The organism is Bacillus sp. CIS52 (genome assembly GCF_053545315.1).
Map to the genome: position 1 here is coordinate 342316 of NZ_JBIUFR010000002.1, position 57367 is coordinate 399682.

Consider the following 57367-nt stretch of genomic DNA (forward strand, 5'->3'; position numbering starts at 1 on the left):
TATAGCCGGCGGCATCAAAAATGCCCAAGCCATTCAGCTCCGCCATAATAGACATCGTTTTTGCGACGGCTTCTTCATTTTCTGCGAGAAGCGTCTTCAGCTCTTCCAGCTTTTCTGCTTTCAGCTGTTCCTCCGTTTTCGTTTCTTTTTGAATTTCAGTAATTGGGCTTGCCATAATGCTTCCTCCTTTCCTTAATCAGTTAAGTGCACATAGCCCGGACGGTTCCATTTTCGCTGAGCTTCCACACCATTTTGCGGATGACGTTTTTTGTTCCGCGGATTCGTTTTCGGAAGCGGCGGAGTATCACAGGAACCGAGCACTTCCATGCGGACTTTTGTCTGCTTATAGGCAGGCGTATGTGTCCGTGAATCATACGCTGGTCCGGTCAGGAAATTAATCGCCGAATCTTTATCTGTAGAGTTCATCGGCAGATAAAGCTCATTTGCGCGGACGCGGTCTGTTACAAGCGCGTTCAATTTAACCGCTCCAAAAGGAGAGACGAGGCGGATCATTGTTCCGTCGCAAATTCCGCGTTCAGCCGCGAGCTCCGGCGATACTTCAACAAATACGCCCGGCACTTTAGACTGAATGCCTTTCGATTTGTTAGTCATATTTCCTTCGTGGAAATGTTCAAGCATCCGCCCGTTATTAATGTGCAAGTCATATTCTTCAGGGAATACGGCAGGCTCCACCCAATCGCTAAGGGCAAAACGGGCTTTTTTGTCAGGGAAGTTAAAGCCGTCTTCATATAGAAGCGGAGTGCTTTCTCCCGTAAAGCTTCCCCACAGGAAGCTGTTCCAGCCGGTAAGTACGTCATAGCTAGCTTTTCCGAACAGCGGAGAAAGGCTCGCCATTTCTGAGAAAATATCGCTTGGATGCGTGTAATTCCAATCAGCGCCTAAACGATTGGCGACTTGCTGAATAATCCACCAGTCCGGTTTTGCATCACCAAGCGTCGGAAGCGCCTGATACAATCTTTGCACACGCCGCTCTGTGTTTGTAAATGTTCCGTCTTTTTCAAGAGAAGGAACCGCAGGCAGGATGACATCCGCGTATTGCGCCGTTCTTGAAAGGAAAATATCCTGCACAACAAAGAAATCAAGGCTGGATAAAATGTCATGAACATGGTTGGCGTTTGAATCGACGAGCGCCATGTCTTCACCGACAAGATACATCGCCTTCATCTTTCCTTCTTCAATCGCATGGAGCATTTCAATATTATCAAGACCCGGCTTGCCGTCAATCTCGACACCGTAAGCTTTTTCGAATTTAGCGCGGGCTGCATCATCGGTAATATGCTGATATCCCGGAAGCCAGCCCGGGAGAGTTCCCATATCGCAAGCGCCTTGAACGTTGTTATGTCCCCGCAGCGGATAAGCTCCGGCACCCGGGCGGCGGTAGTTCCCTGTGGCTAGCAGCAGATTGGAAATCGCCGCTGAGGTATCAGAGCCGCCTGTATTTTGAGTAACGCCCATGCCCCAAAGAATACAAGTGCCATCTGCATCACGAATCATTTCGGCAATGCGGATGATCGTATCTTGAGAAAGTCCGGTGATGCGCTCCGCATATTCTAATGTATACTTTTTCAGCGTTTCTTTATAATCTTCAAAGTAGTTGACATTCTCATCAATAAACGCTTGATCGTGCCAGCCCTGGTCAATCATATATTTCGTCACTGCCATGAGCCATACTTGGTCAGTCCCTTGTTTCGGACTGATAAAGAGGTCGGACCGTTCAGCCATTTCATTTCTGCGCAGATCGGCAACAATTAATTTTTGTCCGTACAGCTTATGCGCGCGTTTCACGCGTGTGGCCAGAACGGGATGTCCTTCCGCCGGATTGGCGCCGACGATGAGCACGAGGCCCGCTTTTGCGATATCTTTAATTGTGCCGGCGTCTCCGCCCATACCGACGGTGCGGAATAAGCCGTCCGTTGCCGGTGACTGGCAGTAGCGTGAGCAGTTATCCACGTTGTTGGTTTCAAATACTTGGCGCGCTAATTTTTGGATGACGTAGTTGTCTTCATTTGTAATTTTAGAAGAAGAAATAAAACCGACAGAACCGCTGCCGTGCTCGGCCTTGATCGAACCGAGTCTTGAAGCGACAAGGTCAAGGGCTTCTTCCCATGACGATTCAACAAATGCGCCGTTTTTCCGGATGAGCGGTTTTGTAATCCGTTCTTCCGAATTCACGAAGTCCCAGCCGAATTTCCCTTTGACACAAGTGGAAATCGCATTAACCGGAGCATCGGAAACAGGCTGAATTTTCAGGATGTCACGTCCTTTTGTCCATACTTCAAAAGAGCAGCCGACACCGCAGAACGTGCAGACTGTTTTTGTTTTTTTCGTCCGTTTATCGCGCATAGCCGCTTCCACTTCTGACACGGCGAAGATGCTTGTATAGTCGGGTTCCACATTTTTGACTAAATCAATCATCGGCTCCATGACATCTTCTTTGATGCCGGTCATAAATCCGGCCTGGCCAAGCATTGATTTTTCCATCAGTGCGTTACAAGGGCAGACAGTGACACACTGGCCGCAGCTGACACAGGAAGATTCATTAATGGCGACGCCTTCGTCCCAAATGACCCGCGGGCGGTCGCGCTCCCAATCAATGGAAAGGGTCTCATTAACCTGAAGGTTTTGGCACACTTCCACACATTGGCCGCAGGCGATACATTGATTCGGATCATAGCGGTAAAACGGGTGAGACATATCCACCGCGCACTTTGAATCGTCTTTCGGTGTATACGGATATTTCTGGTGCTCAATTCCCATCATTTCCGCTGTATTATGCAGCGTGCAGTTTCCGTTGTTGTTATCGCATACTGTACAGTAAAGCAGATGATTTTCGAGCAGGCGGTCCATGGCCTCTGTCTGAGCTTCTTTTACCCTTCCCGACGTAAGCGAGATTGACATTCCGTTTTCTGCTGCAGTGGAACAAGAGCGCTGCAATTTTCCGTTTACTTCAACAATACAGGTGTCGCATGTTTGAATCGGATCCACTTCCGGTACATGGCATATTTGCGGAATCTCAATTCCGTTTTGATTTAAAATATCTAAAATTTTAGTCCCCTCTGGTGCTTCATACTCCGTGCCGTCGATTGTGACACGGATAGACTGAACGTCTGTCACTTCCAATTCCCCTCCATCTTTTAAAATCGAAAAAAGCCATGCACATAGATACCGGCCTCCTGTGCAGAGATCGGTATAAATACGCATGGCGGAATAGTTCACTAGCAAGTCTTACTAACAGACCAATCCTATCTGTATAAAACGATAGACTCATAACACGTTTCCTATTACGAATCCATCTTCACTGCTTTTATTATAAGGTGATATTTATTATAATACAATACGAAAGGAAAACTTTAACCAGGTGAAATGCTGCAAAGGGGAACCGGGAATGTCTTTCATCGGCTGAAATCGGAGGGGACAATATGTCTAAAAAAATTCATGAATTTAACGATATTATCCGGAAATTGCGCAAAGAATTATTTGGAAAAGGGCCGGAACGAATTCACACCGTTTTTGTGGATAACATGGCGGTATCTACGCTTTACGGCAATTTAAGCGCAAGTGAGCAGTTTATCGCACGCACCCCTGAAGGAAGGGAAATGGTTCACGCCGCGCGGACCAGCTTAATTCAGGAGCTGTATTCCAAACAAACGCCTGAAGGAATGGAAGAGCTTATCGGGGCAAAGCTCGTGCATCTGTTTTCAGACATCAAGATCGAAGAGAATATTGCGGTGTCTGTATTTGTATTTGACCGAACAATTGAAGAGCGCCGTGAAGAAATCAAAAGCTGAAAAAAATTCAATTGACACGAAATTGTCACATTTGATATGATATGAACTGCCAGCAGTGGCTTAAGGACGATTTTTTATGGAATGTGTGCATGAGCTGTACATGTTCTATAGCTAACATTTTCATTCTGCTTGATATTGTTGTATGGGTATGCATACAAGTTAGGCAGCATTCAAACCCGTTTCAGACGGGCTGTTTGAATGCTGCCTTTTTTATTAAGTTCCTTTTGAAAACTGCCGGATGAATTGATAATGGAGGGGTTTAATGATGGCTTTTCGTAAACCGGACGAAATAGCGGAGCTTGCGGTCGAATCAGGGGTAAAAAAGGTGCAATCACCGCTTTCAGCACTGATCGTATTAGGATTTTTAGGAGGAGCGTTTATCGCACTCGGTTATTTGCTTGATATCCGTGTCATCGGAGATCTTCCGAAAGAATGGGGCAGCCTGTCAAGTTTAATCGGCGCGGCCGTGTTTCCCGTCGGACTGGTGCTTGTCGTTCTTGCCGGCGCGGAGCTGATTACGGGAAATATGATGTCAGTATCCATGGCGCTGTTTTCCAGAAGAATATCCGCCGGTTCTTTAGTGAAAAATTGGATGATCGTGACGTTAATGAATCTTGTCGGCGCGCTGTTTGTCGCTTACTTTTTCGGACATGTTGTCGGATTAACTGAAACGGGGCCGTATTTGGAAAAAACGATTGCGGTCGCACAAGGCAAATTGGATATGCCGTTTGGAAAAGTCATTGTGTCGGCGATCGGCTGCAACTGGCTTGTCTGTTTAGCCGTCTGGCTTTCTTTCGGGGCAGAAGACGGAGCCGGTAAAATCGCGGGTATATGGTTTCCGATTATGGCGTTTGTCGCAATCGGTTTTCAGCACGTTGTCGCCAATATGTTTATCATCCCGGCTGCGATTTTTGCAGGCTCTTTTTCATGGGGGGATCTGATTCTTAATCTCATTCCGGCTTTTATCGGGAATGTGATCGGCGGCGCAGTGTTTGTCGGCCTTATTTATTTTATTGCATATTCAAAAAAGGAACAGAATAAACAAGGGATGAAAAGAGTTTCCTGAGGTAAGAAAGATGCCGGAAAACATGGACAATTGAAGCGGAATTCCAGCACAATTTCCGTCCAAATCTTGAAAATAATGTTTACAAATTGGAAGACGGTGGATATACTTACAAAGTAAGAAAAAAAGCAAAGGGAGGTTGAGTCAAATGACAACGTTAAACGGCAAGCCAAACCGAAAATTGAATCGATTCAGCCTGTGGAAGAGTTCGTGTCCTTCCTTAACCTCTGCCTGTTAAGCACGTTAATTTCGGAGTATTAGGACATTCGCAGCTCCCCGCAGGGAAAGAAGCACCGGCTTCTTTTGTCTGCGGATTTTGTCTGCCCGCAGCACATATGAAGTTGGCTGCGGGTTATTTTCGCTTGTGCGGATATTGAAAGGGGGTGAGCGATAATGACCATTAATCTCTTCTTTTTGACACTGACCATTTCAAAGCGTTTTAAAAGTGCTGAAGAATATGAACGAGAACAGCAGGTCGAAGAGTTTTACAATGAAGCGAAAGAACGCCAGATGAAACATTTTTATATGAACTGAGTGAACAAAAAGAGCCAAAATGGGGAAGAAGGAGGAGATCATCATGTTCAGAATTGAACTGCTGAATCATTACACAATGGAGAAGGACCAGGTTTAGCTGGAATTTTGCTGTCACCGCGCAGACGGCCTGCATACCATGGTAAAGAAAGATAAATCGGTAAGCGGGTGATAGCATGCAGAGCGGACAGAACAAAATTCCATCTATCGGACACGGGTATGCGTCAATGCCCCATTCATTTAAACACGGCTACGGCAACCCGTATCGCCGTCAGAGAATGGCGGCGCTTTCCCGGCAGACAAGATATATAACACCGTATTATTGGTATTAGAGCAGGCGGAAAACCTACGTTTTCCGTCTTTTTTTTTATGAAAACTGATATAAATTTCAATGAAATCGAAACATTTATGAAGAGAAGTGCGTCTAATTAGCACCTCGTACTAATAGGAGGTAATATTATTTCTGAATAATAAATCACAGAAATAGAAAAGCGGGTGTTATACAATGTTGCAACATACATCTTCAGCATTAAAACGAATGCGCGCGAAATACTTTGCTACATCAGAACCGGCACAACCAGTCATTCGGCAAATTATGATGGATATACAGGAATACGACCGCATTCTGGAAATCGGAACCGGAAACGGCTCAATGTTTAAACAAATCATCGGACAGCTTGAAAAGGGCAGTCTTAAAAGTATAGAAACATCAAAACGTAAAATACGGAAAACACAGCGCGCAAACCGTTCGGCCATAAAGGCCGGACTCGGAAACATTCAGCATGGGCGGCCTGAAAGCATTCCGTTCGACGACCGCAGCTTTCATAAAGTCTTCTCGTTACATACTGCTGAAACGGTCAGCGATTACCGGACAGCATGTAAAGAAGTGTACCGCGTGCTTCAAATTGACGGGTCTTTTTATATGATTTTGAAGCCTTCACGAATGAGCGAAAATGATGTAATTCAGGTGCTGCGTGATCAGCATTTCAGAGACATTTCAGTTGTCAGCAGAGATTCATTCCATTTTATTACTGCCATTAAATAGAATATTTCTTGGGAAATAAAAGAGCTGCTTAAGTCATGGCAGCTCTTTTTTATAATTTGGGCATATTTCCTTATTTTTGGCTATTTCACACATGTTTTATATTAAAAAAAGTTTTTTTCTTATACAATAATGATCAGTTGACCGTACATTAAAAATTTTGAACAAACGGAATGAATATTCATTCCGTATTTAAAAGGGGGATTAGATGACAGCTTCAAACAAAGTTGAACTCATTATGAAAGCGTCGCTTACTTTGTTTACAGAGAGAGGATTTGACGCAACGACGATCCCGATGATTGCCGCTCAGGCGGATGTCGGAACCGGAACAATTTACCGTTACTTTGACAGTAAAGAAACGCTTGTTAATGTGCTGTATCAGGAAAGTGCGCAGCGTTTTATGAAAAAAGTCAAAACTGATTTTTCGAAAATATCTGTAAGAGAAGGGTTCCATCACCTTTTTTATTGCCTGATTGATTTTACAAAGGAAAGCGAGTATGCATTGTTTTTTCTTGAAACGAATAAGGACGCCTACTTTCTGAATGAAACGAGCCGTAAGCTTCTTGATGAAATCACACAGATGCTTGACGTCTTTTTTCAGCGCGGCAAGTCTGAAGGCGTGCTCCGGAATCTGCCGTCCGATGTGCTGATGGCGATTTTGCTGGGGGCATATCTCAAACTCTATCAGCTTGTCCGGACGGGAAGCGTTGAAATCACAAAACCGTTTCTGAAAGAATTGGAGCAATGTTCTTGGGACGCCATCCGAACTCATTAATTATTCGCCGAAGGAAGGAAGATCGATATGAAACAGCTAAACGCTATACCGCAGCCGAAAACATACGGACCACTGAAAAACCTCCCTCACTTGGAAAAAGAAAAACTTTCACAATCGCTTTGGAAAATTGCCGAAGAATACGGCCCGATCTTTCGTTTTGAATTTCCGAGCTCTGTCGGGGTTTTTGTATCAGGCCGTGAACTTGCGGCAGAAGTCTGTGATGAAAAGCGATTTGACAAAAACCTCAGCAAAGCCTTGCTCAAAGTCCGTGAATTTGGCGGTGACGGATTATTTACGAGCTGGACAAACGAAAAGAATTGGCAGAAAGCGCATCGGATTTTACTGCCGAGTTTCAGCCAGAAAGCAATGAAAGGCTATCACTCAATGATGCTTGATATTGCCATGCAGCTCGTGCAGAAGTGGAGCAGATTAAATCCGAACGAAGAAATTGACGTCGCTGAAGATATGACGCGCCTGACGCTGGATACAATCGGTCTGTGCGGATTTCATTACCGCTTTAACAGCTTTTACCGCGATACACAGCACCCTTTTATCACGAGCATGCTTCGTGCGCTGCAGGAGGCAATGCGCCAATCACAAAGACACAGTCTGCAGGACAAGCTGATGATCAAAACGAGGCATCAGTTCCAGCAGGATATTGAAGTGATGAATGAACTCGTAGACCGGATTATTGCTGAGCGGAGGGAAAATCCGGATGAGAATCTGTCTGACCTTTTATCATTGATGCTTGAAGCGAAAGATCCTGTAACGGGTGAAAGGCTGGATGATGAAAATATCCGCTATCAAATCATTACTTTTTTGATCGCTGGGCATGAAACCACAAGCGGACTGCTTTCATTCGCGATTTACTGCCTGCTGAAAAATAAAGATAAATTGGAAAAAGCCGTTGAGGAAGCCGAACGGGTGCTGACGGGAGAGACACCTGAATATAAGCAGATTCAGCAGCTGACATATATCCGCATGGTGTTAAACGAAACATTGCGGCTTTATCCGACTGCCCCGGCATTTTCCCTGTACGCGAAGGAAGATACCGTTCTCGGCGGAAAATATCCGATTGAGAAAGGACAGCCGGTGACGATTCTGACTCCGCAGCTGCACCGGGATAAAAGCGCGTGGGGAGAAGATGCCGAGTTATTCCGCCCGGAAAGGTTCAGTGATCCCGCGGCAATTCCGGCCGATGCGTATAAGCCGTTCGGAAACGGACAGCGCGCATGCATCGGGATGCAGTTTGCTCTTCAGGAAGCGACAATGGTGCTCGGGCTTGTCCTTAAACACTTTGAACTGATTGATCACACGGATTATGAGCTTACGATTAAAGAAGCTTTAACCATTAAGCCCGGTGATTTTAAAATCCGTGTGAAAAACAAGGACGTGTCCAATCAGCAGCCCGCACAGAACCATAAAGCTGAAGACAGCGGTCACAAAGAAGAAACGGAAGAAATACCGTCACACGGAACTCCGCTTCTCATTCTTTACGGATCAAATTTAGGAACTGCGGAAGGAATCGCGGAAGAGCTGGCTGACATCGGCAGAAGCAAAGGTTTTTCAACTGAAACCGGCCCGCTCGATGATTATGCCGGGAAATTGCCTGTAAAAGGCGCTGTCGTTATTGTTACGGCTTCTTACAACGGAGCGCCGCCTGATAATGCGGCGGGTTTTGTGAAATGGATGGAAACCCTTGAAGACCAGGAATTAAAGGGTGTTTCTTACGCTGTCTTTGGCTGCGGAGACCGCAACTGGGCCGCCACTTACCAGAGGATCCCACGCCTTATAGACAAAGTCCTTGAAGAAAAAGGGGCAGCACGGCTGACCTCTCTCGGAGAGGGCGACAATGCCGATGATTTTGAATACAGTCAGGAAGCTTGGGAAGACTCATTCTGGCAGGACATCATCAAGGCTTTTCATATAGAAGCCGCTCCAAAACAGCAGAATAAATCACAGTTATCAATAGAATACGTAAGTGAAGCAGCTGAAACGCCGATTGCCAAAACGTATAAAGCATTTGAGGCGGAAGTGATTACAAACAAAGAGCTTCATACCGAAAGCAGCAAGCGCTCAGTCCGGCATATTGAGCTGCGTCTTCCGGAAACAGAAACTTATCAGGAAGGAGACCATCTTGGGGTGCTTCCGCAAAACAGCGGGAAACTGATCAGCCGTGTTATTCGCCGGTTCGGTCTTGATCCGAATCAGCCCTTTAAGATCAAGGGGCGGCAGTTGCCTCATCTCCCAATGGACCGGGCAGTTAATGCGCCGGAGATTTTGGCGTCATATGTAGAGCTGCAGGAACCGGCAACGAGAGCCCAGCTTCGCGAACTCGCGGCTCATACCGTATGCCCGCCGCACCAAAAAGAATTGGAGCATCTTTATTCTGATGACGCGGCATATAAAGAAAACGTGCTGAAAAAACGAATGACCATGCTGGATCTGCTGGAAGAATATCCGGCTTGTGAACTGCCGTTTGCACGCTTTTTAGAACTTCTGCCGTCATTGAAGGCGCGCTATTATTCAATCTCAAGCTCACCGAAGGCAAAAAGCGGAGAGCTCAGTATCACAGTCGGGGTTGTGACGGCTCCGGCGTGGAGCGGCCGTGGAGAATACCGGGGCGTGGCTTCGAACTATTTAGCCGGATTACAGAATGGCGATCATGCCGTATGTTTCATCCGCTCACCGCAGTCCGGTTTTTCACTGCCTGAAAATACGAAAACACCTCTCATTATGGTCGGGGCGGGCACCGGAATTGCGCCGTTCAGGGGCTTTATCCAGGCGCGGGCTGCCGAAAAAATGTCCGGTCACAGCCTGGGCGAAGCTCATTTATACTTCGGCTGCAGGCACCCTGAAGAAGACGATCTGTACAAAGATGAATTCGACCAGGCGGAGAAAAACGGTCTTGTGACCGTGCATCGGGCGTATTCCAGGTTAGATCAGGATTGTAAAGTATATGTACAGGATGTCCTGCTTCGCGAGGCTGCACAGATTATTGCGCTTCTTGACCAAGGCGGCCATCTCTATATATGTGGTGACGGAAGCAAAATGGCTCCGGCTGTGGAAAACGTACTGCTTCAGGCGTATGAAAATGTGCATAACACTGATTCAAAAGTTTCCTTGAATTGGCTTGAACAGCTGCAAGCGGAAGGAAGATATGCGAAAGATGTTTGGACAGGTGTGTAACAGAAGCGTGAGGCAAATGAAGAATGTTATTTAATTGAAGAAAGCCGGCACGATATTTGAAATCTACTGAATCAAAAGGAATAGTTATAGGGAGTATCGTGCCGGCCTTATTTTTATTATCGGACAAAAGACACAAACCTTTAATATTTTTATTGATTTATATGCAGGTGGCTATGTTTTCTTTTTTTGAATTCCGCCATAAATAAAATCGGATAAGACAATACCAGCAAAGCCGAAATAAAAGAAATGATGCCGATCCAATGAAAATGCGTCCAAAAGAAACCGCCGCAAGACCCAGCCGCACTTGAACCGATATAATATGCAAGCAGATATAATGAAGAAGCTTGCGCGCGATGATCACCGGCTGCCCGGCCGACCCAGGCGCTTGCGATTGAATGTGCGCCGAAGAAGCCGAAGGTAAACACGGCAATGCCTGCAATTTTAAGGGCAAGCTGAGGCAAAAGTGTCACCGCTGCACCGGTCAGCATAATCAAAATCGCAAGCTTAATCATTTTTGAGCTTCCGAAAAGGTCCGCTTTTTTCCCCATATAGACAGAGCTGAACGTTCCCGCGAGATAGACGATAAAAATAAAGCCGATCACAGTCTGCGACAAATGATAAGGAGCAGCCATTAGATGAAAACCGATATAGTTATATAAAGTGACAAAACTCCCCATTAATATAAACCCCAGAGAAATTAATAAAAGCAGCCGCTTGCGGTGTATGACCGCTCCATATTCTTTAAATGCCGCTTTTACGCCGGCATGCCGCTGAAATGAGTGGCGCGGAGCCGGAAGAAAACGCCAAAACAAATAGCTTAATATTATAGAAAGAATACCGATGATGGCAAGCGCCGGCCGCCAGCCGAATAAATCGGTCAGAAGCCCAGTTAACAGCCTCCCGCTCATTCCCCCGATGCTTGTGCCGCTGATATACAGGCCCATCATTTTCCCGAGGCCCTTCGGATCAAACTCCTCGCCTACATATGTCATAGCGACAGCCGGAACGCCTGCCAGAAAAATACCGAGCAGACCTCTCATCGCCAAAAGCGCCGGAAAAGCCGGACTGAACGCTGTTAATAGACCTAAAACAGAAGTGGCGGTTAACGACAGCACCATCAATTTTTTTCTCCCGATTCCGTCAGATAACGAAGCGGCTGCCAATAATGAAAATGCCAAAACGGCTGTTGAGATGGATAAAGTTAAGCTGGCGGCCGCAGCGGAAATATGAAACTCTTCCGAAAACAAAGGCAAAAGCGGCTGTGTTGTGTAAAGCGTGGCAAATGTCACAAATCCGCTGATAAACAGAGCCAAGCTGGCCTTTCTGTACGCCTTTGTATGAGGCTGAATAAACGTCATGAATGTCCCTCTTTTCTCACTGTTGCTTATATATGTATCGTACGCTTTTCATTTCAATGTGTCTAATTTATAATAACTATGGAATTAATGCGTATAGGTTATGAAGGAAGGAGAGAAGCCGAAAATGAACCTTCATCATCAAATTGACAGCTTCATTGCAGCGGCTAAAATAGATCATATAAAACAGAAAGAAATACAGGTAACGGAGGAGCGTCATGGCGAAAAAAACAGTTAAAACAAATGCCGTCCGTATCATTGAACAGCAAAACATTTCCTATGAGCTATTAAGTTACAAAACAGATGGGGGACAGCCTGCAGACGGCCTTTCCGTTTCGGAGAAAATCGGATATCCCGCCGAAAATGTCTATAAAACGCTAGTAACATCGGCAGGAACAGAGCGTTATTACGTTTTTGTTGTTCCCGTTGCAAAGGAACTGAATCTGAAAAAGGCTGCAAAGGCAGCAGGTGAGAAGAAAATAGAAATGATTGCCATGAAGGACCTTTTGAGAATCACCGGCTATATGCGCGGAGGCTGTTCTCCGATCGGCATGAAAAAATGGTTTCCGACTTTTATTGATAAATCCGCCGAAACACTGGAGTTTATGATTGTCAGTGCGGGGAAAATCGGATTGCAGGTGAAATTAGCGCCTCAAGATTTAGCCGCAGTAAGCCGGGCATCCTTTACAGACATTGTATAAATGTCCAATGAATCGAACGAAATACACGTTTCAAGGGAGAATGATATGAGAAAAAGATACGAAAACTTGAATGGCGTGAAGAATGAACATGGATTCAGGGACATGTGGAAATGGATGAAGGAACGAAGAGAGAAAAGTAAAGACTTAAGCGAGAACATTCCGAAAGCGGCCGGCAGGGATGTTCATGGTGTTGCCGTCAATCGGACAAAAACGGCCATTACATGGATCGGCCATTCTTCATTTCTGATCCAAATACAAGGGCTTAACATGATCACCGACCCTGTATGGGCGCGGCGGATGGGCTTTCAAAAAAGGCTGACAGATCCCGGATACGAATTGAGCGAACTGCCTGAGATTGATGCCGTGCTCATTTCACACGGGCATTATGACCATCTTGATTTTCCGAGTATAAAAAAACTGAGAGGAAATCCGGATTTTTACGTGCCTGCAGGACTGAAAAAGCTGTTCATCAAAAAAGGCTGCAAAAAGGTATTTGAAATGAATTGGTGGGATCGTTTTGAGATGCGGGGAGTGAACATATCATTTGTGCCTGCCCAGCACTGGACACGGAGAACGCTTTGGGATACCGATACCTCTCACTGGGGAGGCTGGGTCATAGAAAGCGAAAACGGTGAATCCATCTATTTTGCAGGAGATACAGGCTATTTTGAAGGCTTCAAAGAAATCGGAGAAAGGTTTCATATTAAGGCGGCTCTGATGCCGATAGGCGCGTACGAACCGGAATGGTTTATGAAAGTGTCACATATCAATCCGGAAGATGCCGTGAAAGCGTTTTTGGAGCTGAAGGCTGACAGCTTCATTCCCATGCATTACGGGGCATTCCGGCTTGCTGATGATACAGGCCCGGAAGCATTAAGCAGACTGCACAGCGAATGGGACCGACTTGCATTACCTCGGGAAAAACTGAAAGCATTAGCGCTCGGAGAAACATTTTGGCTGTAACGGCTGGCCTTTTCAGAATAGAAGAAGCCAATTCCGGGACGAAAAACCGCTGTTCGGCTGTTTAAAGTTTCTGGTTCAGCCTAAGCTGTTTAACATATCGATTTTCCTGCCCCCCAGTTCTCTTGCTGGGGGTATTTTGCATGAGTGTTTATTCTCTCAGCTTGTATACTTCCCGTGCCATGGATTCAAGTATGTACATGGCGGGGATTTGGGTGGTGATATTCGCATTTTCAACCCATTCTTCCGTCACGTAATATGAAAGGTTTACATCGGACATTTTGGCGATGGTCGAGTGTTTATGGTTTGTAATACTGATGACCCGGCTGCCTTCTTGTTTCAGCTGATTCAGATGAGTGACCGTAGAGTGGCCTTCACCTGAAACCGACAGAGCGATTGTTATGCTGTTTTGGCGGAAATGGGAATGGACCGGAAAGTAAGGATCTTTAATGTACATGGAGAGTTTCCCTAAGCATGAAAAATATCTGGCCCCGTATTCGGCAAGAATTCCCGAACTTCCCACTCCGATAAAAATGACGCTTTCTGCATCGGCCGCAAGGGCTGCGGCTTTCTTCAGCTTTTCTTCCATCCCCCTGCTCATTGTCCTCTCAAAAAATTCGGCAACGGAATGATGGGGACTTTTTACATTTGTTTTTTTATTTGCCTCCGCATGCATTTTCAGCTTGACCTTAAATTCCGAAAACCCTTCACAGTTTATTTTTTTGCAGAAACGTAAAATAGAAGCCGTAGATACATGGGTTTCATCTGCCAGCTCACGGATCCGCATATAGACGACTTTCTCGCTGTTTTGAGAGATGTAGTTGTATAAAGAAGTTTCAAGCTCGTTAAATGAAGCAATCATTTCGTGTGTGAACATGCAGGGGGATTCTCCTTTTCATGAGAATGGTGAATGTACATCTAATCGTAACATATCATTTTATAAGAAACATAGCGTTATATGTACGTGACAAATCACTTATTGTGTCATTCAGAACAAGACGTCACCCGATGATTTACGGGACGAATAAACTGCGGATATAATTCGTTCATACGCTATTCGAATCAATTCTTCAAGGGTCTGAAAAAAGGAGGACAATATGGGTGTTAAGCTGATAGCCGTTGATATGGACGGGACGTTTCTGAATGATGAAATGGCATATAACAAAGAGCGTTTTATGAATCAGTATCGTGAATTAAAAGCGCGGGGAATTAAATTTGCCGTAGCAAGCGGCAATCAATATGCCCAGCTGAAATCTTTCTTTCCGGAAATCGAAAGTGAAATCGCTTTCGTTGCTGAGAATGGCGCCTTCGTCGTGAATGCCGGAGAAGAATTATTCGCGGGTAAAATGTCTGAAGATACAATTCAAGCGGTATTCGATGCTTTAGAGCGGTATGATGTGAAAAACGTCATTGTCTGCGGAAAAAAAAGCGCGTATATTCATGAAAATGCCGGTGAAGATGAATATCTGCATGCCGGTAAGTATTATCATGTGTTAAAAAGGGTGCCGCATTTTGAAAACATTGATGATGACATTTTAAAATTTTCCATCAGTTTCCCCGCCGAACATTGTTCCGCACTTCTGAGCCATTTGAAAAACGACATCGGATCTTTCGTGACGCCTGTATCAAGCGGGCACGGTGACATAGATCTGATTATACCGGGGCTTCATAAAGCAAGCGGGATGAAGCTTCTCCAGAAACAATGGGGGATAAATGATGAAGAATGCGCGGCCTTCGGAGACAGCGGGAATGATTTGGAGATGGTGTCCGCCGTGAAATACGGAGTCGCCATGGACAATGCGCATGAAAGCATTAAACAGGCTGCCTCGCATATCACGCAATCCAACAATGAAGAAGGGGTCTTAAACGCGATTGATGCCATTCTCAAAGATGAAAAACCGTTTGTCTGAAAAAGACGTTTTAACTGCGGAGGTGCTGAACGATGATTAAATTAGTGATTACGGATTTAGACGGCACATTTTTAAATAATCAAGGCGATTTTGACCGAACATTATTTGAAGAGACTAAACGAGTAATGGCGGAACAGCATGTCGCTTTCGCCCTCTGTACCGGAAAGCAGTGTGAAAGGGTGGAGGCTTTATTCGGAGAAGATGCTAAGGATTTTTGGATTTTAGGAGACAGTGCCACACGTATGAAAAAAAACGGCAAATTCATATATGAATCTTTGATCAGCAATGAAGCGGGACTATCAATTATAAAGGTTTTGGAAAAAATCAGCTGCGGGCACAGCATTATTGCCTGCACAAAAAAAGGCGCGATGGTGAAAGAGAACCTGTCTGAAAGTGAAATGAAATTCGTGAATGCCTCTTATGCTCATGTAACGAAAATAGCTGATTTCACTGAGATAAAAGACGATTTTATCAAGATTACGGTTCATGCCCCCGACGCCAACTGCCAGGAAACGAGAGAAAAGCTGCATGAATTTTTTCATCAATTATATATCGTAGCATCAGAAGACACCTGGATGGACATATCAAATATCGGAATACACAAAGGAACAACCGTACAGGAACTGCAGCGATTGTTAGGGGTTTCGCCCGATGAAACAATGGCATTCGGAGACGGACGCAATGACAAAGAATTGATGGAAGCGGCATCCTACAGCTTTGCGGTCAAAAACGCCATTGACGAAATAAAAGATGCGGCGCATTTTGTCATTAAATCAAATGAGGAAAGCGGCGTCATGCATACGATTATGAGAATATTAGCGCTGCAGGAACAGAACATGAAGACATCACATGGGTAAATCGCGTGTGCTGAAGTCGGTGCGCAAGGACTTACTAGGGGACGAAAAAAAGCAGACTATCCGAAGGCTGCTTTTTTTCTGCAATTACTTCCTCTTTAATACACTCCCGATATTTTAAAAATAAATAAATATCTATATATGATTGAGTATATTGGTGTAATATGTAATAAATGGAATGGAACGTAATAATGAGGAGGTGTTTGTATGAGTCCGCTGTTGAGTCCTGCGTATATCATTCTCATCTTTCTTCCAGCGGCTTCTTTTCTGTTGGGGATTTTAGGATATTTCATCTTCAAAAAAGTATGGATGATGGTTGGTATTGTTTTTATTTTGTCCTTGATATTTATGTTTATTGTAATAGGTGCCGAGCCGACATTTTTCATTTGGGTGGCTATGATGACGGGGAGCTGTTTTATCTCCGGTTCAATCACTAAGACGATATGGACTTTTGTAACGCGAAACAATTAGATAGAAGAATCCTGTTTGAACAGCTATCCTTTTTGCCGATTGAAGAAAAGGAAGTATAGAGTGATCTGTTATGTTCTTATATTTTGTCTGTTATTGTATTGTCTGTCTATCGTTTTGTTCTTTTTTAACTAAACGGAGCACTATAATTGAACTGCAGATACATAGAAACACAAAAAAGGATAAGGAGGATTTTTATGTTTCAAACCTTAGACCATTTTTTGAAATCTTGGGAGTTCGAAGCCGATGCGACACAGAAACTATTAAATACTCTGACTGATAAATCACTAAAACAAGAAATCACTTCACAGAACTGGACTTTAGGCCGTATTGCTTGGCATACTGTTGCTGCTATTCGCATCATCATATTAAACACAGATTTAACGTTTCGCGCCCCAGCTGAAGATTATCCTGTTCCCTCTTCGGCCCAGTTGATAGCTGACGGCTATCATCAAGCAAGCAATGCGTTCGTGCAGGCGTTAAAAACGCAATGGACTGACGATACACTTGAAGAACGTATCAACTTTATGGGTCAGCAGCTGCCCAATGGTTCACTTTTACTGTTTTTAATTCAACATCAAAGTCATCACCGGGGACAAATGACCGTTCTTATGAGACAGGCGGGTTTACCTGTTCCGGGTATTTATGGCCCGGCAAAAGAGGAATGGACAAAGTTTGGGTTGGAAGCTCCGGAATAGGATGTTGTTGTAGGAGCTCGAATGAATAGATAATACCAATCAATGTTGGTATCTTTTTTGTTTTAGTCTTAGAGTTATTAAACCGGGACCATGAAATGCCACGAATCACAGTTAAAAAGACGTAAAGCAAGGTGAATAAATGCAGAAAGGTGATTATTATGATAACTAAAATAACTCGATTCAATATGAAAGACTTCAATAAACCAAACGAACCTTTCGTTGTTTCAGAGAGAATCCCTTCATTTGAAAAATGTGTGGACATATACAGAAGAGATATTTGCTGAACCTTATGTCAAAAAATATGACGATGAAGAAATTGATGTCAGTTATATTGAAGAAGAGAGTAAAGTTGTCTTCTTTTATTACGCAGAGAACCACTGTGTCAGCCGGAGTAAGCTTCGTTCTACTTGGAATGGATACGCCCTGATTGAAGACATTGACGTTGCAAATAGAAAAAATGGTGTCGGGACGGCTTTATTACATAAAGCGATTGAGTGGACAAAGGAGAATCATTTATGCGGTCTCATGCTTGAAACACAAGATATTAACGTTTCAGCTTGTCATTTTTATGCTAAAAATAACTTTGTCATAGGAGCGGCCGATACAATGCGTTATTGCAATTTTTCAACAGCAAATGAAATTGCGGTTTTTTGGTACTGTAAATTTTAAAACAGAAACCCAAAATGTGGGATCATACCTTTCAACTAGGAAAAAAAGCGATTGATTCCTTAGTTAAAGAGGGAATGCCTGTAACCCGGCAGAGTATAAGTAAACGAACAAAGGAACTTGATCCAACAAGTAAAGGAATTCATCCAAACTCTGTGAAAACAAATACTGACCTTTATTGTTACTATCAGGAATACAGTATATCGTATAGGAAAAAGAAACGGTTAAATGACCAAAAGAATCGAATACTTGAAGTTGATGATGCCTACTTCAGGAAGATTAAATCCAGCAGAGATAAAAAAATTGCTGAAAAAAAGTTTATGAAGATGACAAAGCAAGAGGTTGTTGGAGTCTTGTTGAAAGCGCTGGACTATATTGCAGATAATGAGGATAGGTGGCATGGAGAGCATTTTAAGAAGTCTAAAAAATTTTTTTAGATGTTTTTGTAACGAGAAAATGACAAAAAACCACAAAATTATTCGCCAAAATAATCTTGTGATATAACATTTAAGTATACGTAATTTTTTATTAAAGGGAGCTACAGTGGTGTGCACGCTCTCTTTTTCTTGTTGAAGACGCAGAAACCGTTATATAAACGGTTTACCTCTGTAGTAAGGTTATAGACGGACTTTTTGATTCATTTATAAGAATAACTGATGAAGAAGTGAAAGTCAATTGCTTTTTCAAATGAAGAAGCAAAAGATGGAAGTGAATATCTTTGAAATAATTTAATTGATAGTCCAATACCATACCTTATGTAATTAAGTGTCATACTTTTGCCATTTATATGTAAAGGAATGATATTATTATCCTGTTACCATACAGGAGTTTGCTTTTTTTACAGGGATTTCTGCATGATTCGCGAGATTTCGACAAAGTAAATGTGAGATGATGTGAAAAAAGTGGAGGTACTGAGGATTGGTTAATGACAAGTTAATAATATTTATTCCTGGAATTATGGGGAGTGAATTAAAAAAGGAAAGCTATAAAGTATGGCCAAGGTTTTTTAAATATAAAAAAGCATATGAAGAAAACTTACCTTTAGGGAAAAGTGATCTAGTTCCAGGTCAACCTATTAAGTTTGTTTATGGGAAAATTTTAAACTCTTTAGAAAGAGTTGAAGGATATGATTTTGTATCGTTTGCTTATGATTGGAGACAAGAAATTTCGGTAACAGCTCAATTGTTTGACCAATTTTTAATGAGTTACAGTAGTAAGAAAGAAATTATAATTGTAGCTCATAGTATGGGAGGTCTTCTTGCAAAACTAACTATTAATAAACACGAAAATGGGGTATATAAAAACAAAATAAAAAAGATAATCACTTTGGGAACTCCTTGGTACGGTTCGATGGATTCTTATAAAACTCTTAAATACGGGAACAGTATTGATTTTTTTAAATATCCTTTAGTTATTACAAAAGAACTTTCAAAGGATCTTTCCAAAGGCTTTCCCAGTACGTATCAATTGCTGCCACATTCCTTATACTTTTCAAGAGTTCAGGAATCATATAATGTAGAGGCTTATACCATACAAGGGGAACAACTCAATGATTTTGAGTCGCTTTACAAAAAACAATTAATGGTTGAATATGAAGGTATTGTCGAGGATTATCCTGTTACCTCTACTTTTTATGAATTTCATGATTATATTAATAGGGAAACACAAGTTGAACACCATGAAATTGTTGGAGTGGGACGGTTAAGCATAGTATCCATTAATGAAAATGCTTTTGATGAAGTAAATGCTACAAGGGATGATGGGGATGGAGTAGTCCCTAGATTTAGTGCAGTATCTGGAAGTGCAAATAAGAACTATTTTATTCTAAATGCTATGCATCAAAAACTTCCGAAATACCCCAATGTAATAGAGTTAATTAAAAGAATTATAAATAATGAAGTAATTAAAGAAACAGATAATGTTTTGTTAAAGGAAAGCTCTTTAAGTGATAAGGGCTTTAAGGGAAATGTGGTGAAAATTGCATGTCCTGTAGATGTATCCATTATGAAAAATGGAAAATCTATATATGGGGTATTGGATGAATTAGAAAGTGAAGAAGAATTAATTGAGGATTTAAAGGGTATTGAAGTGGAGGAAATGGGGAATACTGTATACTTGATTTTTGATGAATCAAATATAGTGAGTGAAGAATCTCACTCCATTTATATTGATGCTTATGATGAGGGGTTAACAAACGTATCTCTTGAACGGTATGATAAGGGGATTCTCCAAAAAAGTGTTGCTTTTGAGTCATTTAACATTAGTCCCAAATTCACTGCAAACTTAAATGTAGAAAGTAATATTAATGAAAGCGAACTAAAGGTATTTTCTCAACAAAATTCTGTGCAAAAAATTAAATCAATTGAAATTAAGGATGACGCCTTCATTTTTCCTGAAACTAGCTTCAGTATGAATGCTCAGAAAATTAAATCGCAAGATGTCTATGTAAGTAAGGGCAACATAGAATTGACGATTCAAATATTAAAGGGAACTTATGAGGTTAAAGACACTTACGTACGTTATGGTGGTAACGAGTATAGGATTGAAGGTAGTTCCATCGATCTTCATTTATCACCGGGTGTGAATCATATTGAGTTGTTTTCTGTGGATATTTTAGGAAATACTGAACCTGCTCAGAAATTCATAATCTATTCATTGGATTCAGTAAATCCGAAAATTGAATATGAATTTTTTCCAAATAGATATTACGTAAAAATAAAAGAAAATAGTCATTTTAAATTTCTAATTGATGAATATAATATTAACCCTTCAAGAGTGGAAATTAAAATTGAACCTGAAAATCAAAAGAATAACACAGTATTTATCAAAGAGAATGAAAATGAAGTTATTGTCTTGATGAATGATCTCGAACAAAGAAGCATAAAAATAATATATAAAACATTTTTGGGAGAAGAAGAAATAAACTTATGTATAGATGAATACTCTCTTGAAAATATTTTTAACGGTTTAGCTGGTGCACAGACTTTACAAGAGATCTTACAAAGTTTGCAATTCAAAGAACCTTTAAAAGTCACAATGCATAAGATAGAGGGATTTGGGAGACCTTACAGTGTAATAAATGATTCAAATTTGCTTAATGCTAAAAAAATTATTATAAGTGACTTAACAAACAGTCTTGAAATAACAAAGACCAGTGAGTATTTCCTTAGATTTTATAACTTGGATGAAACAATCAATGTTGCAAGTAAAGATGATTATGAATTTCATTTTAAAATCTTTGATAAGGAAGGTAACGAGGTAAAGGATTTAAATGTAGAAACATTCTTGAAAGTTCTTATAGTTGATTCCGATTTTATTGACGTAAATAATGATTACGATAAGGAAAAGGAAATGTTTAAAGGAATTGTAAAAATAGCTGATATTAAAAAGATATTAGATCAACACTGGAAAGAAACAAAAATCCATTCAATTGAATTAATTATTAGTAAAGAAGGCCAAGGTGGATACGGATTAATTAGAACTAAGGAGCTTTCTGTTATTAATAGATAAAATTAACCAGTAAAGGGGTGAAAATAAATGCTTATGCTAATCTTATCATTAAACTTACTATTGTTAATTGTTTGTTTTTGGTCATATTCCTCAATCGAGAATAAAATGAGTGAAAGTTTGTTTTTTGATCCAGGTTCAATTCAGCTATTAAGAGTTATTTTCATCCCTGTGGTTTTTTTTATATTTAACTTAATAATAACTTTAATTTTCCTTACTGATTATTGGTATGTCTCATTTGCTTTTCTTGTGATTCCCATCTTCTATGGGGGAAGAAGTTATATACACAAGAGAAGTTTGAATGCTCTCTATGCAGAATTAGAAGAAGTACTTCCTAAATTAATAATGAAAAAGCTAAAGGATAAAAACATTTTTGTAGAAAAAAAAGACGTGAGATTTACAGTTTACTCTCGAAGAAAAGTTAATTATGTCAACGTGATTGTGAAACTTAATAAAAGGCACGGACAAATTACACATGAAATGCTAAAAATAAAAGAAGATTTAAGTGAAAATAAACCTGAGTTTGAATTTAATTTATTATTTGAAAAAAAAAGTGATTTATCATTTTATCCTTTAACCTATTAAGGAATATTAAACGAAATTGGCTCTTTTTGTGATATTCTTAACCTAAAGAATATCTCATAAGGAGCCTTTTTTATGAAAATCCTTGATGCACAATCGCTTATTACATCCTCACAACAACGCTCCAAAGAATATCAACAACTTCGTGAAGAACTATCCGATTTAAAGAAATCATTAGAAGATGTGTCTAATCTGGGTGATGATTTCACTGGTCGGGGCGCAGATAACATTAAAGCTTTTTTTAACGATTTAGCATTGTACACCGAAACATATATGAACTTCACTGAGATGCAGATCGTCTTTTTCAATAGTATCGAAGGAAAGCTGGAAGATATGGGGCTTGCCGGTGGTACATTTGTTGATGAACATTTTGTCGAAAATCAATTAGAACAGGGAATCAAAAACAGTCGTAGTATTATTGACGAACAACAGCGGGAGCTTTCCGGAATATTTGCTGGTATTAGCGACATTATTCATTTAACACCGTTTTCAAGTGAGCCAGTTAATGATCAACTTAATGATGCTGACAAAGTCCGAAGAGAAACAATAGACGCTGTTTATAAATTGGATCATGAACTAGTGTCGGAATATGCCAGATCTGAACCTATTGAGCAACATATCAAATCTTTTTATTCTGCATTGATGGCTGGTACAGGTAAAGGAAAATCAGCATTGCCAATGTATTATGATGCGAATAAGTTTCATGAATCAGAAGTATATAAAGCACATAAACATATTGATGCAGAAGTGAAAACATATTTACGCATTAAAAAGGAAGAAGCAGAGAAACTTAGAATCACAGAGTTAAAGGCTAAATTGGACAAGCCAGGGGATTTATCAATGGATGATTATATCGACATTGCAACTGAAGTCGGTTATGAAAACCTGACGTCTGATCAAAAACTTTACTATGGACAACTACTTCAAGCAAAGTCACAACAGGAATTAGGAAATCAGGTCTGGAACGTTACAAAAGGAGTAGGGGGTGGGCTTTACGATGTAGGGAAGGATTTTGTTACTGGCATCTACGCTTTGGTGGTCAATCCAGCAGGTACGGTTGAAGCTGTTGTAACGGCCGTCATTCATCCTGTTGATACATACAATATGATTGCAAAATCCATATCCGACTCGTATGAGCGAGATATGGTAAACGGAGATTCATATTCTAGAGCACATTGGGTTTCTTATGCTGTAGGAACTGTTGTAACTTCAATATTTGGAACAAAAGGTGCTGGATCAATAACCAAAACAGGAGTAGCGACTACAAAGGTAGCAGTAAAAACTAGTGTGACCAAGACCGGACAAACTGTTAAAGGCATATCTTTAGCAGAGTGGCTTCCTTATGCCTCAAAACATCAGTTAGCAGGTGCAGGAATAGGAAAGGTCCCTTATAATGCGGTTGACGGCTTAGGTTTAAAAGACAAATTGATGATGATGGCTAAAAGTGCTAATACTGGTGTAAAAGTTACTAAAAAGCCCGCGCAAAGACTTAAAAAAGCTGACTTAGCTAAAAAAGCAGAAACAAAAAATATTGAAGAGTTTATTAGTGGAAATAAACATTTTGATGATGTAGTAGACGACTATGCACAATTATATAAAGAAACAGTAAACTCTAATAAACCATGGTCTTGGGATGATACAATCTTAGGTGGAGAAAATTTAACAGGAAAGCAGAGGAAATTGATAAAAGAAAAAGCACTTACAAATCAGTTAATCCCAAATATAAAAGTAACAAAAGTAGAGAGGATGCCATTTGGGTTTGCTGATTTCAAAGGTGCTGGAGTTGTAGAAAAGACAATTCCGTTGCCAAAAGAATTGTGGCATGCTTCTGATAAGGTGCAATTTGATTATTTAGATAAGGCAATTGGTGGTCACAGAGATGGCATGACTTGGCATCACACAGAATTCCCTGGGATAATGGAGTTAGTCCCGTTTGGCATTCATAATGTTACAATACATAATGGAGGCAGAACGAAAGGGATGTGGGCGGATGCACCACGATAAAAATTTTGGAGGTAACGACTTATGGATATGAAGGAAAATTCAATTATAAATCCACTTCCAACAGACGAGCTGCTGGATGAAAAAGAAAGAAAATGGAGAATAACCTTACCTCAAAGTTATAAAACCTTTATTAAACAAAATAGTGGAGGAATACCTTTAGAAAGCCAATTTTTATGTAATGGGCATAACTATGCTATTGATAGGTTTCTATGTATTTTAAAAGTCACTGGGGAAAATGAACTCGAGTGGTATGATATAGGGGCTACCATGTCACAGTTAGATGAGAGAATAATTGAAGATGAGGATTTAATTGGAGTTGAGATTTTGCCAATCGCCGTTCTCTTTGCAGGTGATTTTATTTGTTTGGATTATAGATCAAATAGGAACGAACCTGCAGTGTGTGTATGGAGTCATGAAGAATCAGGAGAGTTTGCTCCTGTAACTTATCCGGTGGCAAATAATTTTGCTGAATTTCTCGAAATGTTAGGCGAATAAAGATTGCAATTCAGGCGGGGAGAAATCCTCGTCTTTTTTAATTAAGGTGAAATCTTTATCTGGAAGAACTGCTTTTATAGTGCAGATCAAAAAAGGGGGAAACAGATAAAAATGCAGAATAATTCAAATGGTATATATTCTGAAAATTTGGTGATTAGAAATTGGAAATAATTTTTGAAAGGATTAATTGAAAGTTAACAGTGTAGGCTTTAATAGAGAGGAGACAATTATTTGGTTGTAATTAAATCCTATCCAATTGAAGGCGACTTTCCAGAGTTTGAGGGCTTAATTCAAATAGCAATTGAAGAAGGAAGTGGAGGTAGTAAAATTATCTCGTACAGCAAATTATAATGGAAGCTGCTGACGATATACTCAAGATTATTCATCAGATGTACAACGAACATGAGATATAAAACTTACCTCTTCACTGATTATAGGGGTTAGATGCCATAGTAAGATAGAGTTGAAACGATGTTTTTTGAACTTTTGAATTACTCGTTCGGAGTTCACTTGTATTGTTGAAGTAAATTTATTCAGTCAAGGAGGTTATATGCATATTATTAGACATTTGGAAGATCCAAAAGTTAAGTTGAAATTAGCAACGAATGTTTCCAACCTTAGAAAGGAAATTGAAAAATTAAATCTTAGTCAAGTTGCAGATCTTCGACTTTATGCCAAAGATAAATACGAAAGAGCTGCCAACTTTTCCACAAAAGCTTCAATTATTACAATAACGATTGTGCCAGTATTTTTATTTTTGAACTCTTATTTTAATTCATATTTTAACTATGGATTAGGTTCACTTTCCAAAAAATACAATATTAATGATTTTAAACCACTAGAGAATTCCAATGAGTTGCAAAAGGATTTCGATAATATTTCTGAACATATAATTGATACTTATGTTTATATTGCTTTAGGTATTTTGTTATGTGTTTTTATTGCTCTTTTCATAAGAAGAATTAATGTTTCCAACACAAATAAAAACTTTAATTTAATAGATGAAATATACGAAAAGAAATTAAAACGAGAGGAAAAATTTCAAGAGGATTATAAGCAATTGCGGAAGATGAGAGCTATGAATTGGAGAATAATCTCTTGTGTTCATTTTTCTGACCGTTTAGAGATTTTAATGAAATGTCCAAATCGAATAGAAGCTGAGTTTTTTATGTTCTATGAATTAGATCATATTAAAGAAGTTGAAGTGATTTTGGGAATTAGTGAAGAGTTGTGAGTGAACATTCACGATCATTAATAAAGGCGCCTTTTTAAATCAGAAGAAAAAATCATTTATTGAGAGCTTTTGGTTAACTTTATTAAAGTGATTGGGTTTTGAACTATGATGATATAATTATTAGCGTATAACAATAACCTAAAGAATATTACAAATCCTGAACGGATGCAGTATCGTGTGTAACAAGTGCCTTTACCCTTGTCAGAGTAAGGGTGAATAGTGTTTTGAGGTGTTTTAAGGTGTTTTAATATAAAAATATAACAGTATTTGATGTTTCATCATCTTCCTCATATAGCGGGTGTATGTTCTAATGTATTCAAAATCGCATTGAGGATTTTTCTTTTTTCGCACACGAGCCATATTGTTATATACCTTAATCTGTATATAATAAGATATATCAATCTATGCAGGGGGAGTTAAGTATGAAGTGCAAAAAAATGAACAGGGTACAATTAAAAGAGGGAAGCGTATCAATGGCCCTATAAACTGCGTCTGCCCTCATTAATGGAGGGGAAATTGTGAATACACCTTATTCACAATCAACTTTACGGCACAACCAAGTGTTCATTTGGCTTTGTGTTCTGTCATTTTTCAGCGTATTAAATGAAATGGTTTTGAACGTCTCGTTACCTGATATCGCCAACGACTTTCATAAACTGCCAGCGAGTGCAAACTGGGTGAACACGGCCTTTATGCTCACCTTTTCCATCGGAACTGCTCTGTATGGGAAGTTATCAGATCAACTGGGCATCAAAAAGCTGCTCCTGTTTGGGATTATGGTCAATGGCTTCGGATCAATCATTGGATTTGTCGGACACTCTTTCTTTCCTTTACTCATTCTGGCCCGATTTATTCAAGGGGCTGGTGCTGCCGCATTCCCGGCACTTGTAATGGTTGCAGTCGTACGCTATATTCCGAAAGAAAACAGGGGTAAAGCATTTGGTCTGATCGGGTCGCTGGTGGCAATGGGGGAAGGTGTCGGACCGGCTATTGGCGGAATGATCGCTCATTATATTCACTGGTCATATTTGCTGCTTATTCCAACAGCAACAGTTATCACTGTTCCATTCCTGATAAAACTGCTTGAAAAGGAAGAAAGAATCAGCGGACGCTTTGATATGGCGGGGATTATATTAATGTCTGCAGGCATCGTATTTTTTCTGCTGTTTACAACGTCATATAGAATGTCTTTTCTGACCATCAGTATTCTAGCTTTCCTGATATTTGTGAAACATATTAGGAAAACTCAAGATCCCTTTGTTGACTCTGCACTGGGGAAAAATGTCTTGTTTATGATGGGCGTCTTTTGCGGAGGCCTGATATTCGGCACTGCTGCAGGATTTGTGTCTATGGTTCCTTATATGATGAAAGATGTTCACCATTTAAGTACTGCGGCAATTGGAAGCGGGATTATGTTCCCCGGGACGATGAGCGTCATCATCTTCGGTTACATTGGAGGATTGCTTGTTGATCGGAAAGGTTCTTTATATGTGCTCACCATCGGGATTGTATTGATGTCTTCCAGCTTTTTAATCGCTGCCTTTTTTATAGATGCGACACCTTGGCTCATGACCGTTATAATCGTTTTTGTTTTTGGGGGGCTCTCCTTCACAAAAACGGTTATATCTACAATTGTGTCTGGCAGTTTAAAACAAAAGGAAGCCGGGGCCGGAATGAGTCTGCTTAATTTTACGAGCTTTTTATCAGAGGGAACGGGCATTGCGATTGCAGGCGGTTTATTATCGATCCGCTTGCTGGATCAAAGGCTGCTGCCTGTTAACGCTGATCATTCTGCTTATTTGTACAGTAATATGCTGATCCTATTTGCAGGAATCATCATTATGAGCTGGCTGGTAACCCTGAATGTCTATAAACGTTCGCGGAGAAATGACTAAAAAGGGAAAAGGATCAAACTTGATAAAAGTTTTGATCCTTTTTTTGAGGAGCTTCCTTATTCCGAAACCTTTTGTCGATCAATGAAAGGAGAGTTAAGGTGAATTACATTTATAAGAAAAAGGAAAAGAAAAATGGAAATTGTATCATTTCAATCAGAGATAAATGGGAGAATGCACTTATTGAGTTTGAACAAAAAGGTAATCAAATTGAGATCGTGGTCAATGAGCGTAACGAGAAAACAACTAAGTTTTCGCTGCCAATCGAGACTTTTGAAAAAGTGTATGAGGATATTAAAATAGGCCGGAGAGAAAGTTAATCATTCTGTTTGAAAATGACCATGAAGTTCGTAAGCAGTATGGTTTTAACACGAATCTGGATTCCCTTAGAAAAGCAAAGATTTTTGGGGATTTATGTTAAAATGATAGTAAGAACCTTATGCAGCGGACAGGGAGTATTGTTGCTTAATAAGGAGATGGATCAATGAAAAAAAATATTCACATACTGGGAGCCTCTGGAGTCGGCACTTCAACATTGGGTGCTGCATTATCAAAGCATTTGCCTCATACGCATCTTGATACTGATGATTACTATTGGAAAGATAAATTCACTGAAAAAAGAGAAATTCCTGAAAGAAGAAAGCTGCTTGAAAAAGACTTAACAATAAATGAGAAATGGATTCTTTCCGGCGCAGTGTGCCGCTGGGGCGATGATCTAAAAAGTGATTTTGACCTTGTCATCTACTTATGGATTCCGCAAGATATCCGGCTTGAAAGATTAAGGCATAGGGAATTTCAGCGTTATGGAAAAGAAGTGTTAGCCGGCGGCAGTAAATATGAAGAATCAAAAACATTTTTAGAGTGGGCATCTTTATATGATAATGCTGGAATGGAAGTTAGAAGTAAAGCTTTACACGAACATTGGATGGCAGATTTATCTTGTCCAGTGTTAAAAATTGAAGGAGATTACTCAGTCAATGAAAGAGTTGACCGTGTCTTGGATTATCTGAATTCTAATTAAACTAACGGAGATAACTGCATAAGAGAAATTCAATTGAAAGTAGCTTTCGCAGAGGTATATAAAAAATTTTAGTTTATGTTGAGAACGATGTTCACCTTCACTGCTTGTTCAATTAGAGGAAGTGATTCTTCCTTAAGGGAGATCACTCGACTGAAGCATCAGTTTAGCGGAAGAAGGAGAAAAATCAGCTGACTTACTTGAATACTAAAAAGGTGTAAAAAGTGGTAATTAATACGAAGGATTGATAAAGAAGAACACGCAGCAGATTCACTTGCTCTTGTTGGGGGGCAAGTGTTGACAACCCTATTACTGGTTTAATTAAAGAAGGAGTATAAAACCTGTGTCAATGATGTTACGAGATATCTGCGACACAGGTTTTATATGTAGGTAACTCATCTTCTTATATATTTAACATTGCATTTTTTTATTATGCAATCGTTCATTCTATTTCTGCTTTCAATTTTTCGAACCATTCTAAATTAACCAAGTGATGTGAACGGGAATTTTCGTTCATACGGCGAAAGTAATTGATTGTGCCGGGAATTTCTTGAGTGATGGACAGGTATTCATCAAGGAGCTCGATTCGAGTTTTAGTCTGATTGATTTGTGATTGGATCAGATCCAGTAATTTATTTTTGTCGAATTCATCGGCAAAGAGTAACGCCCCATAAAATTGCAGGTTCACATATTCCGATTTGGTACCGTATTTGATCATTAATTTCTCGAATTCTGCCCTTCCCGATTCTGTGACGTTAAAGTTACGGATTTCACGCCCGCTGGTTGAGGGTTTCTGATGAATCTGTTCGATAAAACACTTTTCTTCAAGTTGCTGCAGATTGTAATAAAATGAACCTTTTGTGAAGTTAACAATGTATTTGTAATGACGTTTTTCCATTAAGGACAGAAGTTCATAGCCATGAGCGCCGGGGTTTTGGATGAGCAAGCCAAGGATAAGTAAGGGAATTATGGTTTCATCACCTTCGCCATCCGCGCCTCAAATTCCGCGTACGTGATTTTGCCCGAAGCCAAATCCATACTATGAAGGTAAATCTGTTCTGTTTTAGAATAGCCACCCTTCACTCTCAGTGATTGCTCCTCTCCCGAAATAGGTTTCAGGATAGGGCAATTTTTCGAAAAAGCCTCGAAATAGCGGTAACCGAATTTGCGTTGTGAAGCTGCGTCTAAATGAATGCCATCAGGATTCGCAGTCAAACCTGTTGCAGTAACAAAATAACAATTCGGTTGTTCATTAGCGAAACGCAGCAATTGTTCATTAACCTGTCGAAATTCGGTCGCATGCTGTCCAAAACCGGTCTTCCCAAGAAAGTCACCAAGCCCTCCAATCATCAACGGTACCTCATCAAGTTTCAACTCGCTTCTTAGCGTCTCGATGATAAGGGTTAATTTCTCGTAATAAGTTTCATGCAGCGAACGATAACTGTCACTCTCACCTTGGTGCCAAAGGATTCCGCAAATTTGACTGGATCGGAGGGCGAAGCGGGCTTCGGACAAAGCATGCTGAAAAAGGATGCCTTCCGGATGCCAGTCATTCAATGAACTGCCGCCTTCCGCACAAGGGATCAAGCCAATTTCTTCATCGGGATGAGCTTTCGACCATGCATCTGCAAAAGATGCCGCCAGGCCAACGCCGGAAACCGGGCGGTCGCAATTAATCGGCTCTGTCATCATCTGCCACTGTCCATTGCGCAGCATTTTTATTTTTTCATTATAGATAGGATCTACTTCATTCAAAAATCCACGGCCCGCCATATTCGACTGCCCCAACATCAAAAAAGACTTTATCATCTTATTTTTCACTTCTTTACATCAATATTTGGTCTAATTAGACTATAGTCAATTCAGTTTGTCTTGTAAAGTTTTAACAAGGTTTTATTAGTATGTATGATAAGCGCTCCTGTGGCAGCTACACTCAACCTGCCTATACATGAAAACTTAGGGTTATGCCTGGAAAGGATCAATTCCAGCTTGGATACAAAGGGTACATACAGCTTGCTTTGCAACGTCCATCAATTGCATACCGATTCATGAAGGCGAATTGCAGAAGTGGAATCCGCTGACCGAGGAGATAGAGATTGATTTTGAAAAACGAGAATCAGATGCGGTAATTGGTTATGCAGCTTATTTTGAGTTGATAAATGGCTTCCGAAAAACAGTGTACTGGACAAAGTCACAAGCAGAAAAGCACAAAAAGAAATTCAGTAAGTCTGATGTTGGATGCAAAAATGACTGGGATGCGATGGCTCTTAAGACTGTATGAAAAGCAGTTTTGAGCAAGTGGGGGATTCTTTCTAAAAAGCAGTTAGTTATTAATGATTTATTCGAATGGTTCAAGATACGCAAACGATTTTATGAGATGCGCGAGTTATCCAAATGGATCATGACACACAGAAAATCGAGAAGATCGGTTTTGGTCAGCGTATTTTAAGAGCAGCCCAAGAGGGAGTTGCGCTGACTAAGGATCAAAAATCTGTTCCATCAACTAGCACAGTTAACTTAAGCAGAAAAGAAGTAATTGCTGAAGTTTAACATTACCTATGACACACTTGAAAACAACATCGAACAAGAAGTCGCATCTTTATGCGACTTCTATCAATTTCTAATTAATAGAAAGTAACCTTAAGAAAAATTTAAGAACTTGCAGCTCTATAGCCGTATAAACAAATTTAATCCCTCATAATATGTCATCAAACTTAGCATACTCAATATGGATTCCAATTTAGGAGTTTAAGAGCCATTGATGTGCTCACCAAGATCTCTCACACCTTCCGTGCATCTGGCGAGTAAAATACGTCACTATGCATATGCTGTATTTTTTCCCAGTTGGCGGGATTGGTTGTATCAAAAGAGCGGTGCTCCATAATGGCCTGATATAGGGCGGTTTTTTGTTCCAAATGGGCAATGTGCTGTTTGGCTTCTTCGAGCTGGGCGAGCGCATCTTCTTTATGCTCCATCATGAGTGTGTACCGTTGTGGAATGGTCGAATCTCCTTCAAGACAGAGATTCACGTACGTTTTAATGTCTTCAATCGGCATCCCGGATTGCCTGAGGCATTTGACGCCAAACAGCCAGTTGATTGATTCTTCGTCGAACAAACGAATATTGTTTTTATTGCGTCGTACGCTCGGCACAAGGCCTTTATCCGTGTAAAAGCGCACCGCATGCTCGGTGAGTCCGGTTATCATCGCTGCTTCTTTGACTGTATGCATGTGTAATCCTCCTTTAAAAAATTTTTTAAAAAGTGCTTGCCTTCGTGTTACACGAAGATAATAAGCTTATTATAACGCAAACCAGCCGCAGCGGAATTCATTCTGCAGTGCCCGATTTTCGGGATGCGTGCCGTTTGTCGTTCTACATTTGAACAATAGGAGGAATTACAATGCAAACCGTAACATTAAACAATGGAGTGAAAATGCCAATTATCGGCTTCGGTGTGTACCAAGTCCCCGATGCTCAAGAATGTGAAAACGCAGTATATGAAGCGCTGATGGCCGGTTACCGCCTGATTGACACCGCTTCCGGTTACCTAAACGAGGAAGCGGTTGGACGTGCAATTAAGCGGAGCGGCGTACCGCGTGAGGAGCTATTCATTACGACCAAGCTCTGGATTCAGGATGCCGGCTATGAAAGCGCCAAGATAGCCTTTTCCAAATCATTGAGTAAGCTGCAGCTGGATTATCTTGATTTATACCTTATTCACCAACCATACGGCGATTACTACGGCGCTTGGCGTGCGATGGAGGACCTGTACCGCGAAGGAAAAATCAGAGCAATCGGAGTCAGCAACTTCTATCCCGACCGTCTTATGGATCTCATCATGCATAATGAAGTCGTGCCAGCCGTCAATCAAGTCGAAACACATCCATTCTATCAGCAAAAAGAAAGTGCTGCTTTTATGAAAGAGCAGGGAGTACAACACGAGTCGTGGGCACCGTTCGCTGAAGGACGCAATAACATGTTCAGCAACGAAGTGTTGACTTCCATTGCGGAAAAACACAATAAATCCGTCGCCCAGGTCGTGCTGCGTTGGCTTGTTCAGCGTGAAGTCGTTACGATTCCAAAATCGGTCCGCAAAGAACGGATTGTCGAAAACTTTGACATTTTCGATTTTGAGTTGAGCTTAGAGGATATCGAAAAAATTTCCGCCCTTGATAAAGGAGAAAGTCTTTTCGGATCGCACCAAGATCCGAAAATTGTAAAATCGATAGGCGCCATGAAATTCGATCTGTAGCTTTTGATTGAACCGTAAATTGATCATCTATTTATTTGCTATCATAATAGCAGAATTGTACTAAGTGTGTTGCGAAAATTCTGTCAATAAAGCGCGATCCAGCTTTAAATGTTGGTTTTAAAATTGAAGGAGATCAAGTTAGGGCTAAAGGAAGGGAAGGACCCTTCCTTTTTTACTTGGACGGACTGAAAACAGTGCCCTTTTTCTGGCCAAATATAAAAAAACACACAAGTGGATAAAATGAACCTATTTGTTCAATACAATCAGCGTAAAATCTATCTAGAATACTAGTTAAACCAGCTTTCTTGACGAAGGGGATTTATGATCGTATGAAATAACTGAAAAAAACGTAATCAGCTGCTTTGAAAGTATATAAAAAAGGACACCAAACCAACAGCACCAGTGCTATAAGTTCAGTGTCCGCAGACTTCTATTTTTTATTTCTCTAAAGCCTTATTCTTATTAACCTCTTCCAGCTTGGAAAGAAGGGTATTTCGTCATACCGCCATCTGCAAAGAGTGTAATACCCGTTACATAACTTGCTTCAGAAGATGCTAAGAATGCTGCTACAGAGGCTACTTCTTCCGGTTTACCGATGTAACCCATTGGAATCATGCTTTCAACATCTGCACGTTGTACCGGATCTGCAAATTTTTCAGCATTGATTGGTGTGTTCATTGCTCCTGGTCCAATATTGTTCACGCGAATTCCTTTTGGTGCATATTCAAGTGCCAATGTTTCTGTCATTAGCTTCATGCCGCCTTTACTAGCTGCATAGTGAACAAATAGCGGCCAAGGAATCATTTCATGTACACTGGACATGTTAATGACATTTCCTTTAATATCATTTTCTACAAAGTATTTGATCGCTTCACGGCTGCCAAGGAATGCTCCTGTTAAGTTTGTGTCGATTACCTTGTTCCAATTGTCTAAAGAAAGTTCATGAGACGGTACAGGGTTTTCAACACCAGCATTGTTAATCATTACATTCAATGTGCCGAATTCTTTTACAGCTGTTTGTACAAGGTTGATGACATCTCCTTCTACTGTTACATCACCAGGTACAATAATAGCTTGTCCGCCTGCTTCTTCCACTTCTTTTTTAGCTTCTAATGCTTCATTTTCATTATTACGATAGTTAATGACCACTTTTGCTTGTTCTTGACCGAAGCGAACAGCCATTGCACGTCCAAGGCCTGTAGCTCCACCTGTAATTACGACTACTTTATCTTTTAAATCTTTATACATGATAAGTTCCTCCTGGTTCTAACGATTATTTTTTAATAGATATTCTTACTGTTTAGTTTAATGTATTTTAACTTTTTGCTATTCCCAGCAGCACGCCGCCCAAAATAATGAGCACAATGCCTATTGAAATCGAAATAAGCTGACGTTTTGTTTTCTTTTCGCCTAGTAAGAAGATACCTCCAAGCGTTGAAACGACGATTCCCATTTGTGATAGTGAAAAACTTGTCGCTACCCCTACCTTAGGTTGGGAAATAAATAAGAACATATTACCCGCAGCCCAAATAAGACCGGGAATAATGTTGCGAATTGTGTATTTATTAAAAGGCTTATGTTTATAAGTGAGGATGAGTCCGCCGATAAACATACCGATAGCTTGAGGGAATAAAGCCACCCAGCCATCAACGTTAAACAAACGTGCAACGACCACATATACTAAATATCCAATCGTAGATATGATGAGTGTGATAATGCCCTTTTTAAATTGCCCAGATTGCTCTTTACTTTTTTTGCTCTCAAGAGAGGTTAATACAATCCCAATCACGATAAAAATGAGGGCTAGTATTCCCAATAGAACTGTAGTGACTGTTGACCACTCATGAAAAACAATCACCCCAAACAAAGCTGTTGATACGAGCTGCATACCTGTTGAAATCGGCATCGTTTTAGAAACACCAATATATTCAATGGTTTTTAACTGATTACTTTGTCCAACAGCCCAAAACAACCCAGAAACGATTCCTACAATAAAGATAAAAGGTGTCAACACAGGATGGATAACGAGATAGGTAACAGCTGAAAAGATCAGTGCTCCAATCGTTGTTCCAAGTGTTTGACTATAAGGTCCTCCGCCTAACTTGACATTGAAGAGGACGATACTTCCCCAAAATATTGCAGGAAGAATGGCTAAGAAAATATCCATTTGATGCAAACCTTCTTTCCCAAACCCTTGATGTATTGAAAGTGGCTAGTTTTGTTTCGTCACTTTACGTTACTAATAGTAACCTAGGTAACTAAAATAGTCAATGATTTCATCTTGCATTTCTTTTTTTCTGATTAGTTCTTCAATTAGACCTTTCTTGATGTTTCGGGTCTGGAATAATAAAAATGGTTCATTTATATGAAATCTGATTTCAAAAGAAAAAATCAGTCGCAACGAAAAAAACTAACCTAAGTTACTATTGGTTACTTAGGTTAGTTTATCGCATAGGTATGAGTGGTTTGTTAACTAACATATAAAAAAGAAAGGTGAAACTCAAGGGGCAGAAACATTAATATCTGCTGGGAAAGTGTTTATTGAGGGCACAGTCGTATAAATCAAGCAGGTCAGAGGTATGCGGGCTATTTATGTTTAAAGAAAAAGAGGAATCAGTATAGGAAGATGTATAAAACAAAAATGAAGGGCCTTGATAAGGTTCAAGGCCTTATGATGTGTTGGATTAAAATTGTTTAGCCATCTCTTTGGCTTGCTGCATTGCTTTATCTTTAATTAGAGAAGTTTGTTCCGGAAACTTCATTTGCCCTTCAATAATAATACTTTCAAACGATTTGATACCAAAGAAATCCATAACCGCTTCTAAGTATCGGTTTCCCATCTCTCTTTCCATTTCAGGACCATGTGAGTAGATGTCTCCCCGCGATTGTATATGGAGAGCTTTTTTTCCTTTTAGTAATCCTTTTGAACCTTCTTTAGTATACTTGAAGGTTTTACCTGACACTGCGATTGCATCAATATAGGTCTTCATGATGGCCGGAACGGAAAAATTCCACATAGGTGTTACAAAAATATATTTATCAGCTAATAAAAATTGTCCGCCTAATTCAGCTAAACGGGCGACTTTTAACCGTTCATCTACTGATAAATCTTGAAGTGAAGCTTGAGAGCGAAGTTTTTTCCAACCATTAAATACATCTGCGTCTAGATAAGGAATATCAGCTTTATATAAATCTAAATGGACAACATCATCTTCAGGATGTGTTTGTTTGTAGCTTTCAATGAATTCTTTTCCTACGGTCATGCTGAGTGATTCATCTTCAGGCAGAGGATGTGCTGTGATATAGAGAACATTAGACATGGAGATCTTCCTTCCTTATTAGATAATGAAAAACAGCGCTGTGTTTATTGGCATAGATACTAAAAGAACTGTCAATCCTTGACCCAGCTTTCCGCCCATTGACTAATCGGTCCTAATATTTTTCCTAATTCTGTTCCTTTTTGAGTTAAAGAGTACTCAGAACGTATCGGACGATCGGGGATTACATTTCGGACAACAATTCCCTGTTCTTCTAATTCTTTAATCCGTTCCGTTAATATCCTTCTGCTTAAGGAAGGCATGCTCTCGCTTAACTCACTAAAGCGCTTAGGACCGCTCATTAGCACATAAATAATTAATCCTGTCCACTTTTTCCCAATTATCTCGAAGCTTTTTTCTACTTTAGGTTGTAAATCTTTCGACTCGCCCATATTATATGTCCTCCTTCAATAAATATGGATGAAAAATAACTTATGCATTTATTGTAACAAAAATAATGGAAATGTATTTGGGTACTTTGAATTAAAAAGGTTGATATCTCTTTTTTTAGTTACTTTTTGTCACTTTAGTTCCTTTTAGTATCAGGTGAATCAGCAGAATTTCTAAAATAATCAAATCATAATTGTGAAATGAAATATATTTTATTGATAACACTGTGCGGATATTAAAGGGAAATAATTCAATAACTTAAGTATAAATGAGTATTTATGACGGTTAAATAAATTAACTCTAAGAGGGAAATGAAATGCATCTTATGTTGTATTGATCATGCCGCGTTCGTTATACCTGAATGAACATATAATTGATGAGATATTAAGCTGCATGTGGAGGTGAATAAACAGGGGGATATTCAGCTTTTTGATCCAGGTTGATAGAGTATATGTAAGGAACGATTTTTCATATATTCTGACTGTATTGAAAAAGATAAAACAGAAAAAGCCGGGATGTCAGATCCGGCTTTTCGCTTACTTTCCCTTCGACTTCTTCCGCTTCTCTTTCTCCGCCCGGTAAAACTCATGAAACATCTTCATCAGCGCCCGTTTTTCAATCCGGGATACATAGCTCCTTGAAATGCCGAGCTCTTTCGCGATCTCGCGCTGCGTCTTTTCTTTTTTTAAATCAAGGCCGAAGCGGCCGACGATCACTTCTTTTTCGCGGTCGTCTAAAATGTCGATATATTTTTTGACCTTTTCAAGCTCCATGTTGAGTTGAATAGTGTCAATCACATCTTCGCTTTCCGACTTGAGCACATCGATCAGGCTTATTTCATTCCCTTCTTTATCCTGGCCGATCGGATCATGAAGGGAAACGTCTTTTTTCGTTTTTTTCAAGGCGCGCAGATGCATTAAAATCTCGTTCTCAATACATCGTGCGGCATATGTCGCAAGCTTCGTGCCTTTTCCGGCTGAATAGCTTTCGATGCCTTTAATCAGCCCGATTGTACCGATGGAGATCAGATCTTCTGCGTCTTCTCCCGTGTTTTCGAATTTTTTTACAATATGGGCGACTAAACGGAGATTATGTTCGATCAGCATATTGCGGGCGTGTTCATCTCCTTCGGCCATAAGGTCTAAGTATTTTTTCTCCTCACTATTTGAGAGCGGTTGTGGAAAGGCATTATTTTTCACGTATGATACTAAAAACACGAGTTCTTTCACAATAAACCCGAGCGCTGCAAAAACACCTGTCACCATCCTCACCTCCACAAAGTTATGTAGGCAAAAGCCTATATGTAACTGTATGTGGCAGTCAGGCTGTTTGTGTCTGTACAGGGAAATTAATCAAAGGCAAGTTTTATTTCTTACAGCCTCTTGATTTTTTCTGATTGAGCCTGTATATTGTTAAAAAAAGTAAGGCCGAAAAGAATATAACGTGAAAAGCGCTGAAGAGAAGAGTAGACAGATATCATTCATGACAGAGAGCTCCGGGAGCTGAGAAGGAGTATGAATGGATGTGTTGAAACAAACCTCTTAGCTTCGCATCGGAATCATGCAAAACGAGGATGATGCGGCGGATACTCCTGTTACCGAGTAAGCTTTGTACCGGCAAGGCCGGCGCCAAACCGAATTGAGGTGGCATAGCGGGCTGTTTCCCGTCCTCAAGACTTCATTGTCTTGAGGGCGTTTTTTATTTTCTGAGGGAGGGATAAGATGAAAAACTGGAAGTCTTGGCGGCACCCGGTGCTTTTGTTAACCGGAATCGGGGTGGCGAATATTGGTGAATGGATTTATTTTTTGTCTCTTAATCTTATTGTCTTAAAAGAAACAGGGTCTGCTTTTGCAGTTTCCATTCTTTATTTAATCAGGCCTGCGGCTGTTTTGATGACAAATGGGTGGGCGGGCAGCATCATCGACAGGTGTAACAAACGGAGTATGATGATGTCGCTTGATTTCATCCGGGCTGGATTCATTGCCGTTCTGCCGCTGATGTTTACTGCATGGTCTCTATATTCCGTTTATTGTATCGTGTTTTTGATTCATATGGCTAATGCGATGTTTCGTCCGTGTTCCATGGCGTATGTGACGATGCTTATCCCGGCTGAAAGGAGAAAACGATTCAATTCACTAAGGGCTTTGCCGGAATCAGGGGCTTTTCTCCTCGGGCCGGCTGCGACCGGGCTGCTTTTTATCGTCGGCACGCCGATTTTTGCGATTTGGGTGAATGCGGCTGCTTTAATGCTGTCCGGTTTAATCACGATGATGCTGCCGAATCTTGAAAATGAGCCTCACGTACATTCTCCCAGACAGAAGCTTTCTTTGGCAGTGTGCAAAGAAGATTGGAAGCTCGTATATCGCTTCAGCCGAACGGCGCGAAACGTCATGATCATTTATTTTTTATTCAGTCTGGTCATGACCGTGATGTTGTCTGCACTTGATTCGCTTGAAGTCGCTTTTTCAAAAGAGGTTCTTCAGCTGACTGATGCTGATTACGGTTTTCTCGTCAGTGTGTCAGGGGCAGGGGTTATAGCGGGGGCGCTTGCCAATGTGTTCTTTAATAAAAAAATGCCGGCTTCTTTATTGATGGGAATGGGCTCTTTTTTCACAGCGGCGGGATATATGATTTATGCGTTTTCTCACGTTTTTTGGACGGCTGCTTGCGGGTTTTTCATTCTGGCTTTTTTCTTGGCATTTGCCAATACGGGATTTCAGACGTTTTATCAAAAAAATGTTCCGGTGGACATTATGGGGAGGGTGGGCAGCTTTTATTCATTAGTTGAAGCCGTCTTCATTATATTGATAACGGCGGTTTTCGGAGCGGCGGCAGTCAGTTCTTCCGTCCGCCATATCGTCATCACAGGCGCAGCCGTTATGCTGATGTTAGCAGCCGTTTTATGCTCATTCTTACTTGCTGCCGCAAAAAGGAGGACACTTGATGGATTTCAAGCGAATCAATTTAAACAAACATAAAGAGACGGCCGTTTCATTTCGCAAAGATTCGTTTCTCGTCAGCTTTGGCACGGCGGATCATTTTAATAAGGATGAGTATCTCAGATGGCTGTCATCTCAAATCAAGAGCTTTCCCGGCGGTTTTGTGCTGCTTTTTCATAACGGGCAGCCGATCGGACAGCTTGAAGCCTCCATTAAACCTTATCGCGATCAAAAAATCGGTTATGTGCACCTTTACTATATTACTGAGCGGCAGAGGGGAATGGGGTACGGGACGAAGCTCCATCAATACGCGAATCAGTTTTTCAGAACGAACGGTGTTTCGGAATATCATCTTAGAGTTTCTCCGGACAATAAAGCGGCCCTGTCATTCTACAAAAAGCAAAACCTGAAAGTGCTCGGTTCAGAATTAAACGGAAAGGTTCTCAGAATGAGAGGAGCCGTACCGCCGGTATAAGGGGGCGGTACGCGCTTCATTTTTTCGTCGTTTTTAAAAGGCCGGGAAACTTTTTATAAATGACCGCCATTAACACGAGCATATACATTCCGTAAATTCCGAAAGACAGCAGTTTGTTGCTTGTAAATGAAGCGCCTGCGACTGTCACGATCACAATGTTCGGAATTTTGCCGAGCGTCGATGCGGAAAAAAAGATCGGCCATCGTATGTTGCTCAGCCCGCATACGGTATTCATGGCAAGCGACGGTATAATCGGAATCAGCCGCCCGAAAAGCACCGCCGTAAATGCGTGCTGATGAAATGAATCTTCATATTGGGCCGCGGCCGGGTAAGACCGCAGCTTTTTTCTGGCCCAGTCTCTGAATCCGTACCGGACGAGAAAAAACAAGGCCATTGTCCCGAGCATCGCGCCTGACAATGTAATCCACACCCCGTTTACAATCCCGAAAACCGCTCCGTTTAAGGCCGCGATAATGGCGAATGGAACAATCGGGAAAAATACGTCAGCTGCGACCAGCAGGATACTCATAAGCACGGCGTACATTCCGCCCGCCCGAATCATGCCGAGCCAGACGTCTTTTTGCATAAAACCGATCACCACAACAGCAATGATAACGGCAAGACTGAATCCTTTTTTTATCATCTGTACGTTCACCTCTTTTCAAATAGTATACAGTACAAATCTATCTCCTTCTATTAAAAAAGGGTGTCCGATAAGCGTGCTTTTGCATTGTTTAATAGGAGAGGGATAAAATGATATCCATAAAAAAAGACCCGATACCGAAATCAAACGGCAACCGGCCGAGATATGCAATGGACCCGGGTTATATTACCGTCTATAGACATCCAACACGGACAAGGGCGCAGACGCGAAGATGCGCGCAAAAAGCTCATGAAAGATCATAATATACCTCTTGATCGCGTCGTTCCCCATAAAAGATTGCCCCGGCAGGCTGCTGAACAGCTGGGAAGCCTTTTAAAGGCGTAAACGGCTCTGACGACTCTGCAAATAAATCATTAAACTGACGACCCCTTATACAAAGGGCGAAAAGGTGACTCAAGTGCAAAGAGTCCTTGCCGCCGCTTATTTTTGCCCTGATAAAAATACGGAAAATCATGGAGTTGACGGAATATACGGACCCAAAACCGCCAATGCTGTAAAGCGGTTCCAAATCATGAACAGCTTGCAGGCTGACAGGATTTACGGTCCCAAAACGAAAGACAAGCTGGCAGCAGTGCTGTCATAATTCAGAATCACCTGTTTCTTATAGCAGAAGCGGGTGATGTACATTATTTGCGCGAGAATGATTTTTTAAAAAAGGGGACACGTTAACAGTAGTGTTTACTGGAGGTGTAAACGTTGAGATGCTTTCATCTGATCATTATGATATGCGTCCTCACGAGTCTCACTGCCGTGTCCGCCGATGCGAAATCATTAAAAAGAAGTGACATGGAGAAGACGGGAAACGTGTATTGGGATATAAGGTCTGAAAAAAAGAAACTGTCTTTAACCTTCGATGACGGCCCCCACCCTGTCTATACAGAGGCTGTGTTAGACGTGCTGAAACAGTACAATGTTAAAGCGACTTTTTTTTGTATCGGAAGCCGTATAGACAATTACCCTATAACGGCAAAGCGCATTATTGAAGAAGGACATGAAATCGGCAACCATACGATGAACCATGTTTATTTTCACCGTCTGAAACGCAAAGACATTTTAAAAGAGCTTCACAGCTCAGCGCATCATATCACATCGCTTCAGCCGGAAGGGGACAAGTTATTCCGCCCGCCGGGAGGATCGCTGAATCGTACGGCTTTCAAAAGCATCTTAAAAGAGGGCTATCATATCATCATGTGGTCTTGGAACCAAGATCCGAGGGACTGGAGAAGGCCCGGAAAAGGAAAAATCGTCAGACACGTTGTTTCACATGCCAGAGATGGAGATATTATTCTTCTGCATGACGGCGGAGGCAACCGGCGCCAGACGGTTGAGGCTTTGAAAGAAATTATTCCCCAGCTGAAAAAGCAGGGCTACACGTTTGTTAAGGTTTCGGATTTGATCGGAGAGGATGCCGGCCCTTTTCATATCCAGTAAAGAGAGCGCCGCGTTGAAAGCCGCAAAAGAGACGTGTACCATATAGGATGTAAGGTTTGGGGGGAGAAAAAAATGAAGTTTGCTGTTCTTTTTATTACGATAGCCTGTCTGTTATCAGGATGCGCCGCGGGCAAAGAGAAAAGCGCTGTCGCTTTCGGTGACAGCAATACGCGCGGTTCCAATTGGGATTATCGTGATTATCCAAAGGCGCAGCAGTGGGTAAACATGTTAAAAACAACGGAACGCGGCCGTCTTACGGTTATAAATGCGGGAATAGGCGGTCAGACGACTGAGGATGCGCGCCTGCGATTTCAAAGCGACGTGCTTGACCGGAAGCCTCAATATTTATTTATCATGTTCGGAACAAATGATGCGGGCATTTTGACGGGACATCAGCCGCGAGTATCAAAGAAACGGTTTGAAGAAAACCTGACTTATTTTGTAAACGAAAGCCGGAAGCACCGCATAAAGCCGATTTTAATGACGTGCATCCCAGTTATAGAAGGAAACGGAACGCATCATCTCTATTACTATTCAAGATATAAAGCTTCAGCCTTTAAAGAAAAAGGTGGAGCGAGAAAATGGCATAATTCCTATAACGGTATTACAAGGCAGGTTGCAAAAGAGTTAAAAGTGCCTCTGGTGGATAATTGGAAACACTTTATACGCGCGGACGGCGGCAAAGATACAGACCGGGCGCTCATCCAATCCGGACTGATAGATCCTTCCGGAAATCACATGACGCCAAAAGGGGCCAGAATCTTAATTGAAGGCATAAAAAATAGGCGGATTTTGGAGCGCTGACGCCGTCAGCTGCCTAAGCCGTTTTGCCCGTGCATCATAGGCTGTAGAAAAACATCTTTTTGGAGGCGATTTGCTATGAACCGCGGTTTCCCTCCGCCATATCCTGTATGCCCGCCTCCTCGGGTGAATGCGGGGTACTGGTACGCATTTTTTGTTGTGCTGCTCGTCGTTTTTCTCGTTCTGGGCGGCCTGTATTGGTTCAAAATTTAACAGCCGTCCTCTTAAACACCTCTGTAAGGGGTGTTTTTTGTTGAAAGTGGTAGTAAAGCGTATAACCGAAGTGATATAATATCAGTCATCTGAGTAAAAAAAGGAAATTCGCCCGGAAAATTTTTCTGTTTAAGAAGAAACGGAAATAATGTGTCCGAGCGATCTTCTTTTGATTTCGTTTTCAATTAACTCGATAAATTCACGGCTCAAATTCATTTCATTGGCTTTGAAATAAGATTCTATTAGTAATTCATCAGAAAGCTTTCTCATGCCGGGGACCCAATTAATGGGAGTGGCACCTCCTTAACAGTTGTAATCAATCATCAGACGCGAGCATATGATGGAAGGTTGCGTTTCAATCATGGTGAGGTTATCTTTAATCTACCATGAAATACAAATAAGAACAATCGTTCTGTTATCCACACTCATAAGTGGATAACTTGTTAGTATCTTGTTTATAATCTGGATAAATCCGGATGTAATAAGAGTGGATAATGTGTGTAATTTTATCCACAACTGGTGAAGAAACCCAATTTTTGTCGAAATTTTTTTGCTGAGTCCGACTTTGTTTTTAAATCCGACAGGTTTCGACATATAGATGATAGAAAGAAAAAGGGAAGGGTGCGGGTTTTGTTAAAAAAGTTTTTTTTACCTGACGAATTTGTGAAAAATATATTTCATATCACACCGGAAAAGCTCAAGGAGCGCAATGTGAAAGGGATTATTACAGACCTTGACAATACGCTTGTGGAATGGGACAGACCGAGTGCGACACCTCGATTAATCGAGTGGTTTGAAGAAATGAAGGAGCACGGCATTAAAGTCACGATCGTCTCCAATAATAATGAACGAAGAGTGAAATTATTCTCGGAGCCGCTTGGCATACCGTTTATTTATAAGGCAAGAAAACCGATGGGACGCGCCTTTAAAAGAGCCGTCAGCAGCATGGATCTGAAAAAAGAAGACTGTGTGGTCATCGGCGATCAGCTGCTTACTGATGTTCTCGGCGGAAACAGACACGGGTATCATACGATCCTCGTCGTGCCGGTCGCTTCCTCTGACGGGGTCATGACGCGCTTTAACCGCCGGATTGAACGGAGAATATTGAGTTCTTTGAAACGTAAAGGCCATATTCAGTGGGAGGATTAGAAATGGAAAAGGTTGTTTGCATCGGCTGCGGAGTAACGATCCAGACCGAGGATAAACAAGGTCTCGGGTATGCGCCGAAGGCATCGCTCACAAAAGAGAATGTCATCTGCCAGCGCTGCTTCAGACTGAAAAACTACAATGAAATTCAAGATGTTTCATTAACGGACGATGACTTTTTAAATATCTTGCACACAATCGGCGATACTGACTCTCTTATTGTCAAAGTCGTTGATATTTTTGATTTTAACGGAAGCTGGATAAACGGACTGAACCGCTTTGTCGGCGGAAATCCGATCATTCTTGTCGGCAATAAGGCTGATATCCTTCCCAAATCCGTAAAACGGGAACGGCTCGTTCAATGGATGAAACGCGAAGCGAAAGAATACGGCTTAAAACCTCTTGATGTCTTTTTAATCAGCGCTTCACGCGGACAAGGGATGAAAGAAGTCATTGACGCCATTGAACATTACCGCGAAGGCCGCGATGTGTATGTGGTGGGCTGTACGAATGTCGGCAAATCAACGTTTATCAACCGGATTATTAAAGAGGTCTCAGGGGAAGAGAATATCATTACCACCTCTCAATTTCCGGGCACGACGCTTGATGCAATTGAAATCCCGCTTGATGACGGGTCCGCGCTTTATGATACTCCGGGAATCATTAACCATCACCAGATGGCGCATTACGTGGACAAGCGTGACTTAAAGGTGCTGACACCGAAAAAAGAACTGAAGCCGCGCACTTTCCAGCTGAATGAGAAACAAACGCTTTACTTCGGCGGGCTTGCCCGGTTTGATTATGTTTCAGGCGATAAATCGGCGTTTGTCTGCTATATGCCGAATGAATTGATGATTCACAGAACAAAGCTTGAAAATGCTGACGCCTTATACGAAAAGCATGCGGGTGAACTGCTCACCCCGCCCGGGAAAGATCATTTGGATGAATTTCCGGAGCTTACGGCTCACACGTTTACGATTAAAGAAGGAAAGACGGATATCGTTTTTTCCGGTCTCGGATGGGTCACGGTGCAGCAAGCAGATAAAAAAATAACGGCATACGCTCCGAAAGGCGTACACGTATTTGTCCGCCGTTCATTAATATAGAGAGAAGGGGAGAGGGAGCATGAAACAATTGTACGGAGTAATCGGAAATCCGATCGGGCATTCAATGTCACCCGATATTCATAACGCGGCTTTGAAAGATAAGAACATCAACGGGCAGTATTTTGCGTTTCAGGTGGAACCTCACAACCTCAAGGACGCCGTTAACGGAATTAAAGCACTGGGCATCTGCGGAATTAACGTTACAGTCCCGCATAAAGTCGCGATCATGGAGCATCTGGATGAAATACATGAAAGCGCAAAAGTACTCGGAGCCGTAAATACCGTCAAAAGAGAGGGAGACAGGCTCATCGGGTATAATACTGACGGAGATGGATTTTATAAATCCTTAGTCAAAGTTTTGGACAAACCGATATCAGAGCTCTCCATTCTAATGATAGGAGCGGGAGGGGCGGCAAGAGCGATTTTTACGACGATCGTCCGCAAAGAGCCGAAACAGTTTGACGTTTGCAACCGCACGCCGGAAAAAGCAGAAAGTCTGATTGCGGCCGCTCCCTCTTTTCAGCAGAAACGCGCTCTTACATTAGAAGAAGCTGAAAATCAGCTTGAGCAATATGACGTCATTATTCATACAACATCTGTCGGCATGTATCCGAACACGGATGCCGTGCCGCTCTCACTGGAACGGGCCAAAGCGGGCGCCATCGTTTGTGATATCGTATACAACCCGATTCAAACGGCGTTATTAAAAGAAGCCGAAAAAAGAGGTTTGACTACCCTTGACGGCATCGGCATGTTTGTAGAACAGGCCGCACTGTCCTTCAAGCTGTGGACGGAACAGGAGCCTGACAGCGGCCTGATGAGAGCAATTGTTGAAGGAAAACTAGGAGGAACACAATGTTAACAGGAAAACAAAAACGTTTTTTGCGTTCAAAAGCGCATCATTTAACGCCTATTTTTCAAGTGGGAAAGGGCGGAGTCAACGAAAACATGGTGAAACAGATTGCCGAGGCTTTAGAGGCAAGAGAGCTGATTAAAGTCAGTGTGCTTCAAAACTGCGAAGACGATAAAAACGATGTCGCAGAAGCCCTTGTGAAAGGCAGCCGTTCACAATTGGTGCAGACGATCGGAAATACGATCGTATTGTATAAGGAATCAAAGGAAAATAAACAAATCGAGCTTCCGTAAGGTGGTTGACATGAAGAAAATCGGAATATTCGGGGGCACATTTGACCCTCCGCATAACGGTCATCTTCTGATGGCTAATGAAGTCCTTCATCAGGCGGAGCTCGATGAGATTTGGTTTATGCCGAATAAAATTCCCCCGCATAAGCAGAATGAAGACTTTACCGACAGCCGGCACCGGGTTGAGATGCTGAAGCTTGCCATCAGCTCAAATCCCGGTTTTAAGCTTGAGCTGGCGGAAATGGAGCGGAAAGGTCCTTCTTATACCTATGATACTGTCCGTTTACTGAAGGAGCGGCACCCGAACGACAAGCTTTTCTTTATTATCGGGGCGGATATGATTGAATATCTGCCAAAATGGTACAAACTGGACGAACTGCTTACACTCATTCAATTTATCGGAGTGCGGCGCCCGGGGTATCATATTGAGACCCCGTATCCGCTGCTTTTTGCTGACGTTCCGGAATTTGATGTTTCGTCAACGATGCTGAGAGAACGTCTCAAAGCAAAAAAAACGACGCAATACTTAATGCCGGATAAAGTGAGGCAGTATATAGAGGAGAATGATTTATATGAATCGTGAGGAAGCACTTGCCTGCGTCAAAGAACAGCTGACCGAGCATCGCTACATCCACACAATCGGCGTGACAGATACGGCGGTTATTCTCGCAGGCCGGTTCGGAGCAGATCCAAAAAAAGCGGAAATGGCGGCTATTTTTCATGATTACGCCAAATTCCGGCCGAAAGAAGAAATGAAGCAGATCATCGTGCGGGAAAAAATGCCGGCTGAGCTTTTGGATTACAATGCCGAGCTGTGGCATGCTCCTGCGGGGGCGTATCTGGCTGAGAAGGAAGCGGGGATCACTGACCCCGAGATCTTAGACGCGATCCGCTATCACACGTCAGGGCGTCCCGGTATGACCCTTTTAGACAAAGTCATTTACGTGGCGGATTACATTGAACCCGGCCGCCATTTCCCCGGAGTGGAAGATGTGCGCCGCCTGGCAGAAAAGGATCTGAACGAAGCGCTTATACAAGCGCTGAAAAATACAATGATATTTCTGATGAAAAAAAACCAGCCGGTCTTCCCGGAGACATTTGCAACCTATAACTGGCTGGTGTCTCAAAATTGACAGGAGGAATATGGAAATGGATCAAGCTTCCGTATTAAAAATCGCAGCAAAAGCATGCGACGATAAACGTGCAGAGGATATTTTAGCGCTCGACATGGAAGGAATCTCACTTGTAGCGGATTACTTTTTAATCTGCCACGGGAATTCTGATAAACAGGTTCAGGCAATTGCACGTGAAATTAAAGATCAGGCAGAAGAAAACGGCATTGATGTCAAAAAGATGGAAGGGTTTGATGAGGCCCGTTGGATTTTAGTTGATCTCGGCGATGTCATTGTTCACGTTTTCCATAAAGATGAAAGAAGCTACTACAATCTTGAAAAGCTATGGGGCGACGCGCCGCTCGCAGAGCTTGAACTCGGCTTGAACTCATGATTTACCAAGGCTTCGCCGGCGTATATGACGAGTTAATGTCCCATGCGCCGTATGATGAATGGGCGGGCTGGATCGAAGCCTCTCTTCCGGAAAAGGGAAGGGTGCTTGATCTTGCCTGCGGAACCGGAGAAATATCCATCAGGCTTGCCGAAAAAGGCTGCGAAGTCACGGGGATTGATTTGAGTGAAGACATGCTGAGCTGTGCCCAGCAGAAAAAAACGGGAAAGCCGATTCTTTTTCTCCAGCAGGATATGAGGGAGCTTTCCGGTTTTGAAGAACAGTTTGATGCCGTAGTCATCTGCTGTGATTCCCTCAATTACTTAAAAACGAAAAATGATGTCTTGAGCACCTTCAAAAGTGTTTTTCAAGTTTTGAAGGAGGGCGGCCTGCTTCTGTTTGACGTCCATTCCCCATATAAAATGACGGAGCTTTTTCCGGACAGCACCCATGCGGACCAGGATGAGCAGATCAGCTATATTTGGCAAAGCTTTGCCGGCGATGAAGAGCTTTCTGTCATCCATGATATGTCCTTTTTCGTATGGAACGGACAAACTTATGACCGCTATGACGAGACGCATGAGCAAAAAACATTTTACATTGAAGAATATGAACAAATGCTTGCAGAGACAGGATTTGAACTGAAGAAAGTGACGGCTGATTTTACAGACCGGCCTCCTTCAACAGAGTCCGAGCGTCTTTTCTTTACGGCAGGCAAACCAAAAACCATCGTTTAAACAAAACGATGGTTTTTAAAATGCATTTTTGCCGATTGGCGCGTTATAGCGTTTTATGGCATACTCATTTACACGTGAAATTGCTTCTTCACTAAAGATATATCTTCATCGTATTTGTCATGTGTACGCTGAAAGACACGGTTGAACATATCCTGTACACCGCTTTCAAGCGCCTTCAGTCCTTCTCCGGTGACGCCGCCTTTTACGCATACTTTTTCCTGCAAGGCGGGAAGGGTGTAATGCCCTGTTTCCAGAAGCTTTCCGAGACCGACAAGCATTTCCGTCGACATAATTACGGCTTCTTCTTTGGTAATGTCCGTTTCTTCCACTGCCGCGTCAATAAAACGCTGAACGAGATAACTCATAAAAGCAGGGCCGCAGCTGACAATGTCTGACGCCGCCCTTGTTATGCCGCTGTTGATTTCTACAGGCTTTGAAATATGAGTGATCAGCGTTTGGATATCCGCTTTTGCAGCCTCACTGCAGCTATTGCCGAATGTAACAAGCGAGACGCCGGCAAAGGCGCGGTTTGTGATGCTCGGAATGACACGGGCCGTCTGGCACGGAACCATATGTTCAATCTGTTCCGTTTGAACAGGGCTGGTAATGGAGATTAAAATGTGATCTTTTCGTAAATGAGGTGTGAGCTTCTTCAGCAAAGGATATATATCCAGCGGTTTTACACAAATGAATATCATTTCATTTTCCTGTACGAGCTTTTCCTGATCCTCGGTGACTTGGATGCCGCTGAAACGCTCTTTTAGTTTTAATGCTTTTTCGATTGTTCTGTTTGTGATGGTGATATGTGAGGGATCGGCAGCGTTTGATTCAATTAACGATTCAATCAGGATCGTTCCCATGTTTCCGGTGCCGATAAAGCCTATTTTCAATGAATTCCCCTCCTTTTCCCTTAATCCTCTAAACCTTATGCGGGGAGGCAATGCAATATGACGAAAGCAATGATGACGGAGCAGATGCGGCGGAACCTGAAAATTCTGGGTGTTTGTCTTGCGGCAGGAGCGATTTTTATCTGCATTTGGCTGTTTCGTCCTGAAAAAGAAGAACCGGTCAAACAGCAGTCCGTGCTCGGCCAAACAGCCTCAGCATCCGGCACGGACAAAACAGACACCGCAGACGATAAGATTATGATTGATATGAAAGGCGCGGTCCGAAATCCCGGCGTGTATGAAATGAAGGCGGGAGACAGAGTGACACAAGCCATTGAGAAAGCCGGCGGCCTGAAGGAAAAGGCAGATGAACTGAATGTTAATTTAGCAGAGCAGCTGCAAGATGGGACGGTCGTTTATATTCCGAGTAAAGGCGAAGAGGAGAATCGCCCGAAAACTGCAGCAGGTGAAAAGGAAGATGCCCCTGTCAATATCAATACGGCAACTCTGGACGAACTTCAGGCGATTTCCGGTGTGGGACAGAAAAAAGCGGAAGCGATTATCGCCTACCGGGAAGAAAACGGACGGTTTCAGACTGCTGACGATTTGATGAAGGTATCAGGTTTTGGAGAAAAGTCATTTGAGCGGATAAAAACTTCCATTACGGTAAAGTGAATTGACGGTTTTGCTCAAAACTATGTAAACTTAGAAAAGCAACAAGACTTTTGGAGGGAACACTTGTGGAACGAATCTCATGGAATCAATATTTTATGGCGCAAAGCCATTTGCTGGCGCTGAGAAGCACATGTCCGAGACTGTCAGTCGGAGCAACCGTTGTCAGAGACAAGCGGATGATTGCCGGCGGGTACAACGGTTCAATTGCCGGCGGCGTCCATTGTGCAGATGAAGGATGTCTTTTAATTGATAATCACTGCCAGCGGACCATACATGCAGAGATGAATGCAATTCTGCAATGTTCTAAGTTCGGTGTGCCGACCGAGGGCGCCGAAATTTATGTGACGCATTATCCTTGTATTCAATGCTGTAAATCAATTATTCAGGCGGGCATCAAAACGGTCTATTATGCCGAAGATTACAAAACACAGCCATACGCAAAAGAGCTGTTCACCCAAGCCGGAGTCAAGGTGGAGCAGGTTGAACTTGATGAAATGATCATTGATCTGAAAAACCGCGAAAAATTGTCTTTTGTAGCCGGTCTGATTCAGCAATTATCTGATGCGGGAGTTAAGGCGGATGAACTGAAAAAAATTCATGAACAGGCCAATGAGCTGTTTACCAGTTACGTATAAATGAAATATAAATACCTTCTTCTGCCTCTGGCGGCGGTTTCTGCAACCGCGGGAATTGCCGCCGCAAATTTCTTCTGGGTTCTATTCTTTTTCCTTCTGTATCTTCTCTTTATCTTTGTAAAAACAAAGCAGTACACACCGTTTATCGTCAGCCTCGTTTCTTTTTGTCTTTATTTCTTTCTGTATACGGTTTATGACGCGGCGAATGTATCCCGGTATCAGGCCGGGAACTATACTGAACAGGCCGTCATCACAAATATTCCGAAGGTTGACGGGGCGAAAATGTCAGCCGTTATCCGAACTCATGACAAAGAAAAATGGGCCGCTTCATACAAAATCCGGTCTCTTGAAGAAAAAAGTCTCATTGAACAGCTGGAGCCGGGGATGCACTGCGTGTTTACCGGCTCTTTGGAACAGCCCAGACATGCGACGTCTCCCGGAGGTTTTGATTATAAGGAATATCTTAATTCTCAGCATATTCACTGGTTATTTTCCGTGACTTCCATTCAGCAGTGTGAAAAATCCGGCATGCCGCTGTATAAACTGTTGAACATCAGAAAGAATTTGATTTCGATCATTCAAAATCACGTGCCTGAATCCTCTGCCGGAATTGTCGAAGCGCTGACCTTGGGTGAAAGATTTTCTATAGAGGACGATATACTGAACGCTTATCAAAATCTGGGAGTCGTTCATTTAATGGCCATTTCCGGAATGCATGTCGGTCTGATTACCGCAGGAATATTTTATGTTCTGATCAGAATCGGGCTGACAAGAGAAAAGGCGGGGGTTTTACTGCTGTTTTTTTTACCGGTGTATACGCTGTTAAGCGGTGCGGCCCCGTCCGTATTGCGCGCATCCCTCATGCTGGGATTTTATATCGCCGGAACTCTTTTTAAACGCAGTATTCATTCTTCGGCTGCATTGTCCGTGTCTTATCTGCTGCTCCTGCTGCTTAATCCTTACCTCCTTTGGCAGGCGGGCTTCCAGCTTTCTTTTGCGGTAAGCGCCGCTTTAATTCTGTCATCCTCCATTTTAAAGAAAGCAGGGAAAAGAAGACTTGCCGGGCTTGCGATGGCCTCATTCATTGCGGAGCTCAGTTCGCTTCCGTTTCTGCTCTATCATTTTCAGCAGATTTCGCTTGTCAGTTTTCCGATGAATATGGTAATGGTGCCTTTTTATACGTTATTTGTCATTCCGTTTTCGGTCATCGGTTTCCTTCTTCTCTTACTTTCAAGGCAGGTTGGGGAATGTTTGTTTTATATGTTTGACCTTGTGATGAAGCCTGTGCATGATTTCATGACATATGCGGCATCCGTTGATTTATTTACAATGATTGTGTCAAAGCCTGACTTTCTTTCCCTCCTTCTGCTTGCGGTTTCCGTGTTTACGCTTTTTGCAGCTTTGGAAAAGGGAGGTTTTTTGAAACTCAGGAAATCGCCTCTTTTTTTCTGCACGGTTTTGGTTTATTTAATGTTCCGTCCTTATTTCAGTCCATGGGGAGAAGCGGATATGCTTGATATCGGGCAGGGAGACTCGCTGTTTATAAGTGCGCCGCACCGCAAAGGAACCGTAATGGTTGATACAGGGGGAGTGGTGGCTTATCCGGAAGAATCATGGAAAGAAAAACGCCACCCGTATTCTATCGGTGAGAAGGTTTTGATTCCGTTTTTGAACGGAAAAGGGGTGAAAAAGCTGGATGCGCTGATTTTAACCCATGCGGATCAGGATCATATCGGGGAAGCCGGAGTATTAATCAAAAAACATAGAGTCAGCCGGTTGATTGTTCCCGTGGGGTTCGTGAAGGAACCGAAGGATCAGGACATATTGAAGATGGCGAAAGAAAACAACATTCCCGTTGTCGAAGCAAAGCGGGGCGACACCATTACAGCCGGTAATCTTCAATTTCAGGTGCTGTCCCCGGAGTCATCTGACGTAAAGAGTAAAAATGATTCGTCACTGGTGCTTTGGACGGTTTTAGGCGGAGTGAGCTGGCTTTTGACGGGAGATTTAGAATCGGACGGCGAAACGGAAGTGCTGAAAGCGTATCCGAATCTGAAGGCTGATGTATTGAAGGCCGGTCATCACGGCAGCAAAAGCTCTACGAGTGAAGCTTTTTTGAAACAGCTTCAGCCGGAAGCGGCACTGATTTCGGCAGGTGAAGATAATCGTTACCATCATCCGCATGAAGAGGTGCTGGATCGTTTGAAAGCGTACTCTGTCAATGTACTTCGCACCGATCTCAGCGGAACGATTCAATACAGATTTAAAAAAGGCGCCGGAACGTTTTCTGTCTTTCCTCCATATGATATAGAAGAAACCAGGGCGCAGGAAGTAAAAAAGACTGCCGATTGACAGCAGCCCGGAATGCGGCTAAGAGCCGATAAGATGGATGGCTGTTGCCATCACGAACAAAAAGGCGAAAAATCCGAAGGACACGACAAAACCGACAGCTGAGTCAACAGCATCATTTCGTTTGCTTTGAACGTTTTTTTCAAAATCATTCAATTTCATCCCTCCTGACATCCCTAAGTATACTGGAATTGTTTTGAAAAATCTAGAAGTGATGGTAACGTTTTCTGTTCTTGTGATTATCGCCTTTTTACAAGCAGCCCCGGGAGCTTGTGAATCAGGCGTTTATTATAAATGAGGAAGCTGGCCTTTTTAAAGCTTCCTCTTTACTATTTGCCTGACTCAATTTAGGATAGAAGGGGATCAAGAAAGAGAGGAAGTCATACGATCATGGTATTTGATGTTTGGAAAGCCCTGAAAAAAGGGGATGTCCGCTCCGTTTATTGTTTATACGGAAAAGAAACGTATCTTCTCCAAGAGACTGTCAGCCGGATCAGACAAGCTGTCGTTGATGAGGGGACAAAAGATTTTAACCTGTCTGTTTTTGATCTTGAAGAGGATCCGCTTGACCAGGCGATAACCGATGCGGAAACGTTTCCGTTTATGGGGGAGAAGCGGCTGGTCATTGTGAAAAACCCGTCTTTTTTAACAGGGGAAAAAAAGAAAGAAAAAATAGAGCACAATACAGGCGCTCTTGAGACTTATCTGAAGGAGCCTGCGCCTTATACGGTTTTTGTGATTGTGGCTCCGTATGAGAAGCTGGATGAGCGGAAAAAACTGACGAAGGCGCTGAAGCAGCAAGCTCTGATGATTGAAGCGAAGGAGCTGAATGCAAAGGAGACGACTGACTTTACGATTAATCTGGCAAAATCCGAAAATAAAACGATCGACACAGAAGCTGCCGAGCATTTGGTTCTGCTTGCAAACGGCCACCTGTCCTCCATATACCAGGAAATACAAAAACTCTCCGCCTACACCGGAGACAGACATGAGATTACGCTTGAAGATGTCCGGGAGCTTGTCGCGAGAAGTTTGGAGCAGAATATTTTTGAGCTGATCAACAAAATCGTGAACCGAAAACGGACGGAAAGCCTTCAAATATTTTATGATCTTTTAAAACAAAACGAAGAACCGATCAAAATTATGGCGCTGATCGCCAACCAGTTCCGTCTCATTATGCAGACGAAGTATTTTGCCGGACAAGGATACGGTCAAAAGCAAATCGCATCCAATTTAAAGGTGCACCCTTTCCGGGTAAAGCTGGCGATGGACCAGGCGAGGCTTTTTTCTGAAGAAGAGCTCAGGCGTATTATAGAGAAACTCGCAGTGATGGATTACGAAATGAAAACCGGGAAAAAGGACAAGCAGCTCTTGCTGGAGCTCTTTCTTCTTGAACTTCTCCGGACCGAATGAAAAAAACGATCCCCGTTACCAGGGATCGTTTTTGTATTATGCAGAAAGTCCGTTCACTTGTTTCGCAAGTCTAGATTTGTATCGAGCTGCGGCATTTTTGTGTACAAGACCTGTTTTCACTGCTTTATCAATGCGTTTCGCTGCTTCAGAAAGAGCAGTTTTCGCTTTATCCGCTTCGTTGTTGGCAACAGAAGCTTCTACTTGTTTGATTGCAGTACGCATAGCAGATTTGATTGTCGCGTTATGAGCGCGGCGTTCGTTGTTTGTTTTTGTACGTTTAATCGCTGATTTAATGTTTGGCATGTGTTTCACCTCCTAAGATACAACCTGTAGCACAGTGTCTTAAGGTTAAATCTTCTTCACAATAGAACAAATTGTATTCTATCAAACAGAACTTTAGATTGCAATATAAATGTAAAGTATTTTTCGTTGATGGGTAAATTCGCATGATTCGTTTTACAAATGGCCACACTATGTACCACGATGATTGAAGGAGGTCTTCCCCGTGAAAAATAACGAACTGGATGTCAATCAATTTCTGATACGGACGGATTTAGCAGTAGAAACAAAACAGGCGGTAAAAGACAGACAAGCCGGTCAGAAAAAAGAAATAAACGGGTTTATTGAAAAAGAACGCGACAAGGGCGGCATTAAAGTCAGAACGGTGGATATTACAAAAGAAGGCGCCGAGCTATCGGGCAAAAAGCAGGGGCGCTATGTCACGATCGAAGCGCAGGGTGTGAGGGAGCACGACTCTGAAATGCAGGAAAAAGTAACGGAAGTGTTTGCCGAGGAATTTTCCGCTTATCTGTCGGCATTAAACATTCCAAAGGATGCAAGCTGTTTGATCGTCGGTCTCGGCAACTGGAATGTGACGCCGGATGCACTCGGCCCTCTCGTGACCGAAAATCTGCTTGTGACGCGGCATTTGTTCAGGCTTCAGCCGGAAAACGTGCAGGAAGGGTACAGGCCGGTCAGCGCGCTTGCTCCCGGAGTGATGGGATTAACGGGAATTGAAACGAGCGATATTATTCAAGGCGTGATCAAAGAATCGAAGCCGGATTTTGTGATTGCTGTAGATGCCCTTGCGGCAAGAGCCGTTGAAAGGGTGAACACGACCATCCAATTTTCTGATACGGGCATTCACCCGGGATCAGGCGTCGGCAATAAGAGAAAAGAATTAAGCAAAGAGACGCTCGGCATCCCAGTCATCGCGATCGGTGTACCGACTGTCGTTGATGCGGTGACGATCGCAAGCGATACAGTGGACTACATATTAAAGCATTTCGGCAGAGAAATGAAAGATGACAGCCCGTCGAGGTCTTTGGTGCCCGCCGGAATGAACTTCGGCAAAAAGAAGGTGCTGACAGACGAAGATCTTCCCGGAGAAAAAGAGCGCCAATCCTTTTTAGGTATTGTCGGCACGCTGGACGAAAACGAAAAACGCCAGCTGATTCATGAAGTGCTTTCTCCGCTCGGCCATAATCTGATGGTCACGCCGAAGGAGATTGACACCTTTATTGATGATATGGCGAACGTGCTAGCAAACGGGCTAAACACCGCCCTTCATGAAAAGGTCTCACAAGATAACAAAGGTTCTTATAATCATTAAAATGGTTCTACCTCCTCTAGCTTGTTCATAGAGTAATTACTAGACAAGCGCTGGAGGGATTCAAATCATGAGAAAAAAACGCAGAAACCGTCAAATTGTCGTTACAGTAAACGGTGGAAATGCGCTCAAGGGCATGTTTTTGTTTATGACAAGCCTTATCGTTATTTTCGTATTATCCGGTGTGCTCACATCGCTTCGCCCTGAACTGAGGCTTTCTTCCGATTCTCTTCACGGAATTGCCGGAGAGCTTCCGGGTGACGCGTTTGCACACCTCCTTGGCATGGAAAATCATTATTTCGCATCAGAGCTTCCTGAAAGAGACTCATTTCAGCTGTCACGGCTTTCCTTAAAACTGGCGACAAGCATTAACCTGGAAGACCCGCGGAGCTTCTTGGGACGCGAGCTGCCGGGATTTGCCCAATACGATACGGAGATCCTATTGGCGGGGCAGGGGACGGATTATACGAATATGCCGGCTGAATCTCCGCCGCCGTCAAAGGTGATGGAAAAAGAAAAAGAAGTGAATCTTGCAGAAATCGAAAACAAAACGAAAAAAGAAGAAACGGCGCCGCCGAAGCATTCGACCGGCAGCAAAAAAGTCGTCTTTATTTATCACACTCACAATACCGAATCCTATCTCCCTCTGTTAAAAGGGGAAACAAATCCGGATAACGCCCGCCATTCGAAGGCCAATGTCACGCTTGTCGGAGATATGTTCGGAAAAGCGCTGGAAGCGCAAGGCGTAGGAGCGGACGTAGATAAAACCGACATTCAGGGCCGCCTGAACAAAGACGGTTTAAATTATGCGCGAAGCTATGACGAATCAAGACCGGTTGTAAAAAGCGCGCTCGCCAAAAATAAAAATCTGCAATATACCATAGATATTCACCGGGATTCCCGCCGTAAGAAAAATACGACAGCCGATA

General features: G+C 42.2%; 58 protein-coding genes, 6 pseudogenes and 1 other annotated feature (2 of these 65 running past the window's edge). Of the genes and pseudogenes, 47 read left to right on the top strand and 17 right to left on the bottom strand.

Translation table 11 applies throughout. The features are described 5' to 3' along the window. On the bottom strand, window positions 1–175 hold the beginning of the coding sequence (locus ACH32G_RS11610; RefSeq protein WP_049627081.1) for a DUF1641 domain-containing protein. The gene continues 317 nt to the left of window position 1, outside the view; the window shows 175 of its 492 coding nt (coding positions 1–175); it begins with the start codon at window positions 173–175; its stop codon lies beyond the left edge, outside the window. 17 nt (window positions 176–192) lie between these two features. Then, on the bottom strand, window positions 193–3135 hold the full coding sequence (gene fdhF, locus ACH32G_RS11615; RefSeq protein ID WP_448814377.1) for a formate dehydrogenase subunit alpha: 2943 nt from the start codon (window positions 3133–3135) through the stop codon (window positions 193–195). Between the two features lie 305 nt (window positions 3136–3440). On the opposite strand from fdhF, the gene ACH32G_RS11620 reads away from it, so the two are divergent. The 7 genes from ACH32G_RS11620 to ACH32G_RS11650 all read left to right on the top strand — a co-directional run bounded on the left by ACH32G_RS11620 (window position 3441) and on the right by ACH32G_RS11650 (window position 10409). After that, window positions 3441–3809, top strand: coding sequence for a DUF2294 domain-containing protein (locus ACH32G_RS11620; RefSeq protein WP_016938847.1), 369 nt, complete (start codon window positions 3441–3443; stop codon window positions 3807–3809). 265 nt (window positions 3810–4074) lie between these two features. Continuing rightward, window positions 4075–4875, top strand: coding sequence for a formate/nitrite transporter family protein (locus tag ACH32G_RS11625; RefSeq protein ID WP_029575364.1), 801 nt, complete (start codon window positions 4075–4077; stop codon window positions 4873–4875). Between the two features lie 390 nt (window positions 4876–5265). Further along, window positions 5266–5406 carry a YrzI family small protein gene (locus tag ACH32G_RS11630; protein WP_016938849.1) on the top strand — a complete coding sequence of 47 codons (141 nt, stop codon included), beginning with the start codon at window positions 5266–5268 and terminating at the stop codon, window positions 5404–5406. Window positions 5407–5579: 173 nt separating this feature from the next. After that, window positions 5580–5735, top strand: coding sequence for a hypothetical protein (locus ACH32G_RS11635; RefSeq protein WP_162829238.1), 156 nt, complete (start codon window positions 5580–5582; stop codon window positions 5733–5735). Window positions 5736–5908: 173 nt separating this feature from the next. After that, window positions 5909–6448, top strand: a complete 540-nt coding sequence (locus ACH32G_RS11640) for a class I SAM-dependent methyltransferase (protein ID WP_064777721.1) — start codon at window positions 5909–5911, stop codon at window positions 6446–6448. Between the two features lie 205 nt (window positions 6449–6653). Beyond that, complete coding sequence (locus tag ACH32G_RS11645; protein ID WP_016938851.1) at window positions 6654–7220, top strand: TetR/AcrR family transcriptional regulator; 567 nt, start codon at window positions 6654–6656, stop codon at window positions 7218–7220. Between the two features lie 27 nt (window positions 7221–7247). Continuing rightward, window positions 7248–10409 carry a bifunctional cytochrome P450/NADPH--P450 reductase gene (locus ACH32G_RS11650; protein ID WP_448814378.1) on the top strand — a complete coding sequence of 1054 codons (3162 nt, stop codon included), beginning with the start codon at window positions 7248–7250 and terminating at the stop codon, window positions 10407–10409. Between the two features lie 149 nt (window positions 10410–10558). On the opposite strand, the gene ACH32G_RS11655 is transcribed toward ACH32G_RS11650, so the two are convergent. Beyond that, window positions 10559–11767, bottom strand: coding sequence for an MFS transporter (locus ACH32G_RS11655; RefSeq protein ID WP_448814379.1), 1209 nt, complete (start codon window positions 11765–11767; stop codon window positions 10559–10561). Window positions 11768–11982: 215 nt separating this feature from the next. Here ACH32G_RS11655 and ybaK point away from each other — a divergent pair, with 215 nt between their 5' ends. Both ybaK and ACH32G_RS11665 read left to right on the top strand, forming a co-directional pair. Then, window positions 11983–12465, top strand: coding sequence for a Cys-tRNA(Pro) deacylase (gene ybaK, locus ACH32G_RS11660; RefSeq protein WP_049627077.1), 483 nt, complete (start codon window positions 11983–11985; stop codon window positions 12463–12465). A 45-nt stretch (window positions 12466–12510) separates the two neighbouring features. After that, window positions 12511–13428, top strand: a complete 918-nt coding sequence (locus ACH32G_RS11665) for an MBL fold metallo-hydrolase (protein ID WP_188154586.1) — start codon at window positions 12511–12513, stop codon at window positions 13426–13428. Window positions 13429–13576: 148 nt separating this feature from the next. Here ACH32G_RS11665 and ACH32G_RS11670 read toward each other — a convergent pair whose 3' ends face one another. Beyond that, a complete protein-coding gene (locus ACH32G_RS11670) occupies window positions 13577–14302 on the bottom strand; it encodes a MurR/RpiR family transcriptional regulator (protein WP_095241576.1) in 726 nt (241 codons plus the stop codon). A gap of 220 nt (window positions 14303–14522) precedes the next feature. On the opposite strand from ACH32G_RS11670, the gene ACH32G_RS11675 reads away from it, so the two are divergent. The 15 genes and pseudogenes from ACH32G_RS11675 to ACH32G_RS11745 all read left to right on the top strand — a co-directional run bounded on the left by ACH32G_RS11675 (window position 14523) and on the right by ACH32G_RS11745 (window position 28756). Then, a complete protein-coding gene (locus tag ACH32G_RS11675) occupies window positions 14523–15335 on the top strand; it encodes a Cof-type HAD-IIB family hydrolase (protein ID WP_188154585.1) in 813 nt (270 codons plus the stop codon). A gap of 32 nt (window positions 15336–15367) precedes the next feature. Then, window positions 15368–16192 (top strand): Cof-type HAD-IIB family hydrolase, encoded by an 825-nt coding sequence (locus ACH32G_RS11680; protein WP_448814380.1) that lies wholly within the window; start codon window positions 15368–15370, stop codon window positions 16190–16192. 204 nt (window positions 16193–16396) lie between these two features. After that, window positions 16397–16660, top strand: a complete 264-nt coding sequence (locus ACH32G_RS11685) for a DUF2651 family protein (protein ID WP_241768846.1) — start codon at window positions 16397–16399, stop codon at window positions 16658–16660. 194 nt (window positions 16661–16854) lie between these two features. Continuing rightward, entirely contained in the window at window positions 16855–17355 is a 501-nt protein-coding gene (locus ACH32G_RS11690) for a DinB family protein (RefSeq protein ID WP_448814381.1), read from the top strand. 158 nt (window positions 17356–17513) lie between these two features. After that, window positions 17514–18024: pseudogene (locus tag ACH32G_RS11695) on the top strand (GNAT family N-acetyltransferase). A gap of 14 nt (window positions 18025–18038) precedes the next feature. Further along, window positions 18039–18458 (top strand): hypothetical protein, encoded by a 420-nt coding sequence (locus ACH32G_RS11700; protein ID WP_448814382.1) that lies wholly within the window; start codon window positions 18039–18041, stop codon window positions 18456–18458. Window positions 18459–18939: 481 nt separating this feature from the next. Next, window positions 18940–21531, top strand: a complete 2592-nt coding sequence (locus ACH32G_RS11705) for a lipase/acyltransferase domain-containing protein (protein WP_448814383.1) — start codon at window positions 18940–18942, stop codon at window positions 21529–21531. Between the two features lie 27 nt (window positions 21532–21558). Then, on the top strand, window positions 21559–22113 hold the full coding sequence (locus ACH32G_RS11710; protein ID WP_448814384.1) for a hypothetical protein: 555 nt from the start codon (window positions 21559–21561) through the stop codon (window positions 22111–22113). A gap of 72 nt (window positions 22114–22185) precedes the next feature. Then, entirely contained in the window at window positions 22186–24114 is a 1929-nt protein-coding gene (locus tag ACH32G_RS11715) for a T7SS effector LXG polymorphic toxin (RefSeq protein WP_448814385.1), read from the top strand. Between the two features lie 21 nt (window positions 24115–24135). Continuing rightward, a complete protein-coding gene (locus ACH32G_RS11720) occupies window positions 24136–24609 on the top strand; it encodes an SMI1/KNR4 family protein (protein ID WP_448814386.1) in 474 nt (157 codons plus the stop codon). 550 nt (window positions 24610–25159) lie between these two features. After that, entirely contained in the window at window positions 25160–25843 is a 684-nt protein-coding gene (locus ACH32G_RS11725; RefSeq protein ID WP_448814387.1) for a hypothetical protein, read from the top strand. 422 nt (window positions 25844–26265) lie between these two features. Further along, on the top strand, window positions 26266–26328 hold the full coding sequence (locus ACH32G_RS11730) for a tetracycline resistance efflux system leader peptide (protein ID WP_134816631.1): 63 nt from the start codon (window positions 26266–26268) through the stop codon (window positions 26326–26328). 33 nt (window positions 26329–26361) lie between these two features. Beyond that, window positions 26362–27738, top strand: coding sequence for a Tet(L)/Tet(K)/Tet(45) family tetracycline efflux MFS transporter (gene tet / locus ACH32G_RS11735; RefSeq protein WP_448814388.1), 1377 nt, complete (start codon window positions 26362–26364; stop codon window positions 27736–27738). A 98-nt stretch (window positions 27739–27836) separates the two neighbouring features. Further along, window positions 27837–28055 carry a hypothetical protein gene (locus ACH32G_RS11740; RefSeq protein ID WP_326351314.1) on the top strand — a complete coding sequence of 73 codons (219 nt, stop codon included), beginning with the start codon at window positions 27837–27839 and terminating at the stop codon, window positions 28053–28055. A gap of 164 nt (window positions 28056–28219) precedes the next feature. After that, a complete protein-coding gene (locus tag ACH32G_RS11745) occupies window positions 28220–28756 on the top strand; it encodes an ATP-binding protein (RefSeq protein ID WP_448814389.1) in 537 nt (178 codons plus the stop codon). 439 nt (window positions 28757–29195) lie between these two features. Here ACH32G_RS11745 and ACH32G_RS11750 read toward each other — a convergent pair whose 3' ends face one another. Further along, entirely contained in the window at window positions 29196–29723 is a 528-nt protein-coding gene (locus tag ACH32G_RS11750) for a PadR family transcriptional regulator (protein WP_342008051.1), read from the bottom strand. Beyond that, window positions 29720–30562 carry a sialate O-acetylesterase gene (locus ACH32G_RS11755; RefSeq protein ID WP_342007966.1) on the bottom strand — a complete coding sequence of 281 codons (843 nt, stop codon included), beginning with the start codon at window positions 30560–30562 and terminating at the stop codon, window positions 29720–29722. Before ACH32G_RS11755 ends, ACH32G_RS11750 begins: the two co-directional genes overlap by 4 nt. Window positions 30563–30664: 102 nt before the next feature. Here ACH32G_RS11755 and ACH32G_RS11760 point away from each other — a divergent pair. Next, window positions 30665–31031 (top strand): annotated as a pseudogene (locus ACH32G_RS11760) (recombinase RecT); the annotation flags it as partial. Between the two features lie 59 nt (window positions 31032–31090). Next, a pseudogene (locus tag ACH32G_RS11765) lies at window positions 31091–31343 on the top strand (phage major capsid protein); the annotation flags it as partial. A gap of 190 nt (window positions 31344–31533) precedes the next feature. Here ACH32G_RS11765 and ACH32G_RS11770 read toward each other — a convergent pair. Continuing rightward, complete coding sequence (locus ACH32G_RS11770) at window positions 31534–31983, bottom strand: MerR family transcriptional regulator (RefSeq protein WP_016938874.1); 450 nt, start codon at window positions 31981–31983, stop codon at window positions 31534–31536. 170 nt (window positions 31984–32153) lie between these two features. Between ACH32G_RS11770 and ACH32G_RS11775 the strand changes: the two genes are divergently transcribed. Continuing rightward, window positions 32154–33005, top strand: coding sequence for an aldo/keto reductase (locus ACH32G_RS11775; protein WP_047475582.1), 852 nt, complete (start codon window positions 32154–32156; stop codon window positions 33003–33005). Between the two features lie 462 nt (window positions 33006–33467). On the opposite strand, the gene gdh is transcribed toward ACH32G_RS11775, so the two are convergent. From gdh to sigK, 5 genes are all read right to left on the bottom strand, one after another. Then, window positions 33468–34253, bottom strand: a complete 786-nt coding sequence (gdh, locus tag ACH32G_RS11780) for a glucose 1-dehydrogenase (protein ID WP_016938876.1) — start codon at window positions 34251–34253, stop codon at window positions 33468–33470. A 67-nt stretch (window positions 34254–34320) separates the two neighbouring features. Further along, entirely contained in the window at window positions 34321–35172 is an 852-nt protein-coding gene (locus tag ACH32G_RS11785) for a RhaT/GlcU family sugar-proton symporter (protein WP_198697913.1), read from the bottom strand. 517 nt (window positions 35173–35689) lie between these two features. After that, complete coding sequence (locus ACH32G_RS11790; protein WP_016938878.1) at window positions 35690–36325, bottom strand: FMN-dependent NADH-azoreductase; 636 nt, start codon at window positions 36323–36325, stop codon at window positions 35690–35692. A 71-nt stretch (window positions 36326–36396) separates the two neighbouring features. Beyond that, a complete protein-coding gene (locus ACH32G_RS11795; RefSeq protein ID WP_016938879.1) occupies window positions 36397–36714 on the bottom strand; it encodes a winged helix-turn-helix transcriptional regulator in 318 nt (105 codons plus the stop codon). Between the two features lie 534 nt (window positions 36715–37248). Then, a complete protein-coding gene (gene sigK / locus ACH32G_RS11800; RefSeq protein ID WP_016938880.1) occupies window positions 37249–37977 on the bottom strand; it encodes an RNA polymerase sporulation sigma factor SigK in 729 nt (242 codons plus the stop codon). Window positions 37978–38156: 179 nt separating this feature from the next. Then, window positions 38157–38386 (top strand) — a binding site (T-box leader). A gap of 47 nt (window positions 38387–38433) precedes the next feature. On the opposite strand from sigK, the gene ACH32G_RS11805 reads away from it, so the two are divergent. Next, entirely contained in the window at window positions 38434–39690 is a 1257-nt protein-coding gene (locus tag ACH32G_RS11805; RefSeq protein WP_016938881.1) for an MFS transporter, read from the top strand. Then, a complete protein-coding gene (locus tag ACH32G_RS11810) occupies window positions 39656–40126 on the top strand; it encodes a GNAT family N-acetyltransferase (protein ID WP_016938882.1) in 471 nt (156 codons plus the stop codon). The genes ACH32G_RS11805 and ACH32G_RS11810 overlap by 35 nt, the downstream gene beginning before the upstream one ends. Before the next feature lie 16 nt (window positions 40127–40142). Here the strand turns inward: ACH32G_RS11810 and ACH32G_RS11815 are convergent, their stop codons facing one another. After that, window positions 40143–40769, bottom strand: coding sequence for a TVP38/TMEM64 family protein (locus ACH32G_RS11815; RefSeq protein WP_016938883.1), 627 nt, complete (start codon window positions 40767–40769; stop codon window positions 40143–40145). A 370-nt stretch (window positions 40770–41139) separates the two neighbouring features. On the opposite strand from ACH32G_RS11815, the pseudogene ACH32G_RS11820 reads away from it, so the two are divergent. The 3 genes and pseudogenes from ACH32G_RS11820 to ACH32G_RS11830 form a co-directional block, all read left to right on the top strand. After that, window positions 41140–41373: pseudogene (locus ACH32G_RS11820) on the top strand (peptidoglycan-binding domain-containing protein); the annotation flags it as partial. A gap of 113 nt (window positions 41374–41486) precedes the next feature. Then, window positions 41487–42221, top strand: coding sequence for a polysaccharide deacetylase family protein (locus tag ACH32G_RS11825; RefSeq protein WP_016938884.1), 735 nt, complete (start codon window positions 41487–41489; stop codon window positions 42219–42221). Between the two features lie 72 nt (window positions 42222–42293). After that, window positions 42294–43025 carry an SGNH/GDSL hydrolase family protein gene (locus ACH32G_RS11830; protein ID WP_016938885.1) on the top strand — a complete coding sequence of 244 codons (732 nt, stop codon included), beginning with the start codon at window positions 42294–42296 and terminating at the stop codon, window positions 43023–43025. A gap of 339 nt (window positions 43026–43364) precedes the next feature. On the opposite strand, the gene sda is transcribed toward ACH32G_RS11830, so the two are convergent. Continuing rightward, the gene (gene sda / locus ACH32G_RS11835; RefSeq protein WP_003152850.1) at window positions 43365–43505 is read right to left on the bottom strand and encodes a sporulation histidine kinase inhibitor Sda; all 141 of its coding nucleotides are present in this window, start codon (window positions 43503–43505) and stop codon (window positions 43365–43367) included. Window positions 43506–43865: 360 nt separating this feature from the next. Here sda and ACH32G_RS11840 point away from each other — a divergent pair, with 360 nt between their 5' ends. Genes ACH32G_RS11840 through ACH32G_RS11875 form a run of 8 tightly spaced genes read left to right on the top strand, consistent with a single transcriptional unit; the run spans window position 43866 to window position 48870 of the window. After that, window positions 43866–44384, top strand: coding sequence for a YqeG family HAD IIIA-type phosphatase (locus tag ACH32G_RS11840; protein WP_014470710.1), 519 nt, complete (start codon window positions 43866–43868; stop codon window positions 44382–44384). Between the two features lie 2 nt (window positions 44385–44386). After that, the gene (gene yqeH / locus ACH32G_RS11845; RefSeq protein ID WP_016938887.1) at window positions 44387–45487 is read left to right on the top strand and encodes a ribosome biogenesis GTPase YqeH; all 1101 of its coding nucleotides are present in this window, start codon (window positions 44387–44389) and stop codon (window positions 45485–45487) included. Between the two features lie 19 nt (window positions 45488–45506). Further along, entirely contained in the window at window positions 45507–46349 is an 843-nt protein-coding gene (aroE, locus tag ACH32G_RS11850; protein ID WP_016938888.1) for a shikimate dehydrogenase, read from the top strand. Then, window positions 46343–46633 (top strand): ribosome assembly RNA-binding protein YhbY, encoded by a 291-nt coding sequence (gene yhbY / locus ACH32G_RS11855; RefSeq protein WP_003152858.1) that lies wholly within the window; start codon window positions 46343–46345, stop codon window positions 46631–46633. Before aroE ends, yhbY begins: the two co-directional genes overlap by 7 nt. A gap of 10 nt (window positions 46634–46643) precedes the next feature. Next, window positions 46644–47213 carry a nicotinate-nucleotide adenylyltransferase gene (locus tag ACH32G_RS11860; RefSeq protein WP_016938889.1) on the top strand — a complete coding sequence of 190 codons (570 nt, stop codon included), beginning with the start codon at window positions 46644–46646 and terminating at the stop codon, window positions 47211–47213. Further along, the gene (yqeK, locus tag ACH32G_RS11865; protein ID WP_016938890.1) at window positions 47203–47763 is read left to right on the top strand and encodes a bis(5'-nucleosyl)-tetraphosphatase (symmetrical) YqeK; all 561 of its coding nucleotides are present in this window, start codon (window positions 47203–47205) and stop codon (window positions 47761–47763) included. The genes ACH32G_RS11860 and yqeK overlap by 11 nt, the downstream gene beginning before the upstream one ends. Before the next feature lie 16 nt (window positions 47764–47779). Beyond that, window positions 47780–48136: a ribosome silencing factor gene (gene rsfS / locus ACH32G_RS11870; protein WP_016938891.1), complete on the top strand. Its 357-nt coding sequence runs from the start codon at window positions 47780–47782 to the stop codon at window positions 48134–48136. Then, on the top strand, window positions 48133–48870 hold the full coding sequence (locus ACH32G_RS11875) for a class I SAM-dependent DNA methyltransferase (RefSeq protein WP_016938892.1): 738 nt from the start codon (window positions 48133–48135) through the stop codon (window positions 48868–48870). The genes rsfS and ACH32G_RS11875 overlap by 4 nt, the downstream gene beginning before the upstream one ends. Window positions 48871–48938: 68 nt before the next feature. On the opposite strand, the gene comER is transcribed toward ACH32G_RS11875, so the two are convergent. Next, window positions 48939–49760 (bottom strand): late competence protein ComER, encoded by an 822-nt coding sequence (gene comER, locus ACH32G_RS11880; protein ID WP_016938893.1) that lies wholly within the window; start codon window positions 49758–49760, stop codon window positions 48939–48941. A gap of 57 nt (window positions 49761–49817) precedes the next feature. On the opposite strand from comER, the gene ACH32G_RS11885 reads away from it, so the two are divergent. The 3 genes from ACH32G_RS11885 to ACH32G_RS11895 all read left to right on the top strand — a co-directional run bounded on the left by ACH32G_RS11885 (window position 49818) and on the right by ACH32G_RS11895 (window position 53419). Then, entirely contained in the window at window positions 49818–50432 is a 615-nt protein-coding gene (locus ACH32G_RS11885; protein ID WP_016938894.1) for a helix-hairpin-helix domain-containing protein, read from the top strand. Between the two features lie 65 nt (window positions 50433–50497). Further along, window positions 50498–51067, top strand: a complete 570-nt coding sequence (locus ACH32G_RS11890; RefSeq protein ID WP_016938895.1) for a ComE operon protein 2 — start codon at window positions 50498–50500, stop codon at window positions 51065–51067. After that, on the top strand, window positions 51068–53419 hold the full coding sequence (locus tag ACH32G_RS11895) for a DNA internalization-related competence protein ComEC/Rec2 (protein ID WP_016938896.1): 2352 nt from the start codon (window positions 51068–51070) through the stop codon (window positions 53417–53419). A gap of 18 nt (window positions 53420–53437) precedes the next feature. Here ACH32G_RS11895 and ACH32G_RS11900 read toward each other — a convergent pair whose 3' ends face one another. Then, window positions 53438–53572, bottom strand: coding sequence for a YqzM family protein (locus ACH32G_RS11900; protein WP_003152870.1), 135 nt, complete (start codon window positions 53570–53572; stop codon window positions 53438–53440). Between the two features lie 40 nt (window positions 53573–53612). Here ACH32G_RS11900 and ACH32G_RS11905 point away from each other — a divergent pair. Both ACH32G_RS11905 and holA read left to right on the top strand, forming a co-directional pair. Next, a pseudogene (locus ACH32G_RS11905) lies at window positions 53613–53767 on the top strand (hypothetical protein). A gap of 39 nt (window positions 53768–53806) precedes the next feature. Further along, window positions 53807–54848 (top strand): annotated as a pseudogene (gene holA, locus ACH32G_RS11910) (DNA polymerase III subunit delta); the annotation flags it as partial. Window positions 54849–54865: 17 nt separating this feature from the next. On the opposite strand, the gene rpsT reads toward holA, so the two are convergent. Beyond that, window positions 54866–55132 carry a 30S ribosomal protein S20 gene (gene rpsT / locus ACH32G_RS11915; protein WP_003152876.1) on the bottom strand — a complete coding sequence of 89 codons (267 nt, stop codon included), beginning with the start codon at window positions 55130–55132 and terminating at the stop codon, window positions 54866–54868. Between the two features lie 202 nt (window positions 55133–55334). Here rpsT and gpr point away from each other — a divergent pair, with 202 nt between their 5' ends. Both gpr and spoIIP read left to right on the top strand, forming a co-directional pair. Continuing rightward, window positions 55335–56441 carry a GPR endopeptidase gene (gene gpr / locus ACH32G_RS11920; RefSeq protein WP_366971360.1) on the top strand — a complete coding sequence of 369 codons (1107 nt, stop codon included), beginning with the start codon at window positions 55335–55337 and terminating at the stop codon, window positions 56439–56441. Window positions 56442–56508: 67 nt separating this feature from the next. Then, window positions 56509–57367 carry the 5' portion of a stage II sporulation protein P gene (spoIIP, locus tag ACH32G_RS11925; RefSeq protein ID WP_448814390.1) on the top strand. The gene runs 335 nt beyond the window's last position, so 859 of the gene's 1194 nt are visible here — the first part of the coding sequence; its start codon is at window positions 56509–56511; its stop codon lies off the right edge, out of view.

What these genes read in the sequence shown, in the direction of transcription:
- ACH32G_RS11620 (WP_016938847.1), top strand. Translation starts at nt 3,441, where the DNA reads ATGTCTAAAAAAATTCATGAATTTAACGATATTATCCGGAAATTGCGC.
- ACH32G_RS11625 (WP_029575364.1), top strand. Translation starts at nt 4,075, where the DNA reads ATGGCTTTTCGTAAACCGGACGAAATAGCGGAGCTTGCGGTCGAATCA.
- ACH32G_RS11630 (WP_016938849.1), top strand. Translation starts at nt 5,266, where the DNA reads ATGACCATTAATCTCTTCTTTTTGACACTGACCATTTCAAAGCGTTTT.
- ACH32G_RS11635 (WP_162829238.1), top strand. Translation starts at nt 5,580, where the DNA reads ATGCAGAGCGGACAGAACAAAATTCCATCTATCGGACACGGGTATGCG.
- ACH32G_RS11640 (WP_064777721.1), top strand. Translation starts at nt 5,909, where the DNA reads ATGTTGCAACATACATCTTCAGCATTAAAACGAATGCGCGCGAAATAC.
- ACH32G_RS11645 (WP_016938851.1), top strand. Translation starts at nt 6,654, where the DNA reads ATGACAGCTTCAAACAAAGTTGAACTCATTATGAAAGCGTCGCTTACT.
- ACH32G_RS11650 (WP_448814378.1), top strand. Translation starts at nt 7,248, where the DNA reads ATGAAACAGCTAAACGCTATACCGCAGCCGAAAACATACGGACCACTG.
- ACH32G_RS11655 (WP_448814379.1), bottom strand. Translation starts at nt 11,767, where the DNA reads ATGACGTTTATTCAGCCTCATACAAAGGCGTACAGAAAGGCCAGCTTG.
- ybaK (WP_049627077.1), top strand. Translation starts at nt 11,983, where the DNA reads ATGGCGAAAAAAACAGTTAAAACAAATGCCGTCCGTATCATTGAACAG.
- ACH32G_RS11665 (WP_188154586.1), top strand. Translation starts at nt 12,511, where the DNA reads ATGAGAAAAAGATACGAAAACTTGAATGGCGTGAAGAATGAACATGGA.
- ACH32G_RS11670 (WP_095241576.1), bottom strand. Translation starts at nt 14,302, where the DNA reads ATGTTCACACACGAAATGATTGCTTCATTTAACGAGCTTGAAACTTCT.
- ACH32G_RS11675 (WP_188154585.1), top strand. Translation starts at nt 14,523, where the DNA reads ATGGGTGTTAAGCTGATAGCCGTTGATATGGACGGGACGTTTCTGAAT.
- ACH32G_RS11680 (WP_448814380.1), top strand. Translation starts at nt 15,368, where the DNA reads ATGATTAAATTAGTGATTACGGATTTAGACGGCACATTTTTAAATAAT.
- ACH32G_RS11685 (WP_241768846.1), top strand. Translation starts at nt 16,397, where the DNA reads ATGAGTCCGCTGTTGAGTCCTGCGTATATCATTCTCATCTTTCTTCCA.
- ACH32G_RS11690 (WP_448814381.1), top strand. Translation starts at nt 16,855, where the DNA reads ATGTTTCAAACCTTAGACCATTTTTTGAAATCTTGGGAGTTCGAAGCC.
- ACH32G_RS11700 (WP_448814382.1), top strand. Translation starts at nt 18,039, where the DNA reads ATGTGGGATCATACCTTTCAACTAGGAAAAAAAGCGATTGATTCCTTA.
- ACH32G_RS11710 (WP_448814384.1), top strand. Translation starts at nt 21,559, where the DNA reads ATGCTTATGCTAATCTTATCATTAAACTTACTATTGTTAATTGTTTGT.
- ACH32G_RS11715 (WP_448814385.1), top strand. Translation starts at nt 22,186, where the DNA reads ATGAAAATCCTTGATGCACAATCGCTTATTACATCCTCACAACAACGC.
- ACH32G_RS11720 (WP_448814386.1), top strand. Translation starts at nt 24,136, where the DNA reads ATGGATATGAAGGAAAATTCAATTATAAATCCACTTCCAACAGACGAG.
- ACH32G_RS11725 (WP_448814387.1), top strand. Translation starts at nt 25,160, where the DNA reads ATGCATATTATTAGACATTTGGAAGATCCAAAAGTTAAGTTGAAATTA.
- ACH32G_RS11745 (WP_448814389.1), top strand. Translation starts at nt 28,220, where the DNA reads ATGAAAAAAAATATTCACATACTGGGAGCCTCTGGAGTCGGCACTTCA.
- ACH32G_RS11755 (WP_342007966.1), bottom strand. Translation starts at nt 30,562, where the DNA reads ATGATAAAGTCTTTTTTGATGTTGGGGCAGTCGAATATGGCGGGCCGT.
- ACH32G_RS11770 (WP_016938874.1), bottom strand. Translation starts at nt 31,983, where the DNA reads ATGCATACAGTCAAAGAAGCAGCGATGATAACCGGACTCACCGAGCAT.
- ACH32G_RS11775 (WP_047475582.1), top strand. Translation starts at nt 32,154, where the DNA reads ATGCAAACCGTAACATTAAACAATGGAGTGAAAATGCCAATTATCGGC.
- gdh (WP_016938876.1), bottom strand. Translation starts at nt 34,253, where the DNA reads ATGTATAAAGATTTAAAAGATAAAGTAGTCGTAATTACAGGTGGAGCT.
- ACH32G_RS11785 (WP_198697913.1), bottom strand. Translation starts at nt 35,172, where the DNA reads ATGGATATTTTCTTAGCCATTCTTCCTGCAATATTTTGGGGAAGTATC.
- ACH32G_RS11790 (WP_016938878.1), bottom strand. Translation starts at nt 36,325, where the DNA reads ATGTCTAATGTTCTCTATATCACAGCACATCCTCTGCCTGAAGATGAA.
- ACH32G_RS11795 (WP_016938879.1), bottom strand. Translation starts at nt 36,714, where the DNA reads ATGGGCGAGTCGAAAGATTTACAACCTAAAGTAGAAAAAAGCTTCGAG.
- sigK (WP_016938880.1), bottom strand. Translation starts at nt 37,977, where the DNA reads ATGGTGACAGGTGTTTTTGCAGCGCTCGGGTTTATTGTGAAAGAACTC.
- ACH32G_RS11805 (WP_016938881.1), top strand. Translation starts at nt 38,434, where the DNA reads ATGAAAAACTGGAAGTCTTGGCGGCACCCGGTGCTTTTGTTAACCGGA.
- ACH32G_RS11810 (WP_016938882.1), top strand. Translation starts at nt 39,656, where the DNA reads ATGGATTTCAAGCGAATCAATTTAAACAAACATAAAGAGACGGCCGTT.
- ACH32G_RS11815 (WP_016938883.1), bottom strand. Translation starts at nt 40,769, where the DNA reads ATGATAAAAAAAGGATTCAGTCTTGCCGTTATCATTGCTGTTGTGGTG.
- ACH32G_RS11830 (WP_016938885.1), top strand. Translation starts at nt 42,294, where the DNA reads ATGAAGTTTGCTGTTCTTTTTATTACGATAGCCTGTCTGTTATCAGGA.
- sda (WP_003152850.1), bottom strand. Translation starts at nt 43,505, where the DNA reads ATGAGAAAGCTTTCTGATGAATTACTAATAGAATCTTATTTCAAAGCC.
- yqeH (WP_016938887.1), top strand. Translation starts at nt 44,387, where the DNA reads ATGGAAAAGGTTGTTTGCATCGGCTGCGGAGTAACGATCCAGACCGAG.
- aroE (WP_016938888.1), top strand. Translation starts at nt 45,507, where the DNA reads ATGAAACAATTGTACGGAGTAATCGGAAATCCGATCGGGCATTCAATG.
- yhbY (WP_003152858.1), top strand. Translation starts at nt 46,343, where the DNA reads ATGTTAACAGGAAAACAAAAACGTTTTTTGCGTTCAAAAGCGCATCAT.
- ACH32G_RS11860 (WP_016938889.1), top strand. Translation starts at nt 46,644, where the DNA reads ATGAAGAAAATCGGAATATTCGGGGGCACATTTGACCCTCCGCATAAC.
- yqeK (WP_016938890.1), top strand. Translation starts at nt 47,203, where the DNA reads ATGAATCGTGAGGAAGCACTTGCCTGCGTCAAAGAACAGCTGACCGAG.
- rsfS (WP_016938891.1), top strand. Translation starts at nt 47,780, where the DNA reads ATGGATCAAGCTTCCGTATTAAAAATCGCAGCAAAAGCATGCGACGAT.
- ACH32G_RS11875 (WP_016938892.1), top strand. Translation starts at nt 48,133, where the DNA reads ATGATTTACCAAGGCTTCGCCGGCGTATATGACGAGTTAATGTCCCAT.
- ACH32G_RS11885 (WP_016938894.1), top strand. Translation starts at nt 49,818, where the DNA reads ATGACGAAAGCAATGATGACGGAGCAGATGCGGCGGAACCTGAAAATT.
- ACH32G_RS11895 (WP_016938896.1), top strand. Translation starts at nt 51,068, where the DNA reads ATGAAATATAAATACCTTCTTCTGCCTCTGGCGGCGGTTTCTGCAACC.
- rpsT (WP_003152876.1), bottom strand. Translation starts at nt 55,132, where the DNA reads ATGCCAAACATTAAATCAGCGATTAAACGTACAAAAACAAACAACGAA.